48 protein-coding genes and 1 tRNA gene (2 of these 49 cut by a window edge) are annotated in these 56420 nt (G+C 71.9%); 26 read left to right on the forward strand and 23 right to left on the reverse strand.

The genetic code is table 11. The features are described 5' to 3' along the window. Nucleotides 1-660, forward strand: the 3' portion of a protein-coding gene (locus tag OG580_RS01830) for a PHP domain-containing protein (RefSeq protein WP_267041868.1). 369 nt of this gene lie to the left of the window's left edge; the window shows 660 of its 1029 coding nt (coding positions 370-1029); the start codon falls outside the window, past its left edge; the stop codon is at nt 658-660. Nucleotides 661-846: 186 nt separating this feature from the next. Here OG580_RS01830 and OG580_RS01835 read toward each other — a convergent pair whose 3' ends face one another. Together OG580_RS01835 and OG580_RS01840 are read right to left on the reverse strand one after the other, a co-directional pair. Then, complete coding sequence (locus OG580_RS01835; protein ID WP_267041869.1) at nt 847-2244, reverse strand: NADP-dependent succinic semialdehyde dehydrogenase; 1398 nt, start codon at nt 2242-2244, stop codon at nt 847-849. 102 nt (nt 2245-2346) lie between these two features. Continuing rightward, nucleotides 2347-3006 (reverse strand): ThuA domain-containing protein, encoded by a 660-nt coding sequence (locus OG580_RS01840; RefSeq protein ID WP_267041870.1) that lies wholly within the window; start codon nt 3004-3006, stop codon nt 2347-2349. Nucleotides 3007-3166: 160 nt separating this feature from the next. On the opposite strand from OG580_RS01840, the gene OG580_RS01845 reads away from it, so the two are divergent. Together OG580_RS01845 and OG580_RS01850 are read left to right on the forward strand one after the other, a co-directional pair. Further along, nucleotides 3167-3982, forward strand: a complete 816-nt coding sequence (locus tag OG580_RS01845) for a DUF3626 domain-containing protein (protein WP_267041871.1) — start codon at nt 3167-3169, stop codon at nt 3980-3982. A 110-nt stretch (nt 3983-4092) separates the two neighbouring features. Beyond that, on the forward strand, nt 4093-4899 hold the full coding sequence (locus OG580_RS01850; protein ID WP_267041872.1) for a class II aldolase/adducin family protein: 807 nt from the start codon (nt 4093-4095) through the stop codon (nt 4897-4899). Here the strand turns inward: OG580_RS01850 and OG580_RS01855 are convergent. Then, nucleotides 4863-5519 carry a TetR/AcrR family transcriptional regulator gene (locus tag OG580_RS01855; RefSeq protein ID WP_267041873.1) on the reverse strand — a complete coding sequence of 219 codons (657 nt, stop codon included), beginning with the start codon at nt 5517-5519 and terminating at the stop codon, nt 4863-4865. The genes OG580_RS01850 and OG580_RS01855 overlap by 37 nt on opposite strands. Nucleotides 5520-5621: 102 nt before the next feature. On the opposite strand from OG580_RS01855, the gene OG580_RS01860 reads away from it, so the two are divergent. From OG580_RS01860 to OG580_RS01870, 3 genes are read left to right on the forward strand one after another with little or no spacing between them, the layout of a single operon-like run. After that, nucleotides 5622-8258, forward strand: coding sequence for an FHA domain-containing protein (locus OG580_RS01860; RefSeq protein ID WP_267041874.1), 2637 nt, complete (start codon nt 5622-5624; stop codon nt 8256-8258). A gap of 4 nt (nt 8259-8262) precedes the next feature. Next, the gene (locus OG580_RS01865) at nt 8263-9006 is read left to right on the forward strand and encodes a hypothetical protein (protein ID WP_267041875.1); all 744 of its coding nucleotides are present in this window, start codon (nt 8263-8265) and stop codon (nt 9004-9006) included. Then, the gene (locus tag OG580_RS01870) at nt 9006-9992 is read left to right on the forward strand and encodes a serine/threonine-protein kinase (protein ID WP_267041876.1); all 987 of its coding nucleotides are present in this window, start codon (nt 9006-9008) and stop codon (nt 9990-9992) included. Before OG580_RS01865 ends, OG580_RS01870 begins: the two co-directional genes overlap by 1 nt. Nucleotides 9993-10055: 63 nt before the next feature. Here the strand turns inward: OG580_RS01870 and OG580_RS01875 are convergent, their stop codons facing one another. Then, nucleotides 10056-11408, reverse strand: a complete 1353-nt coding sequence (locus tag OG580_RS01875) for a streptophobe family protein (RefSeq protein WP_267041877.1) — start codon at nt 11406-11408, stop codon at nt 10056-10058. A gap of 549 nt (nt 11409-11957) precedes the next feature. On the opposite strand from OG580_RS01875, the gene OG580_RS01880 reads away from it, so the two are divergent. Then, on the forward strand, nt 11958-13172 hold the full coding sequence (locus OG580_RS01880) for a DUF6777 domain-containing protein (protein ID WP_267041878.1): 1215 nt from the start codon (nt 11958-11960) through the stop codon (nt 13170-13172). A 12-nt stretch (nt 13173-13184) separates the two neighbouring features. On the opposite strand, the gene OG580_RS01885 is transcribed toward OG580_RS01880, so the two are convergent. From OG580_RS01885 to OG580_RS01895, 3 genes are read right to left on the reverse strand one after another with little or no spacing between them, the layout of a single operon-like run. Then, entirely contained in the window at nt 13185-14027 is an 843-nt protein-coding gene (locus OG580_RS01885; protein WP_267041879.1) for an ABC transporter ATP-binding protein, read from the reverse strand. 1 nt (nt 14028) lies between these two features. After that, the gene (locus OG580_RS01890; protein WP_267041880.1) at nt 14029-15135 is read right to left on the reverse strand and encodes an iron chelate uptake ABC transporter family permease subunit; all 1107 of its coding nucleotides are present in this window, start codon (nt 15133-15135) and stop codon (nt 14029-14031) included. Beyond that, nucleotides 15132-16211 (reverse strand): iron ABC transporter permease, encoded by a 1080-nt coding sequence (locus OG580_RS01895; protein WP_323182542.1) that lies wholly within the window; start codon nt 16209-16211, stop codon nt 15132-15134. The genes OG580_RS01890 and OG580_RS01895 overlap by 4 nt, the downstream gene beginning before the upstream one ends. Before the next feature lie 194 nt (nt 16212-16405). Between OG580_RS01895 and OG580_RS01900 the strand changes: the two genes are divergently transcribed. Further along, a complete protein-coding gene (locus OG580_RS01900) occupies nt 16406-17407 on the forward strand; it encodes an ABC transporter substrate-binding protein (RefSeq protein WP_267041881.1) in 1002 nt (333 codons plus the stop codon). Nucleotides 17408-17479: 72 nt separating this feature from the next. On the opposite strand, the gene OG580_RS01905 is transcribed toward OG580_RS01900, so the two are convergent. Continuing rightward, nucleotides 17480-17677 carry a hypothetical protein gene (locus OG580_RS01905; protein WP_267041882.1) on the reverse strand — a complete coding sequence of 66 codons (198 nt, stop codon included), beginning with the start codon at nt 17675-17677 and terminating at the stop codon, nt 17480-17482. 100 nt (nt 17678-17777) lie between these two features. Between OG580_RS01905 and OG580_RS01910 the strand changes: the two genes are divergently transcribed. Continuing rightward, nucleotides 17778-19247 carry a PLP-dependent aminotransferase family protein gene (locus OG580_RS01910; RefSeq protein WP_267041883.1) on the forward strand — a complete coding sequence of 490 codons (1470 nt, stop codon included), beginning with the start codon at nt 17778-17780 and terminating at the stop codon, nt 19245-19247. A 104-nt stretch (nt 19248-19351) separates the two neighbouring features. Continuing rightward, nucleotides 19352-19855: an FBP domain-containing protein gene (locus OG580_RS01915; RefSeq protein WP_267041884.1), complete on the forward strand. Its 504-nt coding sequence runs from the start codon at nt 19352-19354 to the stop codon at nt 19853-19855. A 37-nt stretch (nt 19856-19892) separates the two neighbouring features. Here the strand turns inward: OG580_RS01915 and OG580_RS01920 are convergent, their stop codons facing one another. Next, on the reverse strand, nt 19893-21074 hold the full coding sequence (locus tag OG580_RS01920; RefSeq protein WP_267041885.1) for an acyl-CoA dehydrogenase family protein: 1182 nt from the start codon (nt 21072-21074) through the stop codon (nt 19893-19895). Nucleotides 21075-21236: 162 nt separating this feature from the next. Between OG580_RS01920 and OG580_RS01925 the strand changes: the two genes are divergently transcribed. From OG580_RS01925 to OG580_RS01940, 4 genes are all read left to right on the forward strand, one after another. Next, on the forward strand, nt 21237-22466 hold the full coding sequence (locus OG580_RS01925; protein WP_267041886.1) for a CaiB/BaiF CoA-transferase family protein: 1230 nt from the start codon (nt 21237-21239) through the stop codon (nt 22464-22466). An 88-nt stretch (nt 22467-22554) separates the two neighbouring features. Beyond that, nucleotides 22555-23226 (forward strand): GntR family transcriptional regulator, encoded by a 672-nt coding sequence (locus OG580_RS01930; protein WP_267041887.1) that lies wholly within the window; start codon nt 22555-22557, stop codon nt 23224-23226. Nucleotides 23227-23302: 76 nt separating this feature from the next. Beyond that, nucleotides 23303-23896 carry a TetR/AcrR family transcriptional regulator gene (locus OG580_RS01935; RefSeq protein ID WP_267041888.1) on the forward strand — a complete coding sequence of 198 codons (594 nt, stop codon included), beginning with the start codon at nt 23303-23305 and terminating at the stop codon, nt 23894-23896. A 121-nt stretch (nt 23897-24017) separates the two neighbouring features. After that, nucleotides 24018-26090 (forward strand): discoidin domain-containing protein, encoded by a 2073-nt coding sequence (locus OG580_RS01940; protein ID WP_267041889.1) that lies wholly within the window; start codon nt 24018-24020, stop codon nt 26088-26090. 3 nt (nt 26091-26093) lie between these two features. On the opposite strand, the gene OG580_RS01945 is transcribed toward OG580_RS01940, so the two are convergent. Beyond that, on the reverse strand, nt 26094-27368 hold the full coding sequence (locus tag OG580_RS01945) for a YncE family protein (RefSeq protein WP_267041890.1): 1275 nt from the start codon (nt 27366-27368) through the stop codon (nt 26094-26096). Between the two features lie 164 nt (nt 27369-27532). On the opposite strand from OG580_RS01945, the gene OG580_RS01950 reads away from it, so the two are divergent. Then, nucleotides 27533-28144, forward strand: coding sequence for a CBS domain-containing protein (locus OG580_RS01950; RefSeq protein ID WP_267041891.1), 612 nt, complete (start codon nt 27533-27535; stop codon nt 28142-28144). 239 nt (nt 28145-28383) lie between these two features. Here the strand turns inward: OG580_RS01950 and OG580_RS01955 are convergent, their stop codons facing one another. Both OG580_RS01955 and OG580_RS01960 read right to left on the reverse strand, forming a co-directional pair. Next, the gene (locus OG580_RS01955; RefSeq protein ID WP_267041892.1) at nt 28384-28683 is read right to left on the reverse strand and encodes a DUF1876 domain-containing protein; all 300 of its coding nucleotides are present in this window, start codon (nt 28681-28683) and stop codon (nt 28384-28386) included. 114 nt (nt 28684-28797) lie between these two features. Next, nucleotides 28798-29640 (reverse strand): maleylpyruvate isomerase family mycothiol-dependent enzyme, encoded by an 843-nt coding sequence (locus OG580_RS01960; protein ID WP_267041893.1) that lies wholly within the window; start codon nt 29638-29640, stop codon nt 28798-28800. 142 nt (nt 29641-29782) lie between these two features. Between OG580_RS01960 and argG the strand changes: the two genes are divergently transcribed. Continuing rightward, nucleotides 29783-31228: an argininosuccinate synthase gene (gene argG / locus OG580_RS01965; RefSeq protein ID WP_267041894.1), complete on the forward strand. Its 1446-nt coding sequence runs from the start codon at nt 29783-29785 to the stop codon at nt 31226-31228. Between the two features lie 208 nt (nt 31229-31436). On the opposite strand, the gene OG580_RS01970 is transcribed toward argG, so the two are convergent. Further along, nucleotides 31437-32390, reverse strand: a complete 954-nt coding sequence (locus OG580_RS01970) for an NADP-dependent oxidoreductase (protein WP_267047856.1) — start codon at nt 32388-32390, stop codon at nt 31437-31439. 88 nt (nt 32391-32478) lie between these two features. On the opposite strand from OG580_RS01970, the gene OG580_RS01975 reads away from it, so the two are divergent. The 3 genes from OG580_RS01975 to OG580_RS01985 all read left to right on the forward strand — a co-directional run bounded on the left by OG580_RS01975 (nt 32479) and on the right by OG580_RS01985 (nt 36301). Then, nucleotides 32479-33561 (forward strand): GlxA family transcriptional regulator, encoded by a 1083-nt coding sequence (locus OG580_RS01975; protein ID WP_267041895.1) that lies wholly within the window; start codon nt 32479-32481, stop codon nt 33559-33561. Nucleotides 33562-33743: 182 nt separating this feature from the next. Further along, the gene (locus OG580_RS01980; RefSeq protein WP_267041896.1) at nt 33744-36059 is read left to right on the forward strand and encodes a SpoIIE family protein phosphatase; all 2316 of its coding nucleotides are present in this window, start codon (nt 33744-33746) and stop codon (nt 36057-36059) included. A gap of 168 nt (nt 36060-36227) precedes the next feature. After that, nucleotides 36228-36301: transfer RNA gene (locus tag OG580_RS01985), tRNA-Met, on the forward strand. Between the two features lie 69 nt (nt 36302-36370). Here the strand turns inward: OG580_RS01985 and OG580_RS01990 are convergent. After that, on the reverse strand, nt 36371-37033 hold the full coding sequence (locus tag OG580_RS01990; protein WP_267041897.1) for a response regulator transcription factor: 663 nt from the start codon (nt 37031-37033) through the stop codon (nt 36371-36373). Further along, nucleotides 37030-38157, reverse strand: a complete 1128-nt coding sequence (locus OG580_RS01995; RefSeq protein WP_267041898.1) for a sensor histidine kinase — start codon at nt 38155-38157, stop codon at nt 37030-37032. The genes OG580_RS01990 and OG580_RS01995 overlap by 4 nt, the downstream gene beginning before the upstream one ends. 382 nt (nt 38158-38539) lie before the next feature. Between OG580_RS01995 and OG580_RS02000 the strand changes: the two genes are divergently transcribed. Further along, entirely contained in the window at nt 38540-38965 is a 426-nt protein-coding gene (locus tag OG580_RS02000) for a DUF6223 family protein (protein WP_267041899.1), read from the forward strand. 64 nt (nt 38966-39029) lie between these two features. Here the strand turns inward: OG580_RS02000 and OG580_RS02005 are convergent, their stop codons facing one another. After that, on the reverse strand, nt 39030-40937 hold the full coding sequence (locus tag OG580_RS02005; RefSeq protein ID WP_267041900.1) for an alkyl/aryl-sulfatase: 1908 nt from the start codon (nt 40935-40937) through the stop codon (nt 39030-39032). A gap of 301 nt (nt 40938-41238) precedes the next feature. Next, nucleotides 41239-42465, reverse strand: coding sequence for a serine hydrolase (locus tag OG580_RS02010; protein WP_267041901.1), 1227 nt, complete (start codon nt 42463-42465; stop codon nt 41239-41241). A 289-nt stretch (nt 42466-42754) separates the two neighbouring features. Here OG580_RS02010 and OG580_RS02015 point away from each other — a divergent pair, with 289 nt between their 5' ends. Continuing rightward, nucleotides 42755-43531 carry a MerR family transcriptional regulator gene (locus OG580_RS02015; RefSeq protein ID WP_267041902.1) on the forward strand — a complete coding sequence of 259 codons (777 nt, stop codon included), beginning with the start codon at nt 42755-42757 and terminating at the stop codon, nt 43529-43531. An 89-nt stretch (nt 43532-43620) separates the two neighbouring features. On the opposite strand, the gene OG580_RS02020 is transcribed toward OG580_RS02015, so the two are convergent. Further along, on the reverse strand, nt 43621-44424 hold the full coding sequence (locus tag OG580_RS02020) for an alpha/beta fold hydrolase (protein WP_267041903.1): 804 nt from the start codon (nt 44422-44424) through the stop codon (nt 43621-43623). A gap of 142 nt (nt 44425-44566) precedes the next feature. Here OG580_RS02020 and OG580_RS02025 point away from each other — a divergent pair, with 142 nt between their 5' ends. Continuing rightward, the gene (locus OG580_RS02025; protein ID WP_267041904.1) at nt 44567-45175 is read left to right on the forward strand and encodes a TetR/AcrR family transcriptional regulator; all 609 of its coding nucleotides are present in this window, start codon (nt 44567-44569) and stop codon (nt 45173-45175) included. Between the two features lie 109 nt (nt 45176-45284). Here OG580_RS02025 and OG580_RS02030 read toward each other — a convergent pair whose 3' ends face one another. The 3 genes from OG580_RS02030 to OG580_RS02040 all read right to left on the reverse strand — a co-directional run bounded on the left by OG580_RS02030 (nt 45285) and on the right by OG580_RS02040 (nt 49067). After that, nucleotides 45285-46340 (reverse strand): ABC transporter ATP-binding protein, encoded by a 1056-nt coding sequence (locus OG580_RS02030; RefSeq protein ID WP_267047857.1) that lies wholly within the window; start codon nt 46338-46340, stop codon nt 45285-45287. 116 nt (nt 46341-46456) lie between these two features. After that, nucleotides 46457-48046, reverse strand: coding sequence for an iron ABC transporter permease (locus OG580_RS02035; RefSeq protein ID WP_267041905.1), 1590 nt, complete (start codon nt 48044-48046; stop codon nt 46457-46459). Nucleotide 48047: 1 nt separating this feature from the next. Next, nucleotides 48048-49067: an iron ABC transporter substrate-binding protein gene (locus OG580_RS02040; protein WP_323182544.1), complete on the reverse strand. Its 1020-nt coding sequence runs from the start codon at nt 49065-49067 to the stop codon at nt 48048-48050. Nucleotides 49068-49240: 173 nt separating this feature from the next. Here OG580_RS02040 and OG580_RS02045 point away from each other — a divergent pair, with 173 nt between their 5' ends. The 3 genes from OG580_RS02045 (at nt 49241) to OG580_RS02055 (ending at nt 53020) form a co-directional block, all read left to right on the forward strand. Further along, entirely contained in the window at nt 49241-51835 is a 2595-nt protein-coding gene (locus tag OG580_RS02045) for an AMP-binding protein (RefSeq protein ID WP_267041907.1), read from the forward strand. Between the two features lie 158 nt (nt 51836-51993). Next, a complete protein-coding gene (locus tag OG580_RS02050; RefSeq protein ID WP_267041908.1) occupies nt 51994-52410 on the forward strand; it encodes a VOC family protein in 417 nt (138 codons plus the stop codon). Between the two features lie 361 nt (nt 52411-52771). Beyond that, nucleotides 52772-53020, forward strand: coding sequence for a hypothetical protein (locus OG580_RS02055; protein ID WP_267041909.1), 249 nt, complete (start codon nt 52772-52774; stop codon nt 53018-53020). 633 nt (nt 53021-53653) lie between these two features. Here the strand turns inward: OG580_RS02055 and OG580_RS02060 are convergent. Beyond that, nucleotides 53654-54697 carry a hypothetical protein gene (locus tag OG580_RS02060; RefSeq protein WP_267041910.1) on the reverse strand — a complete coding sequence of 348 codons (1044 nt, stop codon included), beginning with the start codon at nt 54695-54697 and terminating at the stop codon, nt 53654-53656. A gap of 187 nt (nt 54698-54884) precedes the next feature. Here OG580_RS02060 and OG580_RS02065 point away from each other — a divergent pair, with 187 nt between their 5' ends. Beyond that, entirely contained in the window at nt 54885-55655 is a 771-nt protein-coding gene (locus OG580_RS02065) for a transposase (RefSeq protein ID WP_267041911.1), read from the forward strand. 109 nt (nt 55656-55764) lie between these two features. Here the strand turns inward: OG580_RS02065 and OG580_RS02070 are convergent, their stop codons facing one another. Further along, nucleotides 55765-56420, reverse strand: the 3' portion of a protein-coding gene (locus OG580_RS02070; RefSeq protein ID WP_267041912.1) for a MerR family transcriptional regulator. 67 nt of this gene lie beyond the right edge of the window; 656 of the gene's 723 nt are visible here — the last part of the coding sequence; its start codon lies beyond the right edge, outside the window; it ends in the stop codon at nt 55765-55767.

Below are 56420 nucleotides of genomic sequence, written 5' to 3' on the forward strand. Positions count from 1 at the left end.
GCCATGGGCCGTGCGGCGGCGGGGCTCGGGCACGAGTGGGCCGTCCTGACGGACCACTCGCCCCGGCTCACGGTGGCGCGAGGGCTCTCGCCGGAGCGGCTGCGCGAGCAACTGGACGTGGTGCGGCGGCTGAACGAGGAGTGGGCACCCTTCCGGCTGCTCACCGGGATCGAGTGCGACATCCTGGAGGACGGCTCGCTCGACCAGGAGCCCGAACTGCTCGACCGGCTCGACGTGGTGGTCGCCTCGGTGCACTCGAAGCTGCGGATGGACGCGCCGGCGATGACCCGCCGGCTCGAACGGGCCGTCCGTGACCCGCTGGTGGACGTGCTCGGACACTGCACGGGACGGCTGGTGGCGGGCGGGCGGCTGCGGCCCGCGTCGGAGTTCGACGCGGAGAGGGTCTTCGCGGCCTGCGCCGCGGCGGGGACGGCGGTGGAGATCAACAGCCGCCCGGAGCGCCTCGATCCGCCGCGCGAGCTGTTGCGGAGGGTGGTGGAGGCGGGGGCGTACGTCGCGATCGACACGGACGCGCACGCGCCGGGGCAGCTGGAGTGGCAGATCCTCGGCTGCGCACGGGCCGAGGAGTGCGGCGTACCGGAGGAGCGGGTGGTCAACACCTGGTCGGCGGAGCGGCTGTTGGAGTGGACGCGGGGCTGAGGGGCCGCCCGCGCCGAGCGGGTACGGGCGGGTGGAGGGCGGGCGCTGGTCACGCATGTGCGACGGCTCTGGTCAGGCGCGGGGCACTGGCACTGGCACTGGTCAGGCGCGGGGCTCTGGCTCTGGCACTGGTCAGGCGCGGGGCTCTGGCGCCGGCACTGGTCAGGCACGCGGCCCCGGCGCTTGTCAGGCGCGTTGCCAGACCGTGGTCGCGTTGCAGAACTCGCGGATGCCGTGGCCGGCGAGCTCGCGGCCGTAGCCGGAGCGCTTGATCCCGCCGAAGGGGAGCGCGGGGTGCGAGGCCGTCATGCCGTTGACGAAGACCCCGCCGGCCTCCAGGTCACGGACGAAGAAGGCGATGTCCTCGTCCTTGCGGGTCCAGACGTTCGAACTGAGTCCGAACGGGGAGTCGTTGGCGACGGTCACGGCCTCCTCGATGTCACTGACCGGGTAGACGGTGGCGACCGGGCCGAACGTCTCCTCCAGGTGGATCCGCATCGCGGGGGTGATCCCGGTGATCACGGTCGGCCGGTAGTACCAGCCGTGCCGGAGTCCGTCCGCCTCGGGGCGGCGGCCGCCGCAGAGGACGGTCGCGCCCTTGCCTACGGCGTCGTCGACGAGGACCTCCAGGTCGGCGCGGCCCTGCTCGGTGGCAAGGGGCCCGACGTCGGTGGACTCGTCGAGGGGGTCGCCCACGGTGAGGGCGTTCATGGCGGCGGTGAAGCGCTCGACGAAGTCGTCGTACACGTCATGGTGGACGATGAACCGCTTGGCGGCGATGCACGACTGGCCGTTGTTCTGCACGCGCGCCGTGACGGCGGTCTTCACCGCCCGCACGATGTCGGCGGACGGCATGACGATGAACGGGTCACTGCCGCCCAGCTCCAGGACGGTCTTCTTGACCTCGTCGCCCGCGACGGCGGCGACGGCCCGGCCGGCGGGCTCGCTGCCCGTGAGGGTGGCGGCCACGACGCGGGGGTCCCGCAGGACGGCCTCGACGTCGCGGGAGCCGATGAGCAGCGTCTGGAAACAGCCGTCCGGGTAACCGGCGCGCCGGAACAGGTCTCCGAGGTACAGCGCGGTCCTCGGCACGTTCGAGGCGTGCTTGAGGAGGCCGGTGTTGCCCGCCATCAGCGCGGGCGCGGCGAAGCGGATCACCTGCCAGAGCGGGAAGTTCCACGGCATGACGGCGAGGATCGGGCCGAGGGGCCGGTAGTGGACGCGGGCCAGGTCCGCGCCGGAGTCCTGGACGTCGCTCTCGGCGGGATGCTCGTCGGCGAGCAGCTCCTCGGCGTTCCGGGCGTACCAGCGCATGGCCTTGGCGCACTTGGCGGCCTCGGCGCGGGCGGCGGCGATCGGCTTGCCCATCTCGACCGTCATGGTGCGGGCGATGTCCTCGCCGTCCTCGTCGAGGAGGGTGGCGGCGGCCCGCATCAGGCGGGAGCGCTCGGCGAAGGTCGTGGTGCGGTACTGGCGGTACGCCTCGTGCGCGGCGGCGATGCGCCGCTCCACCTCGTCGGGCCCGTGGGCCTCGTAGGTGCGCAGCGTCTCGCCCGTCGCGGGGTTCACCGTGGCGATGCCCATGACGTGTCTCCTCCTGCCATCGGCCCCCACCGGCAACCTCCCGCGCCGGGCGCGGCGGCGCAACAGGGGCGGGGCGGTGGGGTGACGGCCGTCGGGGAGTCGTCAGGCGGTGAGCCAGGCCAGCGCGCCGGAGAGGTGTGCGCGGAAGACCGGGGCGTCGTACGCCTCCGAGGAGTGCCCGAGCGCGGTGAAGAAGACGCGCCCCCGGTCCACCTCCCGGCACCAGACCAGCGGATGGTCGTCGCCGAGTGTGCCGCCGCGGTACGAGGACTCGTCGGCCCGCGCGAGGACCCGTACGCCCGTCCCTCGCGGGTTGGCCGTGAAGTTGTACCACTCGTCGGTCCAGGCCCAGCGGCCCGGGAGCGGAGCCGTCGCCGGGTGGTCGGGGTCCTCGACGAGCACGGTGCCCGGCTGGATCTCCGGATGACCGTCGAAGCGGGTGCCGAGGAGCTCTCCGTAGAAGGGCCAGTCCGGCTCGGCGTTGGCCGCGGCGTGGACGACGAGGAGCGCGCCGCCGCCCCGGAGGTACGCCTCGAAGGCGGCGCGCCCCTCGGGCGTGAGGACGGTGCCGGTGGTGGAGAGCAGCACGACGGCGGCACACACGGCGAGCCGCCCGGGGGTGAAGGCCCCCGGGTCGTCGGTGACCTCGGCCTTCCATCCCTGCTCGTGGGCGATCCCTGCGAGGGCGGCGGCCCCGGCGGGGATCGAGTCGTGGCGGTACCCGGCGGTGCGGGTGTAGATCAGCACGTCGGTGGTGGGCACGCGGTGGACTCCAGGAGGTGAGGGGATGGCGGCGGACGGGAACGGTGAGGCGGTGAACCTCACGGCACAGCCAGCAGAAAGCGCTTTCCTACCGCCCCACCCTGACCGTAGCCAGCGAAAACCCCAGGCCGCAAGCCCCACCTTCCGGCACACTCCCCCCATGACGCCCCTCCACGAGCACGCCCGCCGGGCCCTCGCCCATGTCACCGAGCGTTCCACGGGCGATCCGCTCACCCCCGACCTGCGGGTCACACTCAACTTCCACCCGCACTTCCTCGACCGGCTCGCGGTCGACGGCGTCTACCGCTCCCAGTTCACCACCGGCACCAGCAACGGCGGGCTCACCGCCCGGCCCGGCGGGGACCGCCTGCGCTGGGAGAGCCGGATCTTCGGCGGGGCGTACGACGCGGCGCCGGCACACGCGCGGCCGGTCTACGGCGCCCTGGACTTCCGCCGCCGGCCCTTCGGCGCCGCCCCCCGCTTCGGCTCGGCCCATCTGCGGCTGACGGCGGCCGCCCTGGAGCGGGCGTCCTTCTGCTATCCGGACAGCTTCCTTGAGCCCGCGGACTTCGGCGTCGCCTCCCGGATGCGCCTGATCGCCCTCGCCGAGGCCGACGGAAAAGACCCCCTCGACGACTACGTCGAGGCCCAGATCCACGGCCCCGTGGTGATCGGGCGCGACGTGGAGGCACTGGTCCTGGACCCGAGCCACCGGGGCACGGAGGTCGAGGCGGCGGCCCGACGGCTGCCATGCGCCGTCGAGTGGCACGGCGGGTTCCGGCTCTCCGTCGAGGAGTTGCGACGGCATCCCGGATTCCGGGGCCCGGAGTACGTCGAACTGGGCGCCCGGATCGCCGTCGACGGGGCCCTCGACCCCCGGGTCGTCCAGGAGGCGGCCGGGTCCGGGGAGCACGACCTCCAGGACGTGAAGAAGGTCTGGCACTACCTGGCCCGGTTCGGGGCGCCGGCCCGCTGAGCGCGAGGGGCAGCCCTTCCCGCGTCGGCGGGCGTCGATCCGTTGTCGTATCGGATACATCTCTGTATCTTTTGGCGCGCCGCGCCCCACCCCCTCACCGAGGAGCCGTCATGAGCACCGTGCCGCCCGCGCTCGCCGCCGCCGTCGGGCCGTTGCCCGACGGGGTCGTCCTGCCGTTGCCGCCCACCTTCGACACCGTCGAGGAGGAGCGTCGTCACCGGAAGGAACAGCTCGCCGCCGGCTTCCGGATCTTCGGCCGGTTCGGGTTCTCCGAGGGGGTCGCGGGGCACATCACGGTCCGCGACCCCGGCGACCCGAACGCCTTCTGGGTCAACCCCTTCGGGATGAGCTTCAGCCAGATCAAGGCCTCCGACCTGATCCTGGTGGACCACGAGGGGACCGTCCTCGAAGGGCGCAGGCCCGTGAACCGGGCCGCCTTCGTCATCCACTCGCGCGTCCACGCCGCCCGGCCCGACGCGGTCGCCGCAGCGCACTCGCACTCCCTGCACGGCAAGGCGTTCTCCAGCCTCGGCATCCCGCTCGACCCGATCACTCAGGACGCCTGCGCCTTCTTCGAGGACCACGGGATCTACGACGACTACCGGGGCGTCGTGAACGAGACCGAGGAGGGCGAGCGGGTCGCCAAGGCCCTGGGCGGGCACAAGGCCGTCATCCTCAAGAACCACGGGCTCCTGACGGTCGGTCACTCCGTCGCCGAGGCCGTGTGGTGGTTCGTCACGATGGAGCGGTCCTGCCAGGCGCAGCTCCTCGCGATGGCCGCGGGCACCCCGCAGCTGATCGACCGGGAGACGGCCCTCCTCACCCGCGGCCAGGTCGGAGGCCACCTCGCGGGCTGGTTCCAGGCGCGCCCCCTGTGGGATCAGATCACCGCGTCCGACCCCGACCTCTTCGACTGACCCTCGGCATCGGGGAGTTCCCGGGTCGACACCTCCAGGAGCGGGGCCAGGAACTCCCGTTCGAGGCTCCCGAGCGGCAGCGCCGCCGGTTCGACGTAGCTCTGCGCCAGCCCGCCCTCGCGCAGGGCGACGATGAGCCGGGCGAACCGGTCGGCGTCCACCGTCAGTTCACGCCCGGCTCTGCGCAGGACGTGCGTGAGGCCGCGGGCGATCTCGGCGCGCAGCCGCTCGTCGTGGCGGGCCAGTACCCAGGCGGCCTGCGGGTCGCGGATCGCGTGCAGGGTGAACTCGGTGGTGACCAGGTACCAGTCCCGCTCGTCGGGCTCGATGCGGGCGGCGAGCTCCGCGAGCCGCGTCAGCGTGTACTCCTCGGCCGTCAGCGCGTCGATCGCCTCGGCGAGCCGCCGCACGGTTCGCTCGCTGTGTTCGTCGAAGAGGGCGAGGAAGAGCTCCTCCTTGCCGGCGAAGTTCGAGTAGTACGCGCCCCGCGTGTACCCCGCGCGCTCACAGATCTGCTCGATCGTCGACGCGTGGAAACCGTGCTCGGCGAACGTCTCCAGCGCGGCTTTCAGGAGCGCCGCGCGGGTGCGGGGCCGTCGCCTGGTGACACCTTTCGGCACGGGTGGGTCTCCTTCGTCGGGCGCCGCGTCGCGGCGGAGGCGCCCACCCTACCGGCGCCTTCTTCCCGGGCACGGATCAGCACCGGCGGATAGGATTCACGCATGGGACAGCGGCCCGTCGTGCCCGCCGCGCCCGCCCTGGTCCTCGAGATCGACGGGGACGCGACGCTCATGAACCCGAGCCGCGTCTATCGCATCGGGCGCGACCCCACCAGCGACATCGTGCTCTCGGACGCCCGGGCGTCCTGGCACCACGCACTGCTCCGCGCCGTCACCGGTCACTGGGACCTGACGGACGAGGGCAGCACGAACGGGACCTTCGCCGACGGCCTGCGGGTGGCGGGGTCGCGGGAGGTCGGCCCCGGGACGGTCGTACGGTTCGGGCATCCGGAGGACGGCCCGCGCGCGGTGCTCTCGACCGCGCCCGCGGCCCACCCACCGGCGCCGGAGCCACCGGCCGCCGTGCCGGAGCCAGAGCCAGAGCCGGATCCGGTACCCCCGCCCCTTCCCCCGCCGACGCCTCCGCCGGCCGCGCCATCGGTCGCCCCACCGGCCGCCGAGCCGCAGCCCGTGCCCCCGCCCGCTCCCGAGCCGTCGTGGCCCGAGCCGTCATGGCCCGAGCCGCCGGCGCCGGAGTCCGTGACCCCGAAGCTCGTGGCGCCGGAGCCCCCCACCCCCGTACGCCCCGCCGTGCCGGTCCACCCCGAGGGCCCGCTTCGCCCCTCCTCCGTCTCGTATCCCGCCGCCACCGGCACCTTCCGGCAGCCGACGTCCGTGCGGCCGCTGCCCGCCCACAGCATCCGGATCGGCCGCGCCCCCGACAACGACGTCGTCGTCCCCGACCTGATCGTCTCCCGCCGCCACGCGGAGCTGCGCGCCGCCGCTGACGGCACCTACTGGATCCACGACCTCGGCAGTCACAACGGCACCTTCCTCAACGGCCGTCCCGTCGTCGACGCACGCGTGACGGCGGACGACATCGTCGGCATCGGCCGCTGCGCGTTCTGCCTGATCGGCGGGCAGCTCGTCGAGTTCACCGACACCGGCGAGATCTCCCTCGACGTGCAGGAACTCGCCGTCACCGTCGACCACGGGCGCAAGACCCTCCTCGACCAGGTGTCGTTCCCGGTCGGCCAGAAGTCCCTGCTCGCCGTCGTCGGGCCGTCCGGCGCCGGGAAGTCGACGCTCCTGGGCGCGCTGACCGGCCAGCGCCCCGCCGACCGGGGCACGGTCCTCTACGACGGCCGCGACCTGTACCGGGACTACGCGGAGCTGCGCCAGCGCATCGGTCTCGTCCCGCAGGACGACATCCTGCACCTGCAGCTCACCGTCCGGCGGGCCCTCGGTTACGCCGCCGAGCTGCGCTTCCCCGAGGACACCGCGCCCGCCGAGCGGCGGGCCCGGGTGGACGAGGTGATCCGCGAGCTCGGTCTCGCGGAGCGGGCGGAACAACCCATCCACAGCCTCTCCGGCGGCCAGCGCAAGCGGGTGAGCGTCGCCCTCGAACTGCTCACGAAGCCCTCGCTGCTCTTCCTCGACGAGCCGACCTCCGGCCTCGACCCGGGGATGGACCGGTCCGTGATGCACATGCTGCGCGGGCTCGCGGACGACGGGCGCACGGTCGTCGTCGTCACCCACAGCGTCCTCAGCCTCGACGTCTGCGACCGGCTGCTCGTCCTCGCCCCCGGTGGCCGGGTGGCCTACTACGGACCGCCCGCCGACACCCTCGACTTCTTCGGTTACGAGCAGTGGCCGGAGGCCTTCGAGGCCTTCGAGAACGAGCGGGACCGCGACTGGGCGGAGCAGTACCGGTCCTCCCGCTTCCACAGCCGGTACGTCACGGAGGCGACGGCGCGGCCCGTCCTGCCCGGAACGGGCCCCGACGGAACCGTACGGGCCGTGGAACCGGCTCCGCCTCCGAAGGCGCAGAGCTGGGGCTCGCAGCTGCGGACGCTGGTGCGCCGGTACGCCGCGGCGCTCTCAGCCGACCGCACCTTCCTCGCCATCATGATCGCGCTGCCGTTCGTGATGGGCGCGATGGCCCGTGCCCTCTCCGAGGGCGAGCTCAACCCCGAGTCGACCCTGAACGTCCTGCTCATCCTCTGTGTCGGCGGCGTCCTCACGGGTGCGGCGAACGCCGTGCGCGAGCTGGTCAAGGAACGCACGATCTACCGGCGCGAGAGAGCCGTCGGCCTGTCCCGCTCCGCCTATCTCGCCTCCAAGGTGGTGGTCCTCGGCCTGATCACGGTCGTGCAGGCGGTGGTCCTGACGCTCGTGGCGCTGATCGGCGTACCGCTGAACGTGCCCGGCGGCAAGGGCGTCCTGCTGCCCCCGCTCGTGGAGATCACACTCGCCGTCGCGCTCCTCTCCTTCACCGCGATGATGCTCGGACTGCTCGTGTCGGCGGTGGTGCGCAAGGAGGAGGTGACGATGCCGCTGCTCGTCCTCCTCGCCATCGTGCAGGTGGTGTTCTGCGGAGCCCTCCTCACCGTGCGTGGTACGCCCGTCCTGTCGCAGCTGGCCTGGCTGGTGCCCTCGCGCTGGGCGTTCGCCGCGATGGGAGCGACGATCGACATCGGGACGGTCGCGCCGAGCGAGAAGACCGACGATCCGCTGATGCGGCACACGGCGGAAGCCTGGCTGTTCGACATGGGCATGATGGTGGTGCTCTGTCTCGCCCTCGGTCTGGTCGTGGCGCGGCTGCTGCGCCGCCACGAACCGGTCGTGATGCGGAGGTAGGCCTGTGAGCGTCCCCGTTCCCGAGTACGTGCCGGAGTACGTGCCGGACTTCCGGCCCACCCACGTCGTCCCGCGCGACGGCCTCTCCGCCTGGGAGGCCCCTGATCCGGGGCTGCCGACGGCGTCGCTCGACGCGTTCCTGCCGGTACGGCTGACGGAGCGGGCCGGGGACTGGGGGCGGGTGATGTGCTCCAACGGCTGGTCGGCGTGGGTCGACGCGCGGCTGCTCGTCACCGTCCCGGACGATCCTCCGGCGGCGGGTCGGCCACTCTCCCGGACGGCCGATCCCCGCCCCCTGATCACCCGCGCCGAGGACGCGCTGGGCCGGTACCGGCGGGCCGCCGAGGAGCTGGGCGCGGGCCGCTGCGACGGCGAGGCCTTCCGGCTGCGGACGCGGGGCCTGCGGGTGGGGATGGTCGTCGACGGCGAGTCGGTGTGGCTGTACGACGCGGAGCACGAGCGGTGGGTCTACTGCGACGGCTTGGGGCTGAGTACGTACGCGGCCTCCGGGGCCCCGTCGGCCACCGGGGCCCCGGTACCCGAGCCGGAACGGTCGGACGGGGCGGACAGGGTGGACGGGGCAGACGGGGCGGACGGGGCGGACGAGACCGCCGTGGTCGCGAAGTCCCCCGCACCGGCCGCGTACGAGCCGACCCAGGTCGTGCCCCAGGTCGACCCAACGGCGGCCGCCGGGCCGCCGCCGACGCAGGTCGTGTCGCGGCCGCCCGGCACGGCGGGTGAGGTCTGATGGCCGGCGCCGGGGCACCGGACGAGGACCTTCCGGCGGGCCGGCCCTCCGGGCTCCTCGGCAAGGAGATCGCGGGCTACCGCGTGGAGAACGAGATCGGCCGCGGGGGCATGGCCGTCGTCTACCGGGCGCGCGACCTGCGCCTGGGCCGGACGGTCGCGCTGAAGCTCCTCGCCCCGGAGCTGGCCCGCAACGACACCTTCCGCAAACGCTTCGCGCACGAGTCGCGGGTCGCCGCCTCGATCGACCACCCCCACATCGTGCCGGTCTTCGACGCCGGTGAGACGGAGGGGGTCCTGTACATCGCGATGCGGTACGTGGCGGGTCAGGACCTGGTGGCCCTGCTCGACCGCGAGGGGCCGCTGTCGCCCCAGAAAGCGGGGCGGATCGCCGTACAGGTGGCCTCCGCCCTGGACGCGGCGCACGCGCACGACCTGGTGCACCGGGACGTGAAGCCCGGCAACATCCTGGTCGCCGAGGGCACCGACCGCGACCACCCCGAGCACGTCTACCTGACCGACTTCGGGCTGACGAAGAAGTCCCTCTCGCTGACCGGGTTCACGACGGTGGGTGAGTTCGTCGGCACGCTGGACTACGTGGCGCCGGAGCAGATCTCGGGAAAGCCGGTGGACGGCCGGTGCGACGTCTACAGCCTGGCGTGCGTGGTGTTCGAGACCCTGGTCGGCGCGCCGCCGTTCCGCCGCGACACGGACTGGGCGGTGCTCTGGGCGCAGCAGTACGATCCGCCGCCGCCGCTGTCCGAGGTGCGTCCGGGGCTGCCGGAGGCGGCGGACGCGGTCTTCGCGAGGGCGCTGGCGAAGTCTCCCGAGGAACGGTACGGGACGTGCCTGGAGTTCGTCGCGGAGCTCCGCTCGGCGCTGTCGGACACGGGCCCGGCCGGCCCGGTGGTGGCGACGGGCCCCCGGCCCCCCGGTCCGCCCCCGGCACCCCCCTCGTGGGCGCGTCCGGTCTTCCGGGAGCTGTAGCCCCGAGCCGTAGCCGTAGCCGTAGCCGTAGCCGTAGCTGTAGCTGTAGCTGTAGCTGTGACGCTAGCGGGACTTCCCCGGGCGGGGCAGCTCCCGGTCGACCTCGCCCTTGCGGTGGACCCGGGAGGCCAGCAGGCCGCCGAGGAAGCCGACGACCAGGCCCCAGAGCAGGGCGAAGCCGACCGTCTTCCAGACGTCAGGGCGCAGCAGCACCTCGCCGCCCAGCGATTCGAGGTCGCCGATGCCGAGGATCGAGAGGCCGAAGCGGGCCTCGACGAGGGTGAGCGGGGTGACGACCAGCATGGTCAGCGCGAAGGCGATGCCCAGGTGCAGGGAGTGCTGCCAGAGCCGTGTTCCGGCCGGGGAGCGGACCGCCGCCGCGAAGGCCGCGGCGAGCAGCAGGACGGCGGCGACGGGGAGCAGCCACCAGGCCCTCGCGTCCTGCGCGGCGAGTGAGGACAGGTCGACGGTGGACAGGTCCGTGCTTCCGCCGCCGTCGCGGAGGACGGCGTCGAGGATCTGGGGCATCGGGAGGCCGAACGGGCCCTCGACCTTGCCCTCCCAGGAGCCGCCGATGCCCACGCCGAGGGCGAGCCAGGTCACGTTGGGCAACCCGAGCAGGAGGACCGCGAGGGTCTCCGCCGCGTGTCCCTTCGTCGCCGCGACGACGATGCCGGCGACCAGGCCTATGGCCACGTACGCCAGGAGGAGCACGAGCATCGCGTGGGCGGCCGGCCGGACGGGCTCGTGGTAGCGGACGAGCCGGGGCGGCAGTGGGGTCCTGCGGGAGACCAGGAGGGCGATGGCGAGCACACCGAGGATCCACAGGAGCCCGTAGAAGAGGGTGGGGCCGACGTCGGTGCGGAAGCCGACGGTGGGGTCGGTGGCGGCGAGGAGGTCACCGAAGAGGTCCCCGAGGGAGTCCTGCGAGGTGTCCCCGCCGAGGGTGATCGGGAAGTCGTGCCGGGCGAGGGCGGAGAGGCCGGCGAGGGCGGCCAGCCAGAGGAGGACGGTGGTCGCGGCCCGGAGCAGGAGCTCGCGGGTGCCGGCCACCGCGTGATGGCGCAGGGGACGCAGGAAGCAGTAGCCCGTGACGAGCGCGCCCACGAGGGTGACGGTGAGGGGCATCGCGGTCAGTTCGGCCTGGGTTCCGGCGAGGGCTCCGGCGTCGCCGGAGAGGTCGACCTTGCCGCCGGAGGCCATGACGACGACCGCGGCGAGGACGGCGATGAAGCCGCCGGGGAGGTCTGCCGCACCGGCGGCCCAGAGGCCCAGCCCGGCGACGACGGCCATCGCCACGTACCCGGCGAACACCGCGACCAGGGCTTGCACGCCGACGCGGACGAGGAGCCCGGAACGCCCGGTCGGGGTCGTGGGGCTCGTGGAGGTGGAGAGCCGACTGCTCACCCTGCCCACGCTAGTCCGGGTGACGGCCGTCCGCTTGTGGACCGCTGTTCTTCCGTACGCGGACGGTGATCGGCCTTCCGTCTTCCGTACGCGGACGGCGAGGCGCCTTCCGTCTTCCGCACGCGGACGGTGATCGGCCTTCCGCGCACGAGTGGTGATCATCCGCGCACGGGTGGTAGCTCTCCGCTTGCGGAGGAGGGCCGTTCCGCGCACACAATGGGCGCGGAACGGAAGAAAGGGAAAAACGTGACTTCCCACCCGCCGTCCGGCCCCCCGTCAGGTCCCCCGTCGGTCCCGCCGTCAGGCCCGCCCTCCGGCCCCCTCTCGGGGCCGGCCACCCGTCCGGGGACCGCAGGTCCCCCACCGCCCCCTGGCCCGCCCTCCGGCGGCGGCCCGGGCGGCGGCGGCCCAGGCGGCGGCCCAGGCGGTGGAGGTTCCTCCGGTGGTGGTTCCACCGGAGGCGGCTCGTCCGCCGGGGGCGGTCCCTCCGGCCCCGGCGACGACGGGCCCGGCAAGGACGGCGGCCCCTGGTGGCGTTCCGTCCCGAAGGTCGCCTCGGTGACCGCCGTCCTGGTGGCGGGCGCGGCCCTGGCCGTCGTCCTCACCAGTCAGTCGGACGACAAGAAGGACACGACCGGATCCGGCGGCGGCGAGGTCTTCCTCCAGAACACCTCCGCGTCCGGCCCCGACCCCTTCACCCAGTCGACGGCCCGCACCGGCGGCGGCTCGGCCTCCCCCGCCTCGCTGCCTCCCCGTACGGCCTCGGCCGAAACGGGCACCCCCCAGGTGTCGGGCTCGACGCCCGGCCTCTACGGCGGCACCCAGTCGGTCGCGAGCTGCAACGTCGAGCAGCAGGTGCGTTTCCTCTCCGCCGAGCCCACCAAGAACGCGGCCTTCGCCTCGGTCCTGGGCATCAAGGCGGACCAAGTGCCCGGCTATCTCCGCTCCCTGACGCCGCTCCAGCTCCGGGCCGACACCCGGGTGACGAACCACGGCTTCCGGAGCGGCTCCGCCACCACGTACCAGGCGGTGCTCCAGACCGGGACCGCCGTACTGGTCGACGGCCGGGGCGTGCCCCGGGTGCGCTGCGCGTGCGGCAACCCGCTGACCGACCCGGTGGCGCAGAAGGCGCCGCAGACGACGGGCACGCCGTGGCAGGCGTACAACTCCTCCCAGGTCGTCGTCGTGGCGCCCTCGGTGACGGTCGTGAACGTCTTCGTCGTGTACGACCCCGAGAACGACGGCTGGTTCGCCCGGAAGCACGGCGACACGGGCCGGCACGACAAGCCCACCCCGCCGCCGCCCCCGCCCCCCACGCACTCGAAGACGCCGTCCGTGTCGCCGTCGACGTCGATCTCGACGTCCCCGTCGATCTCCCCGCTGTCGCCGGTGCCCTGTGTGACGGTGACGGGTACGGAGACGCCCACGCCGAGTGGTGGCGTCACCCCGTCGCCGTGCCCCTCGACGCTGTCGCCGACCCCGTCGACGTCGCCGCCGTCCTCGCCGCCGACGTCGCCGTCCGACTCGACGAGCCCGCCCGACGAGTCTCCGTCGACCGACACGTCACCGCCGGACGAGTCGCCGGGTCCTGAGTCCGGGCCGGCCCCGGACGGGTCCGCCGGGCTCGACGCCAGCCAGTCGGCGGCCTCACCGCCGCAGTCCCCGTCGTCGTCCGCGGCGCAGTCCCTGGCGAGGTCGCCTTCCGTGTCGGGGACGGCGTCGGTCTCGCCCTCCCTCCCGGCGCCCGGGCCGAAGGCGGCACCGATCCTGTGACCTCCCGGTCCGTCAGTCCCCGGCCTTCGGGCCGGGGACGCGCGGCCGGCGTCCCCCTTCGGGGATGACGAGGGGCGTACCGGCCACCGGGCAGGTGATGACGGTGGCCGGCAGGTCGAAGACGTCCCGTACGAGGTCGGGCGTCACGATCTCGCCGGGCGCCCCGGCCGCCACGACCCGGCCGTCGCGCATCGCGACGAGGTGGTCGGCGTACCGGCAGGCGAGGTTGAGCTCGTGCAGCACCATGACGACGGTGCGGCCGTCGGCGCGGTTGAGCTCGGCGACGAGTTCGAGGACGTCCACCTGGTGGGCGAGGTCGAGGTAGGTCGTGGGCTCGTCCAGGAGGAGGACGGGGGTGTCCTGGGCGAGGGCCATGGCGATCCAGACGCGTTGGCGCTGGCCTCCGGAGAGCTCGTCGAGGCCGCGTTCGGCGAGTTCGCCCGTGCCGGTGGCCTCCAAGGCCCGGTCGACGACGGCGTCGTCGGCGGAGGACCACTGCCGCCACCACCGCTGGTGCGGGGTGCGACCGCGGGCGACGAGGTCGCGGACGGTGATGCCGTCGGGCGCCGACGGGCTCTGCGGCAGCAGCGAGAGCTTGAGGGCCAGGTCGCGGGCGCCGAGCTCGGCGATGTCCTCGGAGCCGAGGTGGACGGTCCCGGCGGTGGGCTTGAGGAGCCGGGCGAGGGCGCGCAGCGCGGTGGACTTCCCGCAGGCGTTGGGGCCGACGAGGGCGGTGACGCGGCCGGCCGGGATGTCGAGGTCGAGGTTGTCGGCGACGGTCCGCTCGCCGTAGCCGAGGCGCAGTCCGGTGCCCTTGAGGGACGCTCCGGCGGTCGCGGTGGTGGTGGCGGTCATGTCAGCCTCCCTGCCCCGAGCGGTTGGCGCGGGTGAGTAGGAGCAGGAGATACGGGGCGCCGACGGCGCCGGTGATGATGCCGACGGGCAGTTCGACGGGTGAGAAGACGAGCCGCCCGGCGAGGTCGGCGAGGAGGAGCAGCGCGGCGCCGGTCAGTCCGCTGAGGACGAGCGGGATGCCGGCGGTGCCGGCGAGTCTGCGGGCGATCTGCGGGGCGCCGAGGGCGATGAAGGCGATCGGCCCGGCGGCCGCGGTGGCGAGCGCGGCGAGGCAGGTGGCGAGGACGAGGAGGCCGATCCTGGCCCGGTCGAGCGGGATGCCGAGGCCGCGCGCGGTGTCGTCGTCGAACTGCAGGAGCTGGTACGGCCTGGCCAGGGCGAGGGTGAGCGGTACGAGGACGAGGAGGGCGAGCCCGACCCAGCCGACGTGCTCGTAGCCGCGGCCGTTGAGGCTGCCGGTGAGCCAGACCATCGCGCGGGAGGCCTGGTCGATGTCGGCCTCGGCGAGCATCCAGCGGGTGACGGCGGCGAGGGCTCCGTTGGCGGCGATGCCGACGAGGACGAAGCGGTAGCCGGTGACGGTGCCGCCGCGGTAGGCGAGGAGGTAGATGACGGCGGCGGTGGTGAGGGCTCCGGCGAGCGCGCCGAAGGGGACGGCGCCGAAGCTGCCGGCGCCCGCGGCGGTGACGCCGCCGACGAGGATGGCGCCGACGGCGCCCGCGCCGGCTCCGGCGGAGATGCCGATGAGGTCGGGGCTGGCGAGGGCGTTGCGGGTGACGGCCTGGTAGACGGCGCCCGCGACGCCGAAGGCGGTGCCGACGAGCAGGGCGGTGAGGGCGCGGGGCAGCCGGAGTTCGTGGACGATCAGGTCGGCGTCGCCGGTGCCGGTGCCGAAGAGGGCGCCGAGCACGTCGGCGACGGGGATCGCGAACGTACCGAGGGAGACGGAGGCGACGAGGGCGGCGAAGGCCACGAGGGCGAGTCCGGCGGCGGTGAGGGCGATCCGGGGCCGCAACCGCACGCCGAGGGGGCCGAGTTCGAGGCGGATGCCGCGGCGCGCCGCCGTGGGTGCGGCGCCCATCGGGTGCGCGGTGGACCTGCCGCTCATCGGGTGTGCTCCTTGAGCTTGCCGCGCTTGACGAGGAAGGCCAGGAACGGGGCGCCGACCAGGGCGGTGACGACTCCCGCCTGGAGTTCTCCGGGGCGGACGACGACCCGGCCGACGACGTCGGCGCCCAGCATGAGGACCGCCCCGCCGAGTGCCGAACAGGGCACGAGGAGACGGGCGTCGGGGCCGGTGAAGGCGCGCACGACGTGCGGGACGACGAGTCCGACGAAGGTGACGAGTCCGCAGGCGGCGACGGCGGAGCCGGTGAGCAGGACGACGGCGAGGGCGCCGAGGGCCCGGGTGGCGGCGACCTTGGTGCCGAGGGTCGCGGCGAGGTCGTCGCCGAGGGCCAGGGCGTTGAGCCGGCCGCTCAGGGCGAGGGCGAGGAGCAGTCCGGCCGCGATGAACGGCAGGAGCTGCAGGCCGAGTTCGGCGTCGCGTCCGGCGAGGGAGCCGACGGCCCAGGAGCGGTACTGGTCGAGGGTGCGGACGTCGAGGAGGACCAGGGCGTTGGTGCCGGCTTCCAGGAGGACCGTCACCCCGGCTCCGGCGAGGGCCAGTTTGGCGGGGGTCGCGCCACCGTGGCCGCTGCCGCCGACCACGTACGCGAGGAGCCCGGCGAGCGCTCCCCCGGCGAAGGCGAACCAGACGTACTGGTAGGAGCTGGTGAGGCCGAACATGCCGATGCCGGCCGCGACGGCGAAGGCCGCTCCGGCACTGACGCCGATGAGTCCGGGGTCGCCCAGCGGGTTGCGCGTGACGTCCTGGGCGACGGCTCCCGCGGCGCCGAGCGCGAGTCCTGCGAGGAGTCCGAGCAGGGTCCGGGGCATGCGCAACTCGCTGACGACGACGGCGTCCCCGTCCGTCGAGCCGCCGAGGGCCGCCAGGACGTCCGTGAACGGCACGGACTTGGTGCCGATGGCGAGGGAGGCGACGAGGGCGAGCGCGAGAAGGGCGCCGAGCGCGAGCGGGACGAGCAGGGCAGCGCGCCGCGCGGGGGTGCGGCGGAGCGGCGGGGCCGGCGGGAGCGGGCCGGGCGGTGTGGCGGCGGACGCGGCCGAGGACTTCACAGGCACGCGGTTCAAGCTAAGGGACGCCTTACCTGATGTGCACGCCACCCCCCGTGTTCACGCGGTGGCGGTCTGCCGCTATTCTCACACAGGTCTTACCAAGGCAAGCCTTCCCTAAGTCATCTTTGACCGGGTGTCAGCACCGCTCGCTGTTCGCTGTTCGCTGTTCGCTGTTCGCTGTTCGATCGTGGAGGAACCCCGTGACCACCCTCAACCGGAGCCGCTGGTCCCAGCGGCTCGGCGTCATCGCCCTCGCGGCGGCCCTCACCGCCGGACTCACCGCGTGCGGCGGCGAGTCGGGCGGGAAGCCGGCCGGCTCCGCTTCCGCCGACGCGAAGGCCGAGGCGGGCTTCCCGCGCACGATCGAGCACGACAAGGGCAAGACCGAGCTCAAGGCCAAGCCGAAGCGGATCGTCGCCCTCGACAACAGCCTGGTCGAGGCCGTGGTGGCGCTCGACGGGACCCTGGTCGGCGGCATCGGCTCGTACCGCGACCAGAAGACCTTCCCGGCCTACCTCGGCGACGCCGTCAAGGACACCAAGGACGTCGGCCCGCTGGAGAGTCCGAACCTGGAGCAGATCGCGCTGCTCAAGCCGGACCTGATCGTCTCCGCGACCGTCCGCCACGACGAGCTGTACGCGAAGCTCAGCCAGATCGCGCCGACCGTCTTCGTCAAGACGACCGGTCCGACCTGGAAGGAGAACATCGGCCTGCTCGGCAAGGCGCTCGGCGCGGAGAAGTCGGCGACCGACCAGGTCACCGCCTACGAGACGCGCGCGAAGACGATCGGCGCCGCGGTCAACGCCAAGGCCGGCAAGCCCACCGCCTCCGTGGTCCGTTTCCTCGACGGCCCGACCCGCGTCTACCTGCCGAAGACCTTCAGCGGCATCATCCTGTCGGACATGGGCATCGCCCGGCCGGCCAACCAGCAGAACCCCGAAGAGTTCAACATCGAGATCAGCGAGGAGCAGATCGCCCAGGCCGACGCCGACGTGATCTTCTACACCACGAACTCGGGCGGCGAGGAGCGCAAGGCGAAGTTCCTGGCCAACCCCCTCTGGAAGCGGCTGAAGGCCGTGCAGAAGGGCGACGTCCACGAGGTGAAGGACGAGATCTGGATGACCGCGGTCTCCCTCCAGGGCGCACACCTGGTGCTCGACGACATGGCCCGCATCTTCAAGGTCGACCCGGCGAAGAGCTGACCCCGTCCGCGTACCTCCGTACCGGATCCGTCCGGTACGGAGGTACGCGCGTTTCCACGCGTCGGATCACGGTCACGCGGGCTCGTAGCCACGGGGGCGCGCCGCGCGGGCCACGGCGCCGCGGCCCGTGGTGGAGTGCGCTGCCTCGCCGCCCCCGATCGCCGCGCGCAGGCCGCGGAGCCAGGCTCCGATCGGCAGGGGCCGGGCCGCGGGCTCCTCGGCACGCTGCTGCCACATCCGCTCGTCGCGGTCGGTGAACTGTCCGGACATCGGTCGTCTCCCTTCCCGTGGAGGTGTGGCCACCAGGCCACTGAAAAGCACTCTGTACTCTTATTGGCCTGGACAGCAGAGCCAATAAGGAGTGATTGGCATGGCAGTGGCCCGTGTGGTCCACACAGCGGACCGGACCCTGACGGGCCGCCAGCTCGCGTCGCTCCTCACCCCGCCCCCCGAGGGCCGGTTCGGCTACCGGGAGCTCGCGCGGGCCGTCCGGGAGGCCCTGCTGGACGGCAGGGTCGCGCTGCGACTGCGGCTGCCGGCCGAGCGTGAGCTCGCGACGGTCCTCGAAGTGAGCCGGACGACCGTGACCGGGGCGTACGACCTGCTGCGGGAGAGCGGTTACGCGCACAGCCGCCGGGGCGCCGGCACCTGGACCGCGCTGCCGGACGGCCAGACGACGACCCCGCTCGGTGCCTTCCAGGACGACGCCGGGGCGACCATCGACCTCGCGCTCGCCGCGCCGCAGGCCCCGGCGGACGAGCTCGCCGCCGCGCTGACGGCCGCCGCCGCCGAACTGCCCCGCTACGCCGGTACGCAGGGCTACCACCCGTACGGACTGCCCGTGCTGCGCGCCGCGATCGCCGAGCGGTACACGGCCCGGGGCCTGCCGACGCTGCCCGAGCAGATCCTCGTCACCACCGGCGCGCAGCAGGCGCTGTCGCTCGTCCTGACGCTGCTCGGCAGGACCGGCGACCGGGTGCTGGCCGAGAACCCCTCGTACACGAACGCCCTCGACGCGATGCGTGGGCGCATGCTCCGCATCACGCCCGTGCCGGTGACCGAGGCCGGCTGGGACACCGGGCTCGTCGACGCCGCGCTCCGGCAGACCGCTCCTCGTCTGGCCTATCTGATCCCCGACTTCCACAATCCGACCGGGCACGTGATGCCGCAGGAGCAGCGCCGGGAGCTGGCGCGGGCCGCGCGCGCCACCGGGACCTGGCTCGTGGCGGACGAGACGCTCACCGACATCGCCCTGGACGTGCCCGTTCCGGTGCCCTTCGCCGCGGCGGCCGGCGGGGGTGACGGCGAGCAGATCGTCTCCGTCGGCTCCCTGAGCAAGAGTTGCTGGGGCGGGCTGCGGGTCGGCTGGGTGCGGGCCGCTTCGCGGGTGGTGAACGAGCTGGCGCGGGTCCGGATCACCGCCGACCTGTCGGGTTCCGTCCTGGACCAGCTGGTCGCGGTGGAGCTGATGGACCGGCTCGACACGATCCTGCCGCAGCGTGTCGAGGAGCTGCGGCGCCGGCGGGACGCGCTGACCGCGGCCCTGGCCCGGCACGTGCCCGAGTGGCGCTGGACGGTGCCGCCCGGCGGGATGTGCCTCTGGATCGACCTGGGCCGCCCGGTCGCCTCCTCCCTCGCGGCCCGCGCCCTGCGACACGGGGTGCGGGTGGAGGGCGGCGCCCGCTTCGGTGTGGACCCGGGCACGCACGAGCACCGGCTGCGGATCCCGTACACGCTGCCGGAGGACGTGTACGAGCCGGCGGCGGAGCGGCTCGCGGCGGCCCTCGACGGGGCTCCGGGGCACTTCGCCGGCGCGGCCCTGCCGGACTGGGTGGCCTGAGCCGCCTCGGGGGCGCTAACCGGCTCGGGGGCGTGAGCCGACTCGCAAGCGTGAGCCGGGAAATTCGGGTGCCCGCCCGGGGCGATCCGTGTACGGTCCAACGAGTGGAACCATTGACCGACAAAGAGATCCGCTCGTCCTTCGTGAACTGCACGAAGGGTGAGGCGGCACGACTCAAGCTACCGCTGGACTTCGCCGAACTCCCCTGGCACGACCTGGACTTCCTCGGCTGGGTCGACCCCGGTGCGCCGCTGCGCGCGCACCTGATCGTCCCCCGCGAGGACGGCCCGGTCGGAGTGACCCTGCGGGTTCCGGCCATCGGCCGGACGAGCGCCGTGAAGTCGAGCATGTGCCAGGTCTGTCTGACCGGGCACGCCTCCTCGGGCGTCACGCTGCTGGTGGCGCCGCTCGCCGGGAGCCGCGGCCGCGAGGGGAACACGGTCGGCATCTACCTCTGCGCCGACCTCGCCTGCTCCCTGTACGTCCGGGGCAGGCGGGAGCCGAAGCTGCGCGGACAGCGGCACGAGGAGTCGCTCGGTGTCGAGGAGCGGATCGCCCGTACGACGGCCAATCTCGACGCCTTCGTCAACCGGGTGACGGCGGGCTGACCAGGGTCCGCCCGCCGTCGTCGAGCAGGTCCTCCGCTCAGCGGAAGGCCTGCTCGCCCGTGAGCGCCTTGCCGATGACGAGCGAGTGGACCTCGCTCGTCCCCTCGTAGGTGAGCACCGACTCCAGGTTGTTGGCGTGGCGCAGCACGGGGTACTCCAGGGTGATGCCGTTGGCGCCGAGGATCGTGCGGCACTCGCGGGCGATCGCGATCGCCTCCCGTACGTTGTTCAGCTTGCCCACGCTGATCTGTTCGGCGGTGAGCGTGCTCGCGTCCTTGAGGCGGCCGAGGTGGAGGGCGAGCAGCATGCCCTTGCCGAGTTCGACGGACATGTCGGCGAGCTTCTGCTGGGTGAGCTGGTACGAGGCGAGCGAGCGGTCGAAGACGGTCCGGTCGCGGGCGTAGGAGATCGCCGTCTCCAGGCAGTCGCGGGCGGCGCCGAGGGCGCCGAAGACGATGCCGAACCGGGCCTCGTTGAGGCAACCGAGCGGGCCGGAGAGGCCGCGGGCCCCGGGCAGCATCGCGTCGGCCGGGAGGCGGACGTCCTCCAGGACCAGTTCGCTGGTGACGCTGGCCCGCAGCGACAGCTTCATCTTGATCTCGGGCGCGCTGAAGCCGGGGGTGCCCGCCGGGACGAGGAAGCCGCGGACGCCGTCCTCGGTCCGGGCCCAGACGACGGCGACGTCGGCCACGGAGCCGTTGGTGATCCACATCTTGGTGCCGTTGAGCACCCAGTCCGAGCCGTCGCGCTTGGCGTTGGTCCGCATCGCCCCGGGGTCGGAGCCCGCGTCGGGCTCGGTGAGGCCGAAGCAGCCGATGTACTCGCCCGCCGCCATCTTCGGCAGCCAGCGCTGCTTCTGCTCCTCGGAGCCGTGCTTCCAGATCGCGTACATGGCGAGGGAGCCCTGGACGGAGACGAGGGAGCGCAGGCCGGAGTCGACGGCCTCCAGTTCCAGACAGGCGAGTCCGTACGCGACGGAGTTGGTGCCCGCGCAGCCGTACCCCTCCAGGTGCATGCCGAGCACGCCGAGTCCGCCGAGGGTACGGGCGAGCTCCCGGGCCGGGATCTCGCCCTTCTCGAACCAGCCGGCGACGTGCGGCCGCAGCTCGCGGTCGGCGGCGGCGCGGACGGTCCGGCGGATCTCACGCTCCTCGTCGGTGAGGAGTCCGTCGATGGCGAGCAGGTCGAAGGGGTGGACGGGGGTGGACGGCGACTTCACGGACGGCCTCCTGGCGACTGGCGACTGGCGACTGTGGCAACTCGGCGAGCCGAAGCGTAGCGCCAGATCGGATATTGGATCCAGTATGGAAAATCCGATCGTCGAGCCGTACTGTCCGACGACGGGATCCGATGGCCGGCATCGCCAGCGAGGGAGAGCGGAATGTGCGCAGATCGACCGGGCACACCGGACACTTCGGCCGCGCCGGACGTGCCGGACTCGCCGGATGTGCCGGGCGTGCCGGCGGCGGGCGCACTGGCCGGGATCGTCGTCGCCGACTTCGGCCGGGTGCTCGCAGGGCCGTACATGACGATGCTCCTCGCCGACCTGGGCGCGGACGTCATCAAGATCGAGCGACCCGGTTCGGGTGACGACACGCGGGCCTGGGGTCCGCCGTTCGCCGGCGGCGAGGCGACCTACTTCCTCGGGGTGAACCGGAACAAGCGCTCCGTCTCCCTCGATCTCACGGACCCCGCCGACCTGGCGACGGCCCGCGAGATCGTCGACCGCGCGGACGTCCTGGTGGAGAACTTCCGCCCGGGCACGATGGAGAAGCTCGGCCTCGGATACGAGGACGTGCGCGTGGGCAATCCGGGGCTCGTCTACTGCTCGGTGACCGGCTTCGGCACCGCCGAAGGGGCCCATCTGCCCGGCTACGACCTGCTCGTCCAGGCCATGGGCGGACTCATGAGCGTGACGGGCGAACCGGACGGTCAGGGTACGAAGGCGGGGGTCGCGCTCGTCGACGTCATCACCGGCCTGCACGCGGGCCTCGGGGTGCTCGCGGCGCTCCGGCACCGCGAGCGCACCGGCGAGGGCCAGCGCGTCGAGGTCTCCCTGCTCACCTCGCTGCTGTCGGCGCTCACCAACCAGGCCGCCGCGCACCTCGGGGCCGGGGTCGTCCCGCGCGCGATGGGCAACAGGCACCCCAGCATCGCCCCGTACGAGGTCTTCGAGGCGCTGGACAGGCCGCTGGTCCTCGCCGTCGGCACCGACCGGCAGTTCCGCACCCTGTGCGAACGGCTCGGCCGGCCCGAACTCGCCGACGACCCGCGCTTCGCGACCAACACGGCCCGGGTCGCCCACCGCGAGGAGCTGGTCCCCGCGCTGGCCGGGCCGCTCGCCACCCGTACCGCCGACGGCTGGTTCGAGGAGCTCACCGCCGCCGGGGTGCCCTGCGGCCCCATCAACGACCTGGCCGCCGCCTTCGACCTCGCCGACCGGCTGGGACTCGCCCCGCGCGTCCCGGAGTCCGAGGCCGGCCCCGGCCAGGTCGTCAACCCGATCCGGCTCGACGCCACCCCGCCCTCGTACCGCAGCGCTCCCCCGCGCCTGGGCGAGCACACCGACGGCCTGCTCGCCGCGCTGGGACGGCCCGCGCGCACACCGTGATCCATAGGAAGATGGTGGTCGGAAAGACGGTCGTCACCGGCGGCGGGACCCGTCGGTGGACGACGCGAGGAACGGAAGGCGACAGGCGATGAGCAGCGCGGTGCAGAAACGGCGGCCGCAGACCGCCCAGCAGTTCGTCCTCGAGGAACTGCGGCGCGCCATCACCAGCGGGGAGCTCAAGCCCGGCGACCAGATCCGCCAGGACGCGCTCGCGGCGCGGCTCGACGTGAGCCGGGTGCCGCTGCGGGAGGCGCTGCAGTCCCTGCAGGCCGAGGGGCTCGTCGTGCACCACATACACCGCGGGTACTTCGTCGCGGAGCTCTCCCTCGCCGACCTGGAGGAGATCTACCGGATCCGGGAGCTCCTGGAGACGGAGGCGGTGCGCATGGCCGTGCGGCGGATGCCGGACGGTACGTTCGCCGCGCTGGAGTCCATCCAGCGGGACGTGGAGCGGGCTTCCGAGGACGGCGACGTGCCCGCGATGGCCGCGGCGAACCGGCGCTTCCACTTCACCCTGATCGAGGCGTCCGGGATGCCGCGTCTCGTCCGCCTCATCGCGACCCTGTGGGACTCCACCGACGCGTACCGCTCGCTGTACTACACGGAGACCGCGCACCGCGAGCAGGCCGTGCACGAGCACCGCGCCGTGCTCTCCGCGCTGCTCCACGGCGACGAGGACGCCGCCGTACGGTGGCTCGACGAACACCGCGCGCACGCGGTGGCGGCGCTGCGCGAGGTGCTGGACCTGGACCGGGGCTGACGCCCGGTCGGCACACCCCGCCCCTGACGCGCCGCGCCCTCGCGCCTTACCCTGTCGCCGGACGCGAGGAGGAACCATGGCGCGGATGCCGTCGGCCGAACGACGCACGCAGCTCGTCGAGGCGGCGATCAGGGCGATGACCAGGGACGGAGTGGCGCGGACGACCACACGGTCGATCTGCGCCGAGGCGGGTGTCTCGCTGAGCGTCTTCCACTACTGCTTCGACTCCAAGCAGGCGCTGCTCGAAGCGGCGATCGAGACGATCACCGGGAACTACGTCGCCCGGGTGAAGTCGGCGGTCGAGCCGCGGGCCACGCTGCGCGAGACCGTGCGGGCCGGGCTGCGGACGTACTGGGACCACGTCACGGCCCACCCCGGTGAGCACATGCTGACGTACGACCTCACCCAGTACGCCCTGCGCGAGCCGGGGTTCGAACATCTGGCCCGCGCCCAGTACGAGCAGTACGTGGCGTCCGCGGCCGCCCTGATCGACCAGGTGGGCGTGGTGCGGGGCGCGGAGCCCCGGGTGCCGGTGGAGGTGCTCGCGCGGTATCTCGCCGCGGCGATCGACGGGCTCACCCTCCAGTTCCTGGTTCTCGGCGACGAACAAGTCGCGGACGATCAGCTGGACATGACGGCGGATCAGTTGGTGGCGCTGATCGAGGGCTGACGTCCTACTGGTCGGTCACTTCGCCAACAGGTCGTTTGTCCCGGACTCTTGACTCACTGGCTCGACACCGCAATCCTCGGGGCGCCCGGCACACCCCCATCCACCGGAGGCCTCCCCGACCATGACTCGACCCTCACCGCGCAGGAACGGCGGCAGATCCGCCCTTCTCGCGCTGTTCCTCGCCCTCGCGGCGCTCCTCTTCGGCTCCGGCCCGGTCCCCGCGGCCGCCGCCGGATCCGCCACCGGCGCGTGGTGGGAGCCCACCTCCCGCCCCGCACCGGACTCCGGGATCAACGTCACGGGTACACCGTTCACCGGCACCGACGCCCAGGGGAAGGTGCGCGGCTTCGTCGACGCGCACAACCACCTCATGTCCAACGAGGGGTTCGGCGGCCGGCTGATCTGCGGCCAGACGTTCTCCACGGCGGGCATCGCCGACGCGCTCAAGGACTGCCCCGAGCACTACCCGGACGGCCGGGGCGCGCTCTTCGAGAACGTCACCGGCGGTGCGGACGGCACGCACGACCCGGTCGGCTGGCCCTCGTTCAAGGACTGGCCCGCCAACAACTCCCTGACCCACCAGCAGAACTACTACGCCTGGGTCGAGCGCGCGTGGCGTGGCGGGCAGCGCGTGCTCGTCAACGACCTCGTGACGAACGGCCTGATCTGCTCGATCCTGCCCCGCGACCGAGGCTGCGACGAGATGGAGTCGATCCGGCTGCAGGCCCGGAAGACGTACGAGCTCCAGAACTACGTCGACGGGATGTACGGCGGCCCCGGCAAGGGCTGGTTCCGGATCGTCACCAGCTCCGCCCAGGCCCGCTCGGTCGTCGAGCAGGGCAAGCTCGCGGTCGTCCTCGGGGTGGAGACCTCGGAGCCGTTCGGCTGCAAGCAGATCCTCGACGTCGCCCAGTGCGACAAGGCGGACATCGACCGCGGCCTCGACGAGCTGTACGGGCTCGGCGTGCGCAGCATGTTCCTGTGCCACAAGTTCGACAACGCCCTGTGCGGGGTGCGTTTCGACCAGGGCGCCATCGGCACGGCCGTGAACATCGGTCAGTTCCTGTCCACCGGGACCTTCTGGGCCACGGAGCAGTGCGCGGGCCCGCAGCACGACAACCCGATCGGCCTGGCCGCCGCGCCCGTGATGGCCCAGAAGCTGCCGGCCGGGGTGAGCGTGCCCTCGTACGCCTCCGACGCCAAGTGCAACACCCGGGGCCTCACCAGACTCGGCGAGCACGCCCTGCGGGGCATGATCGACCGCGGGATGATGCTGGAGCTCGACCACATGAGCGTCAAGGCCGCGGGCCGCGCGCTCGACATCCTGGAGTCCGAGGAGTACCCGGGCGTCCTGTCCACCCACAGCTGGATGGACCTCGACTGGACCGAGCGGCTCTACCGCCTCGGCGGTTTCGTCGCCCAGTACATGCACGGCGCCGAGGGCTTCATCGGCGAGGCGGGCCAGAAGGCGGACCTCCGCGAGAAGTACGGGGTCGGCCTCGGCTACGGCACGGACATGAACGGCGTCGGCGGCTGGCCGGGTCCGGTCGGCCCGGACGCGCCGAACGCCGTGAAGTACCCCTTCCGCAGCGCCGACGGCGGCTCGGTGATCGACCGTCAGGTGACGGGCGAGCGCACCTGGGACCTCAACACCGACGGCGCCGCGCACAACGGCCTGGTCCCGGACTGGATCGAGCAGATCCGGCTCAGCGGCGGCCAGGGCGTCGTGGACGAGCTGGCGTCCGGCGCGGAGTCGTACCTGACCACGTGGAAGTCGACCGAGAAGCACGAACCGGGGATCAACCTCGCCTCGGGCGCGGCGACTTCGGCCAGCTCCGCGGAGTGGCACCCGTTCACCAGCTACGCACCGGGCCGGGCCGTCGATGGTGACACGGGCACGCGCTGGGCGAGCAACTGGTCGGACGGGCAGTGGCTCCAGATGGACCTCGGCTCCGTGCACCGGGTGGGCAAGGTCACCCTCGACTGGGAGCGGGCCTACGCGCGGGAGTACCGCATCGAGTTGTCGGAGAACGGCACGGACTGGCGGACGGCGTGGTCCACGGACGCCGGCGACGGCGGCTACGACACGGCGGAGTTCGCTTCGCAGTCCGCGCGGTACGTACGGATCCAGGGGGTGCGGCGCGCGACCCAGTGGGGCTACTCGCTCCACGAGGTCGCGGTTCACCGCACCTGACGCTCAACTCCCCGCGGGGCCCGTCCAGTCGGCGGGCACGCGGGCGAGTCGCACACGCTGAGGGTGGTCACCGACGTCCACGGTGGCCACCCGCAGGCCGGTGGCGAAGTCGATCGCCGTGACGCGGTCGGCGCCGCTCTCGGAGACGACGCAGGACCTGCCGTCGCCGCTGACGGTCGCCCAGTAGGGCTTGGACACGGCGACGAGCGGGCCCTCCTTGAGGGTCGTGCGGTCGACGACGGTGGCGTAGTCGTCCATCGTGCCGGCGACGCAGAGCTTGCCACCGTCGGGGCTCATCGAAAGTCCGTGATGGCGCGAGTCGTTGACCCAGCTCGTGCGGTCGGGGTCGGTCGACGGACTGCCCGGGAGGTACTTGGCCCTGGTGATCCGGTCGGTGGCGATGTCGTACTCCAGGAATCCGTTGAGGAAGGAGACCTGGAAGTAGAGCTTCTTCTCGTCCGGCGTGAAGACGAGCGGCCGGACGGCGTCGGAGAGGTCCGAGCGGCCGAAGGCGTCGAGGCGGGCGCGCATGTCGATCACCCGGACGGTCTCGAACGTGCGGGCGTCGACGACGGTGATGCGGCGGTCACCCTTGGTCCAGTCGAGCCAGGGGGCGTCGAGGGCGGTGGTGACCTCGCCGATGGACATGTTCCAGAGGAGGCCGTCGGAGGTGAAGACGTTCTCGTGGGGCTTGTCGCCGGTCGTGAAGGAGCCCAGTTCGCGGCCGGTGGCGATGTCGAGGACGTGGACCGTGTTCGCCGTGGAGGCGGAGACGGCGACCCGGGTGCCGTCGGGCGAGACGGCCATGTGGTCGGCGCGGTAACCGGCGACGGGGAAGCGCCAGTTGATGCGGCCGGTGCGCAGGTCGAGGGAGACGACATCGGCGAAGCTGGGCCGGGAGACGACCATGGAGGAGCCGTCGGGAGTGGCGTACATGTCGTCGACGAACTGGTCGTGCCCCTCCCCCGGCCCACTCCGGACGCCGAGGAAGAAGGCGAGCTTCACCGGGTTGAGGTAGATCTCCCGCAGCCGCTCCTCCCGGTCGGGGACGACGTTCAGCCGCCCGATGCGGCCGAAGTCGCCCCGGGACTCGATGACGTCGGCCGTGCCGTCCCAGTTGTTGCCGACGAACATCACCTCGCGCAGTCCGGCGGGGGCCCCCGCGCTCCGCACTCCCGGGGCGGCCGTGCCCGTGCCGCCGGACGCGGCGAGGAGGGCGAGGGCGATCGCGAGGGCTCCGCCGAACCGGCGGTGTCGTTGCGTGCGAGGGGAGGGCATGAGGGGTCCTTCTTCCTTCTCGGAACCGCGACTTACCCGAAAGTAACCATGTCCATGACAAGCCTGCAAGCCCTTGTCGCGCCTCGGGGGCCCACCCCCTCACACCAGGACTACCTCCGGTGCGGGACCATGGAGTCCGGAACGCGGAAGGGACGGAACGGACGATGAGGCACCGCAGTGTCGCGGACCTGATGACGCCGAACGCGGTCGCGGTGCAGCCCGGGACCTCGTTCAAGGAGATCGCACGGCTCCTCGACGAGTACGGCATCACCGCGGTCCCGGTCGTCGACCACGAGAACCGGCCCGTGGGCGTGGTCTCCGAGGCCGACCTCCTGCGGCGGCACACCTCGAAGGACGGCCCGAGCACCGCCGAGGCGATGATGTCCAGCCCGGTCGTGACGGCCCGCCCCTCATGGACGGCGGTCGAGGCGGCCCGCCTGATGGAGCGGCACCGCGTGAAGCGGCTGCCGGTGGTGGACGCGGGCGGGCGGCTCATCGGGGTACTGAGCCGCAGCGACCTGCTTCAGCTGTTCCTGCGGCGGGACCGCCTGATCCAGGAGGAGATCCGGGAGGACGTCGTCGTCCGCATCCTGCGCCTCTCCCCCGCCGCCGTGCACATCGACGTCGACGAGGGCCTGGTGACGCTCAGCGGCACCCTGGAGAGCCCGGAACTCGCCCCGATCCTGGTCCAGCTGTGCGAGTCGGTGGACGGCGTGGTCGAGGTCATCGACCGGCTGGTCGCGCACGAGGACGAGGGCGGGGAGGGCTCCGCGTAGGAGCGACCGGGTGGTACGGCTGCGCGGGGGAACGACCGGGTGGCTACGGCTGTGCGCGGAACGACCGCGTGGCTACGGCTCCACGGAGGACGACCGTGCGGCTACGGCTCCACACAGGAGCGACCGGGCGGCCACGGCTCCGCTCAGGAGCGGCGACCGCGCCGCGGGTGGCGACGGCCGCAAGGGGTCCGGCCCGGCGGTCTCGTCCGGCCGGACCCCCGGGGCGGGTGGCGGCTCCGTCAGGAGACCGCCTCCGGCCAGCCGTATCCGGGACCGGTGTGCTGGGGTACGGTCCCCGCGCCCACCGCCTCCATCTCCCGGTTGGCCTCCCGCATGAGCTTGCCGGCCAGGTCCTTCATCGCCCGGCTCGCGGCGAGCTCGTCGCCGATCGCCGGAACGTCCACGTCCGCCGGGTTGCAGCGGGCGGTGCCGTGACCCGTGAGGGTCGAGTTACCCGTCTTCAGCCGGGCCTCGGCCTCCGTCCTGCCGCTCTCCTCGACCAGTTCCAGGCCGACCGTCCACTCCAGGGTGCGTGTCATGGTCTGCCTCCTCGCACGTCGCTCCCCGGGGCCGACCGCCCGGGTGGTCCCGGCGGCCGTTCGCCCGGTTACCTCCAGCATCCATCCATCCGCCCGCGGCTGCGCGCGGGGCGCTCAGGGGGCGCGGAAGAGGCGGGGGAAGCGTGGCGCGAGCCAGGGCTTGCGCCCCCAGCCGAGCGCCTTGCCCCGGGCGATGACGGGCCACGGGTCGAGCCGTCCCAGGGCGAGGAGCAGGAAGGCGACGGGCTCGGTGAGGATCGTGCAGTCCGGGCGGGCGGGCGGTTCCTGCGCGACCTCGACCTCGCCGTCCGTGACGGTCACCCCGAAGCCCGGGCCGCCCCGGAGCCGTACCGCGAAGCGGGCGGTCAGACCGGCGACCGCGGCCGGGTCGGTCACCCTCGGCATGGCGGTGGTCATGAACGGGAGGGTGAGGACGACCCGGCGGGCGTCGAGCATGTGGGGGCGGCCGAGGGCGAGGGCCAGGTCGTATCCGTGGCCGAGCATGTGCGTCAGAAGGTACGAGCCGAGGACGGCCGGGCCCATCGGGCCGAGCGGGGTGCTGACGACCTCGGAAGGGTCGCGCCGCTCGACGTCGGCGAGGAAGGCGGCGGCCTGCGCCGTGATCATCTCGGCCAGGGCGCCGGGATCGCGCTCCGCGAAACCGGCCAGGGCACGCTCGTTGGCCTCGGCCAGGCTCCCGGGCGTGCCGTCCCCGTAGGGGCGCTCGCGGCCGGCGGCGAGGTCGGCCATGAGGGCGTTCGCCTGGGCCAGGTGGGCGGCGGCCTCGCCGACCGTCCAGACGGAGCGGGGAACCGGCAGACCCCCGACGTGCCCGGCGGCGCTCCCCCGGGCGCCTCCCGCACCCCGCGGCGCGCGCAGCACCTCCGCGATGTCCTCGGCGGTCCCCCGTATCGCCTCGGCGAGATCCTCGGGAAGTACCCCTGTCGTTCGCTGCACGCGCCCCACCCCTCCCGGACGCCGGCGCTCCCCGTGCGGAGCGACGGTCGGTGAGGGACCGTACCAGGGGTAAGGCCACGCGGCACCGAACCTCACGAGGACTCACGTTGCATGACCATGCAGGATGATGCATACTCTTCCCATGTCTAAGGTCCTCACCTCCCTTCCCGCCGGCGAGCGCGTCGGCATCGCCTTCTCGGGCGGCCTCGACACCTCGGTCGCGGTCGCGTGGATGCGCGACAAGGGCGCCGTCCCCTGCACCTACACCGCCGACATCGGCCAGTACGACGAGCCCGACATCGCCTCGGTGCCCGGCCGTGCGAAGGCCTACGGCGCCGAGATCGCCCGTCTGGTCGACTGCCGTGCCGCGCTGGTCGAGGAAGGCCTGGCCGCGCTCACCTGCGGAGCGTTCCACATCCGCTCGGGCGGGCGTGCCTACTTCAACACCACGCCGCTCGGCCGCGCCGTCACGGGCACCCTCCTGGTGCGGGCGATGCTCGAGGACGACGTACAGATCTGGGGCGACGGCTCGACGTTCAAGGGCAACGACATCGAGCGGTTCTACCGGTACGGCCTGCTGGCCAACCCGCACCTGCGGATCTACAAGCCGTGGCTGGACGCCGACTTCGTGACGGAACTCGGCGGCCGCAAGGAGATGTCGGAGTGGCTCCTCGCCCACGACCTCCCCTACCGGGACAGCACGGAGAAGGCGTACTCCACCGACGCCAACATCTGGGGCGCCACGCACGAGGCGAAGACCCTGGAGCACCTGAACACCGGTGTGGAGACCGTGGAGCCCATCATGGGCGTGCGGTTCTGGGACCCGTCGGTCGAGATCGCCACCGAGGACGTGACGATCGGCTTCGAGCAGGGCCGCCCCGTGACGATCAACGGCAAGGAGTTCGCCTCCCCCGTCGACCTGGTGATGGAGGCCAACGCCATCGGCGGCCGCCACGGCATGGGCATGTCGGACCAGATCGAGAACCGGATCATCGAGGCGAAGAGCCGCGGCATCTACGAGGCGCCCGGCATGGCCCTGCTGCACGCGGCCTACGAGCGGCTCGTCAACGCCATCCACAACGAGGACACCCTCGCCCAGTACCACAACGAGGGACGGCGTCTCGGCCGTCTCATGTACGAGGGCCGCTGGCTGGACCCGCAGGCCCTGATGGTCCGCGAGTCGCTCCAGCGCTGGGTCGGCGCGGCCGTCACCGGCGAGGTGACCCTGCGGCTGCGGCGCGGCGAGGACTACTCGATCCTCGACACGACGGGCCCGGCGTTCAGCTACCACCCGGACAAGCTCTCCATGGAGCGCACCGAGGACTCGGCGTTCGGCCCGGTGGACCGGATCGGCCAGCTCACGATGCGGAACCTCGACATCGCCGACTCCCGCGCCAAGCTGGAGCAGTACGCGAGCATCGGCCTGATCGGCACCTCCAACCCGGCGATCGGCGCCGCCCAGGCGGCCGCGACGGGTCTCATCGGGACGATGCCGGAGGGCGGCGCCGAGGCGATCGCCTCCCGCGGCGAGGTCTCCGGGGACGAGGAGATGCTGGACCGCGCGGCGATGGAGTTCGGCACGGACTGACCGTGCGCCCTCACGCCCGAGGGACGTACCACTGAAGGGGCCGGCCCCGCGCACATCGCGCGGGGCCGGCCCTTTCGTCATCGCCGCCCGTCCGATCCCGTCCAGGTCCGGCCGCCCGACCCGACCCGACCCGACCCGACCCGACCCGACCCGACCGGCCAACGGCCCGGGCGGGGAGGAGGACACCAGCGCCCCGCGCCGGGAATCCTCAGGCCTCCGTGGCCGGAGTCCCGTCCACCACGAGGACGATCTTGCCCGTGGTGCGGTCGGTCTCACCGAGCGCGTGCGCCTCGGCCGCGTCGGCGAGCGGGAAGACGGCCTCGACGTGGGCGCGCAGGGCGCCCGACTCGACGAGGCCGGCGACGGCGTTCATCCCGGCGTGGTCGGCCTCCACGAGGAGAGTCTCCACCCGCACTCCCCGCGCGGCCGCCTTCGCCGGCTCGTCCGGGTCGCTGCCCGGGAGGAGGGAGACGAGGACGCCGCCGGGGCGGAGGACGCCGAGCGAGCGGACGCGGGTGTCCCCCGCGACCGGGTCGAGGACCACGTCGACGTCCCGGACGACCTCGGCGAAGTCGACCGAGCGGTAGTCGACGACCTCGTCCGCGCCGAGCGAGCGGACGAAGTCGTGCTTCGGGGCGCTCGCGGTGGCGATGACGTACGCGCCACGGGACTTGGCGATCTGGACGGCGAGGTGACCGACTCCGCCGGCGGCCGCGTGGACGAGGACACGCTGCCCGGGGCCGACCCGGGCGGTGTCGACGATCGCCTGGTACGCGGTGAGGGCGGCGAGCGGCAGGGCTCCGGCCTGGACGTGGTCGATGCCGGCCGGCTTGTGGGCGAAGGCGCGGGCGGGGCCCGTCACGTACTCGGCGTGCGAGCCGACTCCGTACGGGTAGGGCAGCATCCCGAAGACCTCGTCGCCCGGCTTGAACATGGTCACGCCGTAGCCGACGGCCTCCACGACTCCGGAGACGTCCCAGCCGAGGACGAGGGGCAGCCGGTCGAGGAAGAGGACGGCGGAGCGGTGCTTCCAGTCGGTCGGGTTGACGCCGGCCGCGCGGACGGCGACGAGGATCTCGTTGAGGCCCGGCTCGGGCCGCGGGAGCACGACCTCCCGGAGGACGTCGGGGGTGCCGTGGGTGTCCTGGCTCATGGCGCGCATGGTGCGGTGGTTCGTCATGCACACCAGCGTCGCCGCCGGCCCCACGGCGTACCATGGCATGATTGCCATCTTTCGACAGGATTCTGCCATGGAGAACCGCCACCGTGTCGTCGTCCTCGCCCTGGACGGGGTGTACCCCTTCGAGCTGGGGATCCCGAACCGGGTGTTCGGTGCCACGCCCGAGTTCTACGAGGTGCTGACCTGCTCCGTGGACGGCGGTCCGGTCCGTACCAACGCCGACTTCTCGGTGACCGTCGCGCACGGGCCGGAGGTGCTGCGCACGGCCGACACGGTGGTGCTGCCGCCCTTCGACGTGTCGCTCCTCTCCCGCGAGGTGCCCCCGGCGGTCGCCGAGGCACTGGCGACCGTGCGCCCGGAGACCCGGCTGGTGTCCATCTGCACCGGTGCCTTCGTGCTCGCCGCCGCCGGGATGCTCGACGGCCGGCCCGCCACGACGCACTGGGCGCTCGTGGAGACCTTCCGCTCGTGGTTCCCGCAGGTGGCAGTGGACCCGGACGTCCTCTTCGTCGACGACGGGTCCGTCCTGACGTCGGCGGGCGCCGCTTCGGGGGTGGACGTCTGCCTGCACCTCGTACGGAGCGACCACGGCGCCGCCGTCGCCAACCGGGTGGCCCGTATGTGCGTCGCACCGCCCTGGCGGGACGGCGGTCAGGCCCAGTACATCGAGCAGCCGGTCCCCGAGGCCACGGCCAACGACACGTCGGCGACCCGGCAGTGGGCGCTGCGGCGCCTGCACGAGCCGATCGCCCTGAGCGACCTCGCCGGCCACGCCCGGATGAGCCTGCGCACCTTCGCCCGGCGGTTCGACGAGGAGGTCGGCATGAGCCCGGGGCGGTGGCTGATCCAGCAGAGGGTCTCCCGCGCCCGGCAGCTCCTCGAAACCACCGACCTGGCCGTGGACGACATCGCGGGCCAGGTCGGCTTCGCCACCGGAACCTCGCTGCGCCAGCACCTGCACGCCGCCATCGGCGTCACCCCGCTCGCCTACCGGCGGACCTTCCGCGGCGAGGGGAGGACGAGCTCCGAGAGGGCGGGTTCCGGGAGGGCTGGTTCCGAGAGGACGACATCCGGGAGGACGGGTTCCGAGAGGACGGCTTCCGAGAGGACGGCTTCCGAGAGGACGGCTTCCGCGGCGGCGGCGACGGTCTGAGGTCGTCCGTCCACCCCCGGTCCTCCGGCCGCCCGCGATTCGGGAGCGCGCCACGCCGGGCGTCGATGTGCGGCCTTCTCCCTGGCGAGGCACCCTGGTAGGGACCTGGCCGGGCGCGGTCGTCCGGTCCGCCTGGCCGGCCCGTCCGCCGTCGGAGTGCGACACACGGAGGGGATCTACTCATGGCACCGGACAACGCGCTGCTCGTGGTCGACGCAGCGGGAGTCGTGGTCGGCTGGAGCCAGGAGGCCAGGTCCCTGTTCGACCGCGGCACGTCCGAGGCCATCGGCCGCCCCCTCGCCGACCTCTGGCCGGGATCGGGGACGCCGAGCGTCGCCGGCCCGTCCGACGCCACGACGGAGCTGCCCGGCCTTCTCGTCCTGCCCGTGACGCTGCGCGGCGGCGGATCGGGATGGAGCGTCCACCTGAGGCGGTCGGACAAGGACGAGGAGGCGCGCGACCAGGCGCTGCTGAACGCGCTGTTCACGCAGTCGCCCATCGGGATGCAGGTGCTCGATCCGGAGCTGCGCGTCCTGCGGGTGAACACCGCGGCGTCGGCGATGAGCCGGATCGGCTCCGCCCGCGTGCTCGGCCACCGCCTCGACGACGCGTTCCGGCTGTCCGACCCCACCGCCGCCGAGGCGATCGTCCGCGAGGTGCTGGCCACCGGAGAGCCCGCGCTGGACAGGCTGATACGCGTCCGGCCGCCCGAGGACCCGGATCACGAACACGTGTACTCCGCCTCCGTGTTCCGGCTCCAGGACGCCGACGGGCGGGTCCTGGGCGTCTCCACGGCGGTGGTGGACGTCACCGTCCGCGAGCGCGCCCTGGCCAGGGCCCGGGTTCTCGACTCCGTACGGGAGCACGTGGGGACGACGCTGGACCTGAACGCCACCTGCGCCGAGCTCGTCGACGTGCTCGTCCCCGCCTTCGCCGACACCGCGGTGATCGACCTGCTGGACCCGGTCGTCCGGGGCGACGCTCCCCCGTCGGCGCCCATCGGGCCCGACACACCCCTGCGGCGTACGGCGTTCGCCTCGACGGATCACCGGCGGGACGCGCCGGCCGGCGGTACGGGACCGTTCCGCTTCCCCGGGGCGTGGCTCCAGTCCCTCACCGACCTGCGGCCGCATCTGGTCACGTACCACCCGGACGACGACCCCGACGCGGACCCTCGGCCGACCCGGACCACGCGCCCCTCGGGCGCGCACTCCGCGATCGTCACGCCCCTGACGATCCGGGACCAGGTCCTCGGAACGCTGAGCCTCCACCGTGCCTCGGGGCGCGACCTGTTCGTGGACGAGGACCTCACCCTCGCGTGGGAGGTCGCCACGCGGACCGCGCTCCACATCGACAACGCGCGCCGCTACACGAGGGAACACACCATCGCGCTGACGCTGCAGCGTCGCCTGTTGCCGCAGCGACCCGCGCACGAGGCCGCCGTGGAGAGCGCTCATTTCGCCCAGGCGGTCGAGGCCGGCGGCGGCTGGTTCGACGTCTTCCCGCTCTCCGGCGGGCGGACCGCCCTCACCGTCGGGTGTGTCTCCGGCACCGGCATCCACGCCGCCATGGCGATGGGCCAGATCCGTACGGCCCTGCACTCCCTGGCCTCCCTCGACCTGGAGCCCGACGAGCTCCTCGCCCGCCTCGACGAGACGGTGACACGCCTCGCAGCCGAACGCGCCGACCTGCCGTCCGGCGACCCGCTGCGGAGCCAGGTGCTGACCGCCGACTGCCTCTACGCGGTGTACGACCCGCTGGCCCTGAACTGTGTCATCGCCCTCGCCGGCGGCCCGCGACCGGTGCTCGCGCATCCCGACGGAACCACCGAGACGGTCGGCATCACCCCCGGTCCCCCGCTGGGCGGCGGCGAGGGAGCACCGCTCGCGAGCCTGAGCCTGGACCTGTCCGAGGGGAGCGTCATCGCGCTCTGCACGGACGCGTTCCTGTCCGTGTCCGAGAGCGGGAGGGCGGCGGGCCTCGAGCGGCTGCGGCAGGCCCTCGCGGACGGCGGGCGCCCGCTGGACGACCTGTGCGCCGATGCCGTACGCACCGTCCCGGCGCCCTCGCCCGGCGCCGACGCGGTCCTGCTCCTCGTCCGGACCCAGGGCATGGACCCGGGTCTCGTCGCCACCTGGGACCTGCCGTCCGTCCCGGAGGCCGTCGCCATCGCCCGGGCCGCGACCCGGCGCCAACTGACCGCCTGGGGGCTCGACGAACTGTCGCTCGCCACGGAGCTCATCGTCAGTGAACTGGCCACCAACGCCGTGCGCTACGGCACCCCGCCCCTCACCATCCGCCTGATCAAGGGCCGCGCCCTCACCTGTGAGGTGAGCGACACCAGCCCCGTCGCACCGCGCCTCCGCCACGCCCGGACACACGACGAGGGCGGTCGAGGCCTGTTCATCTGCGCCGAGCTCTCGCAGAGCTGGGGCGTCCGCTACGGCGACGCCGGCAAGACGATCTGGACGGAACAGGAGATCCCCGACCCGGCGTGACGCACCGCTAGGGGGTGTCTTGGCGAGCCCGGCCTGATCGGCAAGACACCCCCTAGCCCCGCTTGTCACCCGTACGGCTCTGTCCGCGACGCGGCGGGGGCCCCGAGCCCTGAGGAGAGCGCATGGTCCTGAGGGGTGCCGTGGATAGCGTAGTGTTGTACCTACCGACGCGGGGTGGAGCAGCTCGGTAGCTCGCTGGGCTCATAACCCAGAGGTCGCAGGTTCAAATCCTGTCCCCGCTACTGAAGTGACGTGAGGCCCGGATCCACAGGATCCGGGCCTCACGCGTGCTGTGCTGCCACCGGCGACTGTCAGGAGGTGCGCGGGGTCACCAAGCCGGATTCGTAGGCGAGGACCACGAGTTGGGCCCGGTCGCGAGCATGGAGTTTGGCCATGGCACGGTTGATGTGGGTCTTCGCGGTCAATGGGCTGATCACCATGCGGCCCGCGATCTCGTCGTTGGACAGCCCCTGCGCGACCAGGAGGACGGCCTCGCGTTCGCGGCCGGTCAGCTGGTCCAGCCCCGTGCCGGCGCCGGTCGGGAGCGGCTGGGCGACGTACCGGTTGATCAGTTTGCGGGTGATCGACGGTGCCAGCAGGGCGTCGCCGCGCGCGGCGACCCGTACGGCATGCAGGAAGTCCTCCGGCAGGATGTCCTTGACGAGGAATCCGGCAGCACCGGCGCGCAGCGCGTCGAAGACGTACTCGTCCAGGCCGTAGTTGGTCAGGATCACGACGTGCACCCCGGCCAGGGCCGGATCCGCGGCGATGCGCCGCGTCGCCTCGATGCCGTCCATGACGGGCATCTGGATGTCGATGAGCGCGATGTCGGGCAGGTGCTCTCTGGCGTGCTCCAGGGCCTGCTGCCCGTCGGCGGCCTCGGCCACGACCTCGATGTCGTCCTCGAGGTCGAGGAAGGCGCGGAATCCGCTGCGGATGAGCGGCTGGTCGTCGACCAGCAGGACACGGATCACGACACTCGTTCCACGGGGAGTTCGGCCTGGACGGTGAAGCCGCCCTCGCGGCGGGGAGCCGCCCGCAGGTGACCGCCGAGGGCGGTGACCCGTTCGCGCATCCCGAGCAGCCCGATGCCGGGCTCCGAGGCGATGTCCGGCGTGGCCCTGCCGTCGTCGTCGACCTGGAGGGCGAGGGAGTCCGGCCGGTAGTCGATGCGGACCGACGCCGTGGTGGCGGCGGCGTGACGGGCGACGTTGGTGAGCGACTCCTGAACGATCCGGTAGGCGGTCCGGCCCACCGCGGCCGGCACCTCGTGCCGTCGGCCTTCGATCGTCAGCGTCGCCTCAAGGCCGGTCCGGCCGGCACGCTCCACCAACTCCGGAATGTGGTCGAGCCCGTGCGGCGGGGTCGTGTCGTCGTCACGCAGCGCCTCCAGCGTCGCTCGCAGCTCCCGGGCCGCCTCGCGACCGGCCTCCCGGATCGCCAGCAGCGCCTCCGGTACCTGTTCGCCCCGCTTGCGGGCCACGTGGACGGCGGCTTCGGACTGCACCTTGATGACCGAGATCTGGTGGGTGAGCGAATCGTGCAGCTCCCGCGCGATGTGCAGCCGCTCCTCGTCGGCGCGGCGCCGTGCGGTCTCCTCGCGGGTGCGCTCGGCCTCGTCCGCCCGCCGTTCGGCCTGCCGCAGCGCCTCACCCGCGGCGCCGGCCGCGACCAGCCAGGCGATCTCCAGGGCACTGCGCGCCTGTGCGAAGGCCTCACTCGTGTCGTGCAGACCCGAGGCCAGGGCCGCGAGCGGGAGGAAGGCGAGCACGATCACGCTCGCCGCCACGGTGATGGTGCGGCGTCCCTCCCGTACGGCGGCGTACACCGCGAACAGGTACGCGACGGCAGGCACGTCGAAGCCGACCGCCTGGTACCCGACCGCGCACAGCCCGGTGACGGCCAGGACGGGAACCGGAGCCCGGCGGCGCGCGGCCAGCGCCAGGCCGCCGGCTGCCAGCAGCGCGTAGCCGAGCAGGTCGAGGTTCTCCGCGGTGTGCTGCCCGGACAGCCCCGTGATCAGCAGCGTCACGGCGACGCCGACGGCGATCGCCCCGTCTCTGACACCGGCGCGAACAGCCAACCGTCCTTTGTCCATGCGCGCACCCTAGGGCCTGTCTGACAATTCGCGTCGGATCAGGCCGGGGCGTTCGGTGCGTGCGATCGGCGTGCGGTCGGGACGTCCTCGTAGCGGGCTACGTGGACGTTTCGGCCGTGCGTCGAGCGTGCGTGCCGGGCGGGCCGGACCCGGCGGGAATTGTCAGACAGGCCCTAGCCCGGGGCCGCTGCGGGCGGATCCCGCCGGCGGACGAGTGGACGACTACCGCGCACGCAGTACTTTCGCGGTTCCTGCCGCGTCCGCGGTAGCCGGCTGCGGCAACGGCGGCAGGGTGAAGTGCCTGCGCCTGCCGGACGACCGACGGCGGGTCCCGCGGACATGATCGACGGCATCCCGTCGTAGGAAGAGAAGGAGCACCGTCATGTCCATACGTCGCTTGCTTGCCGCCACCACGGCCACCCTGCTCGGAGGTCTCTGGCTTGCCGCACCGGCAGCCGCGTACGCCTCGGCCCAGCCGGTCGCCGCCGACGTCTACGACTTCAGCCTCGGGCGAATCGGGTCCGCCGGCGGCGCGCTGGTAGGGCTGGCCGGCCTGGTCATCGCCTGGCTGGCACTGACCCGCCCCGCCGGTCGCCTCGGCACGGCCAACGGCCCACTCGGGGCGGTCATGGCCACGGTGGCGGGGCTCATCAGCCTCGCCCTCGGCGTACTGGTCGCGGCCACGGCCGACGGTGGCCTCGGCACCGGCAACGGGCTGGGCGGCGCCTACGTGGCCATCCTTGTGGGCCTGAGCGCCACGGCCCTCGGCGGCACGGCCATGGCCCGCCGCCACCGCCGCACCGACTGACCGCGACAGGCGACTGTGCCACGACAGGCCGCCTGACCGCGTAAGGGGGCTCCCGCGTCCCCGGTTACGGGGTCGCGAGGGGGAAGTGGGGGTCGAACGTCTCGACCACGGCCCCGAGTGCGGTGAGCGCCGCCATGTCTCCCTCCGTGGTCAGTCCGTGCTCCTTGACGACTTCGGCGGCACGGCCGGGGGCAAGGAGGAGCCCGGCGAGTGCGGCCTTGGAGCCCCTCACCGTCAGCTGCGCGTCGCCGGCATGGCCGGGGCGGGCGTTCAGGACGCCGTTGCGCACCCACATGGTCCAGTCCCCGCCGGAGTCGGCGAAGGTGAAGTCGATGCGGATGTCGACGTCGGCGGCCTTGGCGCCGTCGACGTGGACGCCGACGAAGTCGAAGAGCAGATCGACGGGCATGGCCAGGATGGTGTCGATGCTGCCGGTATGGACGCCGCCCTCCGTCCGCACGCCCTCGCGGAGTTCCTGCGCGGCGGTGAGGAAGATGGCCCGGTACTGCGGGACTTCGGCCTGGTAGCCGAGCTGTTCGTACGCGTCGGCCTGGAGGTCCTTGGCCTCGGTGTCGTCGGGGTCGGCGAAGACGAGGTGGTGCAGGACCTGGACGGCCCACCGGTAGTCGCCGCCTTCGATCGCGTCACGGCCCTCCTTGAGGATCCTGTCGCGGCCGATGAGGTCGACGTGCCGCCTGGCGTGGTCCTGAGGGAGCAGCGGCATGATGGTGGCCGGATCCCCGTCCCAGAAGCCGAGTTCCTTGTGGAAGACGGCACGGACGTTGTGGTGCAGGCCGCCGTGGTAGTAGCGGTTGAACCACTTCTTGCCGATGGCATCGGGCAGTTCGACGATCTCGGCGGCCTCCAGCGGTGTCAGGCCCTGGTTGGCCAGCCGCAGCGCCTGGTCGTGGATGTACTTGTACATGTCGCGCTGGGACTCCAGGAACGCGACGACGTTCTCGTTGCCCCACATCGGCCAGGTGTGCGGACCGTAGTGGACCTCGACTTCCTCGCCCCAGCGGACCAGGGTCTCGTCCAGGTAGCGGGCGAAGTTCCGGGCGTCGCGGGTGCGGGCACCCCGGATGGTCTGGATGTTGTGCATGCTGTGGTTGGCGTTCTCCGCGCAGGTGAGCGCCTTGATCGCGGGGATCCAGATGTGCATCTCCTCCGGCGCCTCGGTGTCCGGGGCGTAGAGGAACTCGAACGTCCAACCGCCGAGCGTACGCGTCTCGCCCGTCCGGGTGATCGGATCGGTGGGCGGGATGTAGCTGATCTTCGTGCGGAAGCCGTCGTCCTCGGGCCCGAGGCCGCCGGTGACCACCCCGCAGTCGCAGTGCGGCAGCAGCAGCCCGAAGGTGTACGCCATCCGCCGGGACATCGCGTTGCCGGTGATGACGTTCTCGCCGATCGCGTGCTTGTTGAACGACTCGATCGTGCCCGGTGCGATGATCGGGATCTTTCCGGAGGCGACATCGGCCTCGTCGACGATCCCCTTGATACCGCCGTAGTGGTCGAAGTGCGTGTGGGTGTAGATCGCGGCCACCACCGGCTTGTCGTTCCCGGTCTCGCGCCGGAACAGCTCCAGGGCGGCCTTCGTCAGTCCGACGTCGATGCCGAAGTCGATCACGACCAGGCCGTCCGGGGCGTCGACGATCGTGATGTTCGCGCTCATCCGCACCTGGTAGAGGCCTTCGACGACCTTGTAGAGGCCCTCGCGTTTGATCAGCTGGGACTGCCGCCACAGGCTCGGGTTCACCGAGTCCGGGGCCGGCGCGTCGTCCGTGACGTAGTCGAGGATCCGCCCGTCCCGCAGCAGGTCGCCCTCGTCGCTGTACAGCTTCTCCGGGAAGCCGGCGACGAACCCGCGGTCCACGTCGGCGAAGTCGGCACGGTCCTCCATCGCGTAGGACTCCAACGCCGCCTTGTTGATCGCGGCGGTGAAGGACGATGCCTGCTGTGAACCGGCCACCATGGGCTCCATCTCCAGCTATAGCTATAGAGAGACAAAATGGTTGGATATGCAACATCTCGGACGGTAACGCGCCACTCGTCCCGTCGCCACCGCACGGCATGACGTCAACGGCACTGCCGCGCCGCCCGCCTGCCCCATGCGGCGGGGCTCTGTGCGGGCACTCACGCCCGTCCGGCCCGGCCGACCTCGGCGTCCACGCATGGACGTCGACGGCCGAACACCCGTCGGCGAAGGCACCCGGGAGTAGTCCCTCTCGACACCGCCCTGGCCCCCAGCCGCACAGCAGGTGTCGAGCCCGTTGTCAGTCGATGGCCTGGTAGAGCGTGGTCCAGAAGTCGTTCATGGCGCGCGGCGAGTCCGGGGTGGACAGTCCGACCTGGGTGAGCAGAACACCGGTGAGCTGGTTGGTCCTGTCCGCGTAGGCCGTGGTGCCGGTACCGCCGAACCAGCCGAACTGGCCGACGGGCGCGTAGTCGCCGCGATGTGTACGCACCGCCATCCCGAAGCCCCAGCCGCCGCTCGACCCCTGACCGGACGACAGGTGGGCGACGTTGCCGAACATCGCCTCCCGGGCGGCTAGTTGCTCGGACGAGAGACGGTTGGTGGTCATCAGCTCGACGGCGGCCCGGGACAGGATCCGTTCGCTCCCGTGCATCCCGTTGTTCAGCAGCATCCGGAAGTAGGCGTGGTAGTCGTCGGCGGTGGAGACCAGTCCGCCGCCGGCGCCCTGGAACGCGGGAGGCACGCTGGACCTTCCCCCTGCCGCCTCGTCCCACACGACGAACTCGCCGGTCCGCGGGTCGGGCCCGTACAGGGGCGGCAGTCGGTCGATCTTGTCGGCGGGCACGTGGAAGGCGGTGTCCTTCATCCCCAGCGGATCCAGGATGCGTTCGCGCAGGAACGCCTCCAACGACTGTCCTGTGACCCTGGAGACAAGCACGCCGACCACCTCGTTGCTGAGGTCGTACTGCCACCGCACTCCGGGCTGGTACTGCAGCGGCAGTTCACCGAGGCGGCGCATCCACTCGTCCGGCTCGGGCGCCGGCCCGGAGGCCACGCTGTAGTCGAGACGCTCGAAGGTCGCGGCCCTGATCGGGGAGGCCATCGACTCGAAGTCCACTCCGAGCCCGAACGTGGAGGTCAGCAGGTCCCGTACGGTGATCGGCCGCTGTGCCGGCACGGTGTCGTCCAGCGGCCCGTCGGGCCGCTTCAGCACCTGCCGGTCGGCGAGTTCGGGCAGCCAAGGATCCACCGGGTCGTCCAGCCGCAGCCGGCACTCGTCGAGCAGGATCATCGCCGCCGCCATCGTGACCGGCTTGGACGTGGACGCCATCCGGAAGATCGTGTCCCGGCGCATCGGCGAGCCACCGTCATGACGCATCGTCCCGATCGCTTCGACGTGCGTCCGGCCGCCACGGCTGACCAGGGCGACGAGGCCGGGAATCTTCTTGGACTCGACGTGCCGTGCCAGCACCTCGCGCAGTCGGCGCAGCCCCGCGTCGGAGAAGCCGCTGTTGCTTGTTCCCATGGTGAAGCTCCTGTTCACAGTGTGAGTTCGCACGGCGGCCTGGTGGCTGCCTGGCCGTCGAGCGGCCATGTGAAGAGCCTGCAGCCTTGACCCAAGGTCAAGGTCAAGCCCGATCGCGATCAAGGGGTGATCGGCGCAGATCGCAGGCGTCCCGGTCTCCTCGGCGGCAGGGGGTGGGCTGGAACTGGTGCGCGCTATCCTCGCCCCTGTGATCGTCCGGACTCCCCGGCCGTCGCCGACGCGGTTCGCGAGACCGCGGCCGCCCACGACCCGGAGGTGCGCCGAGCCGATGGCAGACGGGCTCACGATCGGTCAGGCGGCGGCGTTCGTCGGTGTCACGATCAAGACCGTGCGGCACTATCACCGGCTCGGCCTGGTCGCCGAGCCGGAACGCGACGGTTCCGGCTACCGCCGTTACCGGTCGGGCGAGCTGTTCCGGCTGGTCCAGGTCCGGACCCTGGCCGCAGCCGGCGTACCGCTGGCCGAGATCGGTGACCTGCTCGACGCCGATCCGAAGACGTTCGCCGCCACCCTGGACGACGTCCATCACCAGCTCACCGAACGGATCGACGACCTGATCGCGCGCCGCGACAGGCTGCACCGTCTCGACCACGGCGACCGCGCCCTGCTGCCCGACCGGGCCTGCGCCGTCTTGGACCGGCTCGCCGAACTCGGCTTCAGCCCCGACTACGTGGCCGGTCAACGGGAGGCTCTGGTGCTGGCCCGGGCGCTGGTTCCGGAGATCTTCGACAGCTTCCTGACCCGGCTCGGACACTCGCTCGACGATCCCGAGTCCGTCGAGCTGACCAAGCGCGGCTGGGACGCGAGGTCCTGGGATCCGGACGACCCGCGGATCGAGGAGCTGGCGTCCGCGCTGGCCGACAAGCTACTGGCCGACCGCGCGCTGCTGGCGATGCCGACCGGGTTCCAGAACCAGCCCGACGCCGCCTCCCGGTACGGAATGGTCAACCACCACCGGGAGGACCAGTCACCGTCCATCGCCCGGTTGAACACACTGGTCGAGGCGAACCTGCGCGCGGCCGGCATCGCCGTTCCGCATCAGTGAGGGTCGCCCGGCAGCCCCGACGCTGCGGCGAGACGCCCACCTGATCCCGCCGCGCCTGAACCGGCCTGATCGACAGGACACCCCCTGGCTCATGCGTTCTCTCCGGTGGCGAAGAAGCCGGTCAGGACGGGGGCGAGGAGCTCCGGGGCGATGTTGTGTTCCTGGCCGGGGAAGACGTGCAGGGAGAAGTTGTCGGCCAGTGCGGCGAGTTCCCGCGCGCCGTCCAGCATGTGCGGTGCGCCCGCGTCCCCGCTGCCGACGAGGACGGGCACGGTCACGGACTGCCAGCGGTCGGCGGGCAGTGGCCGGCCGGACATGGTGTCGCCCATGACCTGTCCGTCGTAGGGCAGGGTGCGGGCGGTGGCCTCCATGCCGGACCAGAAGGGGGCCTGGCGCATCCCGGCGACGGCCTCGGCGGGCATACCCACGGCCGCGGTCATGAAGTAGGCCACGGCATCCCCGTACGCCCCCTGCTCCACGAGCTCCGTCAGGTGGGCCACGTAGTCGGCGGGCAGCGGCGGGCGGCTGTCGTCGGTGATGAAGGGCGGCTCGTACACGGCCAGCCGGGAGACGGCGCTGCCCCGGGCCACGGCCTCCAGCGCCAGTACGGCACCGGAGGACATGCCGAAGACCATGGCCTCGCCGCCCGCGAGCTCGATCAGCGCGTCCAGATCCTCGACCTCGCGCTGCACGTCGTACTCCGAGGTGTCCCCGCTGTCGCCGCGGCCCCGGCGGTCGTACGTGATCACGGTGCAGTGCTCGGCCAGCAGACCGGCGAGTCCGGCCGAATCGCCGCGGGTCATGAAGGCGCCGCCTACGAGTACCACCGCAGGGCCCGAGCCCCGCTGCTCGAAGGCGATGGTCGTGCCGTCGGCAGAGAACACCTTGTCCATGGGAAACCACTCCAAATTTCTGCGCGGAACGGAGGGCCGGCAGCCCTGGGCTTCGGAACTGGACGGTACAGTACCCATCCGAGTACTGGTCAGTCCAGTACTCTTCTGCGGGAGGGCGAGTCGGATGGAGAGGGCGTCGGTGATGGACAGCCGTTCAGCGCGCAAGCACGAGGCGATCATGGAGGCCGCGACCAGCGTTTTCCTGGACAAGGGGTACTCGGGGACGAGCATGGACGACATCGCGAAGCTGGCCGCGGTGTCCAAGCAGACCGTCTACAAGCACTTCGCGGACAAGGAGAAGCTGTTCGCCGAGATCGTGCTGGCCACCACCGACCGGCTCGACACCACGATCGACCTGCTGGCCGACATCCCGACCGACGCCGCCAACCTGGAGGAGAACCTGACCGGGCTCGCCCGCCAGTTCCTGACCACCCTCACCCACCCCCAGGTCATCCAGCTGCGGCGCCTGATCATCGCCAACGCCGACGTCTTTCCCGACCTGGGCACCGAGTGGTACGAGCGCGGCTTCGAACGAGGGCTCGCTTCCCTGGCGGCGACCTTCCAGCGCCTGGCCGACCAGGGGTTGCTCCGTATCGACGACGCCCTCCTGGCCGCGAACCACTTCTCCGGCCTGCTGCTGTGGATCCCGGTGAACAAGGCCATGTTCACCGGCCGGTCCCAGTACACCAAGGCCGACCTCGACCGCCACGCCGCAGCCGGCACCCGCGTCTTCCTCTCCGCCTACCGCTGACCACCACACGGCAACAGCCGATCCTCCAGACCGGTGGGCCCGACAGACGGTGGAGTCCACTGGCACGGTCCCACCGATGTCGTCACCGTCGTCGGCTGCGGCCCTCCGGTCAGGTGGTGTGTCGGTGGAGAGTGGCGGTGCCGGTCAGGCGGACGCCGACTCGCTGGCCCGTGGTCACCTGGAGCCGGCTGGGGGTACGGACACCCACCGGCCGTTCGAGGCCGTCGACGGACACCGTGACCATCACGTCGTGGCCGAAGAAACAGACGTCGGTCACGACGCCTTCGGCTCCGCCGGCAGCGGCAACGTCCGACTCGATGAGCTGGAGTTGCTCGGGGCGCAGGAGCACGACTCCGTCCCGCAGGCCGTCCGGCGCCGCGGCAAGGGGGATGCGCCCCAGGGGCGTGGTGGCGATGCCCTTCTCGGCGGTGCCGGGGACGAGGACGGCGTCACCGACGAAGGAGGCGAGCCACGGGTCCACGGGCCGGTGGTAGAGATCCTCCGGCGTGGCGCACTGCGCCACGCGTCCCTCGCGGACGACGGCGACGAGGTCGGCGGTGGAGAGGGCTTCCTGCTGGTCGTGGGTGACGAGGAGGGCGGTCGCGCCGCTCTCCTTGAGCACCGCGCGGACCTCGGCCCGTACCGCCCCGCGCAGACCGCTGTCGAGCGCGCTGAAGGGTTCGTCGAGCAGCACGAGATGGGGCTGCGGGGCGAGGGCGCGGGCCAGGGCGATGCGCTGCTGCTGGCCACCGGAGAGCTCGTTCGGCATGCGGTCGCCGTAGCCGGCGAGACCGACCAGGTCCAGCATCTCCCCCACGCGCGTGCGCTTGGCGGCCCGGTCGAGCTCCCTCAGCCCGAAGGCCACGTTGCGGGCCACGCTCAGGTGGGGGAAGAGCGCTCCCTCCTGGGGAACGATGCCGATGCGTCGCCGCTCGGGCGGCAGATGGACACCGGGGCCTCCGAGGACGCGGCCCGCGACGGCCACGCTGCCGGCGTCGGCCTTCAGGAAGCCCGCGATCACGCGGAGGAGCGTGGTCTTCCCGCAGCCGGAGGGGCCCAGGACGGCGGCGAGCGATCCGCCGGGGACGGCGAGGTCGAGGCGGTCGAGGACCGGTGCGCCTGAGCCGTACGCCTTCGAGACACCGCTGACCCGGAGGTCGTTCATGCCGGAGTCGGCCTTGTCCTGGTCGCTCGTGGCCTGGTCGCTCGTGGCCCGGTCTGCCTTGGCCGAGTCTGCCTTGGCCGAGTCCGTCTTGGCCGGGTCTGCCTTGGCCGGGTCGCTCATGTGCGGTGCCTTCCGAGGAGGTACGAGGGGATGGCCGCGAGCAGGATCAGCGCTGCGGCGTACGGGGCGGCCGCCGCGAACGAGCCGGTGCCGGTCTCCGTCCACAGCCGGGTGGCGAGGGTGTCCATGCCCGTGGGGCGCAGGAGCAGGGTGGCGGGGAGCTCCTTCATGCAGACCACGAAGGTGAGGGCCGCCCCGGCCGCGACGCCGGGGGCGGCGAGCGGCAGGGTGACCTCTCTCAGGACCCCGAACGGGGTGCGGCCCAGGGAGCGGGCCACGTCGTCCAGGACCGGCGGCGACTGGAGGACGGCGGCGCGCGTGGCGGCGACCGCGACCGGCAGGAAGAGCACCGCGTACGCACAGATCAGGAGGGGCGTCTCCTGGTACAGCGGGCGGGCGTAGCGCACGGCGAAGAAGACCAGGGCGAGCGCGACGGTGATGCCGGGGACCGCGTGCCCCGCGTACGCGGCCTGTTCGAGCAGGTGGGCGAGGCGACCCCGGTGACGGGCGGCGATGACGCCGACGGGCAGGGCCAGCAGGGTGGTGAGGGCGGCGCCCGCGGCGGCGACGCCGAGCGTGGTGAGTGCGGTACTGGTGAGCGTCGCCGGGTCCCAGGTCGCGGAGGAGCCGACGGCGAGCCAGTACCCGAGCGTGGCCAGCGGGAAGCCGACGGCCGCGGCGACGACGGCTCCGCACCAGGTGAGGGCGAGGGGCCTGAGCCGTCCGAGGGCGGCCGGAACGGCCCGCCGGGCGGTGCCCGTTCCGGTACGGGCGTAGTCGGCGCGGCCGCGGGTGCGGGTCTCGGCGGCGACGAGCAGCACGGTCATGAGGACCAGGACGGCGCTGAGCGCGGCGGCGGGCGTGCGGTCGAAGCTGGCCCGGTAGGAGGTGTAGATGCCCCGGGTGAAGGTGTCGTACCGCATGAGCGAGACGGCGCCGAAGTCGGAGAGCACGTACAGCGCGACGAGGAGTCCGCCGCCGGCCGCTGCGGGCCGCAGCTGCGGCAGGGTGACACGGAGGAAGGTGCGGAAGGGGCCGTGGCCGAGGGAGCGGGCGACCTCCTCGTGCCCGGGGTCGGTGCCGCGCAGGGCGGCGGCGACCGGCAGGTACACGTACGGGAAGCTCACCAGGGTGAGCGCCAGCGCCGATCCGGTGAAGCCGGCGAGCGAGGGAGCGGCGGACAGCCAGGCGAAGGCGGCGACGTAACTCGGCACGGCCAGCGGCAGGGTGACGAGGACGGACCAGGCGCGGGCGCCCGGCAGGGCCGTGCGGACGGTGAGCCAGGCGAGCGATACGCCGATCAGCAGGCTGGCCGAGACGACCGCGGCGGTGAGACCGAGGCTGTGCAGCAGGAGTTGGCCGGTGCGCTCGTCGGCGATGACGTCCCAGGCGTAGGCGGGGCCGTGTTCCAGGGCGCGGACGGCGAGATAGCCGAGGGGCAGGACGGCGAGTGCGGCGGCGAGTGCGGCGGGCACGATCAGCACCCAGGAGGGCCGGGCGCCGGCGCGCCGGCGCCCGGCGGGTGCGGGGGCACCCGCCGGGCGGCGGTCGCGACGGGCCGGGGCGGAAAGCTCCGGTGACGTCACGTCAGACCAGTCCGGCTTCCTGGAGCATGGCCAGGGTTTCCTTGAGGGAGTCGAGCTTGCCGAGGTCGATCTTCGGCGGCTGGAGGGTCTCCAGCGGCGGCACACCCTCGGCGGTCTTCACTCCGGCGGCCAGCGGGTACTCCTTCGTCTCCTCCGCGAAGTACGTCTGGGACTCGGTGGAGAGGAGGAAGTCGACGGCCTTCTGCGCGTACGCGGCCTGCTTCTCGTCGGCGCCCTTGAGGATGCCGACGCCGGCGACGTTGACGAGGCCGCCGGGGTCACCCTTGGGCAGGTAGTGGATCTTGGCCTTCATCTTGTCGGCGCCCTTCTCCGCCGCCTGCTCGTACCAGTAGTAGTGGTTGAGCAGGCCGAGGGAGACCTCGCCCTTGTCGACGGCTTCGAGGACCTTGAGGTTGTTCTCGTACGCCTTGGGCTCGTTGGCCTTGAGGCCCTTGAGCCAGGTGCGGGTGGCCTCGTCGCCCTCCAGGACGCGCATGCCGGTGACGAACGCCTGGAAGGAGGCGTTGGTCGGTACGAAGCCGATCTTGCCGTTCCATTCGGGCTTCACGAGCTCGTGGACGCTGTTCGGCGGGGTGGGGACCTGGTCGGGGTTGTACCCGAGGACGCGCACGCGACCGCTGACGCCGGTCCAGTCGCCGGCGGAACCGCGGTAGGCGGTGTCGACCTTGTCGAGGGTGGCCTTGGGGAGCGGCGCGAGGCGCTGCTCCTTGGAGAGCGCCCCGAGAGCGCCGGCGTCCTGGGAGAGGAAGAGACCGGCCTCGGTCTTGTCGCCCTCCTCCAGGAGCTGGGCGGAGAGCTCGGCGCTGTCGCCGTAGCGGACCTGGACGTTGGTGCCGAGGTGCTTCTCCAGCTTCTCGATGAGCGGCTTCACGAGGTTCTCGTTGCGACCGGAGTAGATGACCAGGCCGGCGGGCTCCTCGCTGCCGCAGGCGGCAAGCGTGGGGGCGAGCAGGGCGGCCGCGACGAGCGCGGTCAGAGTGCGGGCCATGGGGCGGCGCATACGGGTGGGGCCTTCCTGCCGTGAACTATCCGGAGAACCTGTGAATAGGGCATTGATAAGGTAAAGCTAACCTAAGGGTCAAGTCAGGAAATGATAACGACCTGGCCGCGAATGAACATCCGGACCCCCCTCCCCCTCTTCTCGATAAGGAAAGCCTTACCTACGATGCGCCCGTGACCCTGCTCCCCGCCCCGCCCGTCGGTGGCCACGCCCTCCCCCTCGCCCGCGACCTCACGCTCCACGGCGACCGCACCGCCCTCGCGACGGCCGACGGTGAGATCTCGTACCGTGAACTGGCGAGGCGAGTCGAGCAGACCGCCCGGCGGCTCGGCGCGGAGCGACGGCTGATCCTGCTGCCCGGCGCCAACACGGTCGAGGCACTCGTCGTCCACCTGGCCGCCCTCTCGGCCGGCCATCCGGTGCTCCTCGTGCCCGGCGACCACCCCGAGGTCGTGGAGTCCCTGACCGCCGCCTACGACCCCGATGTCGTGTTCCACCCGGGGGACGACAAGGAGTGGCGCATCGAGGAGCGCAGGGCCGTCTCCGCCCACGCTCTCCACCCCGACCTCGCGCTGCTGCTCAGCACCTCCGGCTCCACCGGCTCACCGAAGCTCGTGCGGCTCTCGTACGAGAACCTCCAGGCCAACGCCGAGTCGATCGCGACGTACCTCGGGATCCGCGACACCGACCGGGCGGCCACGACTCTTCCGATGCACTACTGCTACGGCCTGTCCGTGATCCACAGCCATCTGCTGCGCGGCGCCGGGCTCGTCCTCACCGGCCTCTCGGTGGCCGACGCCTGCTTCTGGGACCTCTTCCGCGCGACCCGGGGCACCTCGATGGCGGGCGTCCCCTACACCTTCGACCTGCTCGACCGGGTCGGCTTCGCCGACATGGACCTGCCGCACCTGCGGTACGTGACGCAGGCCGGCGGCCGGCTCGCGCCGGAGCGGGTCACGCGGTACGCCGAACTGGGCGCGCGGCGCGGCTGGGACCTCTTCGTCATGTACGGCCAGACCGAGGCGACCGCCCGCATGGCGTACCTGCCGCCGACGCTGGCCGCCGAGTACCCCGAAGCGATCGGCGTCCCGGTGCCGGGCGGCTCCTTCCATCTGGAGCCGGTCGACGAGGCACCCGTGTCCGCAGGCGTCGGTGAACTCGTCTACAGCGGCCCGAACGTCATGCTCGGGTACGCCCACTCCCCCGACGACCTCGCTCTCGGCCGCACGGTCGACGCCCTGCGCACCGGCGACCTCGCCCGCCTCACCGACGACGGCCTGTACGAGATCGTCGGCAGGCGCAGCCGTTTCCTCAAGATCCTCGGGCTGCGCATCGACCCCCAACAGGTCGAAACCATGCTCGAACGGCACGGCCTCGACGCGCTCTGCTGCGGCGACGACGAGGAACTCGTCCTCGCCGTGGTCCGCCGCCCCGGGTGGGACGAACGCCGGATCCGAAGACGCGTGGTGGACGAGTGCGGCCTGCCCGCGCGGGCGGTCCACGTCCACCTCCTGCCCGAACTCCCCCGGCTGCCCACGGGCAAGCCCGACTACCAGGCCGTACGCGCTCTGCACCGGCCGACCACCGTTCGCCCGTACGTCACCGGCGGCGGCGCCGGCACCGCAGACCTGTGCGAGCTCTTCGCACAGATCCTGGACCGCTCGGACGTGACGCCCGACGGCACCTTCGTCTCACTCGGCGGCGACTCCCTGTCGTACGTCGAGATGTCGCTCCACCTCGAACAGCGCCTCGGCCATCTGCCCCCCAACTGGCACACGACCCCGATTCGCGACCTCCGCACCCCCGAACGCAAGACCCCTTCACGCATACGAGCCCTGGAGACCAGCGTCGCCCTCCGCGCGGTGGCGATCGTGTGCGTCGTCGGCTCGCATGTGCGGCTGTTCGAGCTCCGGGGCGGCGCCCATCTGCTGCTCGCGGTGGCCGGTTTCAACTTCGCCCGCTTCCTGCTCACCTCCGCCGAGCGCCGTGAGCGCGTCCGCCGTACGGGACGGAGCATCGCGCGTGTCGCGCTCCCGTGCGTGGCCTGGACCGCCTTCGCGATCCTGATCGGCGCCCCCTACGACCTGACCAACCTCCTCCTGCTCCACAACGCCCTCTTCCCACAGGACATGGGACCGGGACTTCACCTCTGGTTCGTGGAGGCACTCGTCTACATCCTGCTGGCCACGCTCGCGCTGCTCGCCCTGCCCGCGGTGGACCGTGCGGAGCGCCGATTCCCGTACGGGCTTCCCGTCGTCCTCGTCGCGGTCGGCCTGCTCACCCGCTACGAGCTGCTCGGCCTTCCCGACCGCGCCAGGATCACCGACGCGGTCACCGTCTTCTGGCTGTTCGCCCTCGGCTGGGCAGCCGCGAAGGCCCGCACGACGCCCCACCGGCTCCTGGTCACCTTCGCCGCGCTCGCCACCGTGCCCGGCTTCTTCGCGGGCGAACCCCGGCGCGAGGCGTTCGTCCTCATCGGATTCGTCCTGCTCGTATGGTTCCCCACGCTGCCGAGCCACCACCGCGTCAACCGAGTAGCGGGGCTTCTCGCCGCCAGTTCGCTCTCCATCTACCTGACGCACTGGCAGATCTACCCGATCCTGGACGACGTCTCCGAGCCGCTGGCGCTCGTCGCCGCCCTTCTCTTCGGCATCGCCTACGCCAAGGGAACAGACCGCCTCACCCGCAAGCTGCCGGCGCTCGCCCGACTCACCGCCCTGCGTCCGGCACTCCTCGCCGCCCTCCGGCGACGCGGCAAGCCCGCCTGACGCCAACAGCATCACGGGCACGAACGCGTCGCGACCTGGGTGGCCCGGCCGGAGTCGGTGAGCGCGCGGCGATCCCGCAGCCGGGGCGTCGCAGCGACCGCCGGCGGCACAGCACGTAATCTGCCAAAGCTGACACCACATCACGAAAGGACGATTCCGTGCCCTCGCTGCTCAACCCCTACATCACCTTCGACGGCGACGCCCGCCAAGCCATGGAGTTCTACCGTGAAGTCTTCGGCGGCAGTCTGACCGTGAACACCTACGGCGACTTCGGCCAGAAGGAGGCCGGAGACGCCGCCGACAAGATCATGCACGGCATGCTCGTGACCGAGAGCGGGTTCACCCTCATGGGCGCCGACACCCCGCCCGGCGGGGAGTACAAGCCCGGTAACACCATCTCGGTGAGCGTGAGCGGCGAGGACGCGGACGAGCTCCGCGGCTACTGGGACAAGCTCTCCGGCAGCGGCACGGTCTCGGTCCCGCTGGAGAAGCAGATGTGGGGTGACGTGTTCGGGATGTGCGCAGACCGGTTCGGCATCACCTGGCTGGTCAACATCAACCAGCAGCAGACCTGAACAAGGAAACGGCATGGCCAGGCGGGCGCGCCGTACCGCAACGCCGTCGCATCCCCCACAGCGGTTCCTGGCCCGCCACGCGCCACGCGAACGCGTCCCGGAGTCGAAATCGCCCGGATCCGACCGATGACGCACCGGTGCGCGCCCGCGACCTGACGTCGATAATTGCGCCATGATGCGCATTCGCAAATCTCGTTCACGCGACCTGCGCCTGATAGACCATCACGAAAGTCGGCATCTCGTCAGGAGGTATCCATGAGGATGCTCATCAGCGTCCCCTAGTTTGGCACGTCCGCAGGTCAGGACCATGCTGGGGATCTCGTGGTCAGCAAACTCCCAGCATGAGTCAGGAGCGGTGCACGTGGCGACCAAACTCATCCGCGGGATGGGAAGTTACTTCAAGACCTGCAGCTGCAAACGGCAGGGCGGATGCTCACACCCCTACGCTATCCGGTTCCGAGACGGAACGGGGCTGCAGCGTGAAGAGACGGGCTATCCAACGCAGGGCGACGCTCTCAGCCGCCTCGCGCAGGTCTACAGCGAGAAGCGCAGCACTCCTGTGCAGCAGGCCGAGATGAAGCGCACGCTGGGCAAACAGCGCTTTGGGTAATACGCAGGCACCTGGCTGCCACGACAGCGCCATTACGCGCCTGGCACGGTGCGCACGGTCAACCGACTCCTCGACAGCCAGATACTCCCGGCCCTCGAGTCCCGCCGGATCAACAGCTTCTCTCCGACCGTCGTCGACGACTTCATCATGTCGATGGAGGAACGCAAGGTCGGACTGGCCACGCAGCAGAACGCCTTCGACACCCTCAAGAAGATCCTCCTGGACGCCCACCGCAGGGGCGCGATCTCCGATGGCCCGTTCCAAGGCGTCGTCCCCCCGGAGTACATACCCAACCGGATCACCATCCCCACGCTGGCGGAGATCCACGCCCTCAAGGCAGCCGCGTCCGATGCGCTCGTCCTCATCATTGACCTGATGTCCGGATGCGGGCACCGGAACGGAGAGGCGTACGCAGCCAATCTGGAGGGGATGGTCGCGGACGACATGTATCGCATCACCGAACAGATCGAGGGGAGGACCCGGCAGCGCGCCCCGCTCAAGCATCGAAAGTCCGGCGACTTCCGGGAGGTCCCGATGCCGATCACGGTCCGGGAATCTCTCCTCAGGTACGCGAAAAGCGTCGGCTCGGACGAGAACGGCTTCCTCCTGCGTAAAGGCTGTCCCGTAAATGATCTAGTGCATCAGCTCGGCGTGGGGGTGCTCCGGCGCCGTCGGGCAGACGTAGAGCTGCTGGTCGTAGCCGCTGCCGATCTGGACTGCAGTGGGCTGCCTGGGGTCGAATTGGTCGAAGCCGGTGGGTGGTTCATCCGCCGGTTCCTCGTGCGGGAGCCAGCTGCTGTCGTCGCCCTCGAACGTGGCAATGGTCAGTAGGGCATCCATGTCGCTGTTGCAGGTCGGGCAGATCCGGGGGGTGGGGTCGGTGGCGCCCCAGCGAGGCCAGCCGCCGACTTTCCAGCCGGGTGCGCCAGCCAACTCACTGTCGTAGAACTCCTGCGGGTACGACGCGTATGCGTTGTCCACACCCGTGTCGGCTACCTGCCACAGGCTCCAGTTGCCGAGCTGCTCCTGGAGTTCCTTGCTCAGCTCAAGGTGGTCGGGGTATTCGGTGACCTGCTCCGGGTTGAGCAGGCACGGCTCGGGCAGGTAGTCGTCGAACTGCATCGCGGGCGGTTCTGGGGGCGTGGCGAGGATGTCGGCGACTGTGGCGGCCGCCCGCCAGAAGAGCGCGGTCTTGGGCATGATCGGGTGGTCGAAGGGGCACCACAGGACCTGGAGCAGGTCTGTTCCTTCAGGCGTCTGAAGATCGGGCACGTCCCGCGCGTACAGCTGTGCGACCGGCAGCATCGCTACGGAACCCTCGTATGGGGCGACGGCCAGCTTGTGCGGATACTCCCGCGGGGGGTGGATTCGCTCAAGGGTCTTTCGTTCCTGCGGGGTCAGGGCCCTGCCGCGCGAGGCGGCACGGATCCGTCGTTTCAGCCTCACGTCCGCTGGGGACAGGGCCAGGTTCATTCCGTCCACTACATGAGGTCCGTCGCAGTGCGGCCACTGCTCGCCGGCGGGCCATAGCAACGGTCCGCCGATGGAACTGTCCTGCGGTGACGGCAACCCGGGGCGCGGGTGCAACCGGGTCGCCGTGCGTGCCAGCGGAGCCAGTTGAGGGAAGACGGTGGTGACGTCGAATGGCCGCGGCGGAGTGGTCGGTGTGCTGGTCATAGCCGCGATCTTGCCAAATGACTCTGACAGCGGGGCCCGCAGTCATCTCGGAGCAGCCCTCCGAGCCCACCTGCACTTCCTCGCTCGTCTGCGTCGACGCCCAGAGTGTCGCAGCTTATAAGAACGGCCGGCGAGAGTCCGCGGTGGCTGTCTGAAGAAGTGGTCGCATGGACGAGATGATCTCGATGTGACTGGTGTGATTACAGCGTCGGAGCCGTCCTGGATAGCTCCGTTCTCCGGGCTGAGCCCGCGAGTCTTCGGGAAGCTGGTGACGGCACTGCGTGCAGCAGGTGCAGACACGGCCCGAAAGGGTCGACCGTGGAGCCTTTCGTTGGAGGACCGGGCCTTGCTGGTCACTGCGTACTGGCGCACGAACCTGACTATGCGGCAGCTCGCCCCACTGTTCGGGATCTCGAAGTCGGCAGCGGACCGCATCATCGACCACCTGGGGCCGATGCTCGCGCTCCAGCCCCGCAAGCGGTTCGCCAAGGATGCCGTGCTCATCGTGGACGGCACGTTGGTTCCCACCCGTGACCACGGCATCGCCGAGCGGTCGAAGAACTATCGGTACTCCACCAACCACCGGGTCGTCATCGACGCCGATACCCGCTTCGTCGTAGCCGTCGGCCGGCCGCTGCCCGGAAACCGCAACGACTGCAAGGCGTGGGAACTGTCCGGTGCGAAGGCCGCCGTCAGCCAGACGACGGTGATCGCGGACGGTGGATACCGAGGCACCGGCTTGGTCATCCCGCATCGCCGGGAGCACGGCCAGGTCGAACTCCCGGCCTGGAAGGAGGAGCACAACACCTCCCACCGCAAGGTCCGGGCTCGTGTTGAGCACGCCTTCGCCCGCATGAAGACCTGGAAGATCCTCCGCGACTGCCGCCTGAAAGGCGATGGCGTCCACCACGCCATGCTCGGCATCGCGCGCCTGCACAACCTCACCCTCGCCGGGTAACAGGCAGACAGGCTGGTCAACCGGCATGCCGTAGATCATTTAAGGGACAGCGCTTAGGGAGTCCAAGACTTCGCCGTGCTCGAAGGCACCGTCCGGGGACTGTCGTTCGTCACAGGCTGCGGATCAGTGCGTCGAGTCGCTGCCACGCCGGGGACGATGCGTTGATCGTGCGCTGGACGAGGGCGGGGATGTCGGAGTCCGCATCCAGATGGGGCGGCTCCTCGGAGCCGTAGCGCCTCCGGGTCGCTTCGACGATGCGTTGGGCGAGGTCGTCGATGCGGGGATCGTAGGGGTCCAGATCGTGCGCGTGGTCGTAGTCGAGGAAGAGCTGCCGCAGCGCCGGGTCGGCCAGGGACGCGGCCTGGTCGTGGAACAGGGTGATCGCGTGGTTCGGGTACGTGGCGAAGACGAGGATCCACAGGTCGCGTTGCAGTTCCACCCAGCGCGGGGTGAAACCCCAGTCGGCCAGGCGCTCCAGGTGGGCGGCGACCTCGGCCGACACCGGTGCCAGCTGGCCGGCGGAGAGCCTGCGCAGGCGCTCCTGGGTCGCACGCAGGCCACGGATGCGAACAGTGATTTCGTCGTCGATCTCACGCAGCGCCTGCTGGAGCTCTTCCTCGGTCGCTGACCTCAGATCTCGGATCCTGGCCAGGGGGACGCCCGCCTCGGCGAGCGTCCGGATCTTGATGAGGTCGATGACGTCACTCGCGCCGTATCGCCGGTAGCCGGACGCGTCACGGTCGGGCTCGGGAAGCAGTCCCTTGT

This window comes from Streptomyces sp. NBC_00094, from assembly GCF_026343125.1.
Taxonomy (GTDB): domain Bacteria; phylum Actinomycetota; class Actinomycetes; order Streptomycetales; family Streptomycetaceae; genus Streptomyces.

Excerpts from the sequence above, each read along its gene's own strand:
- OG580_RS01835 (WP_267041869.1), bottom strand. The coding sequence starts at position 2,244 with ATGGGCATCGCCACGGTGAACCCCGCGACGGGCGAGACGCTGCGCACC.
- OG580_RS01845 (WP_267041871.1), top strand. The coding sequence starts at position 3,167 with ATGACGCCCCTCCACGAGCACGCCCGCCGGGCCCTCGCCCATGTCACC.
- OG580_RS01850 (WP_267041872.1), top strand. The coding sequence starts at position 4,093 with ATGAGCACCGTGCCGCCCGCGCTCGCCGCCGCCGTCGGGCCGTTGCCC.
- OG580_RS01860 (WP_267041874.1), top strand. The coding sequence starts at position 5,622 with ATGGGACAGCGGCCCGTCGTGCCCGCCGCGCCCGCCCTGGTCCTCGAG.
- OG580_RS01870 (WP_267041876.1), top strand. The coding sequence starts at position 9,006 with ATGGCCGGCGCCGGGGCACCGGACGAGGACCTTCCGGCGGGCCGGCCC.
- OG580_RS01885 (WP_267041879.1), bottom strand. The coding sequence starts at position 14,027 with ATGACCGCCACCACCACCGCGACCGCCGGAGCGTCCCTCAAGGGCACC.
- OG580_RS01890 (WP_267041880.1), bottom strand. The coding sequence starts at position 15,135 with ATGAGCGGCAGGTCCACCGCGCACCCGATGGGCGCCGCACCCACGGCG.
- OG580_RS01905 (WP_267041882.1), bottom strand. The coding sequence starts at position 17,677 with ATGTCCGGACAGTTCACCGACCGCGACGAGCGGATGTGGCAGCAGCGT.
- OG580_RS01910 (WP_267041883.1), top strand. The coding sequence starts at position 17,778 with ATGGCAGTGGCCCGTGTGGTCCACACAGCGGACCGGACCCTGACGGGC.
- OG580_RS01925 (WP_267041886.1), top strand. The coding sequence starts at position 21,237 with ATGTGCGCAGATCGACCGGGCACACCGGACACTTCGGCCGCGCCGGAC.
- OG580_RS01930 (WP_267041887.1), top strand. The coding sequence starts at position 22,555 with ATGAGCAGCGCGGTGCAGAAACGGCGGCCGCAGACCGCCCAGCAGTTC.
- OG580_RS01935 (WP_267041888.1), top strand. The coding sequence starts at position 23,303 with ATGGCGCGGATGCCGTCGGCCGAACGACGCACGCAGCTCGTCGAGGCG.
- OG580_RS01940 (WP_267041889.1), top strand. The coding sequence starts at position 24,018 with ATGACTCGACCCTCACCGCGCAGGAACGGCGGCAGATCCGCCCTTCTC.
- OG580_RS01945 (WP_267041890.1), bottom strand. The coding sequence starts at position 27,368 with ATGCCCTCCCCTCGCACGCAACGACACCGCCGGTTCGGCGGAGCCCTC.
- OG580_RS01950 (WP_267041891.1), top strand. The coding sequence starts at position 27,533 with ATGAGGCACCGCAGTGTCGCGGACCTGATGACGCCGAACGCGGTCGCG.
- OG580_RS01955 (WP_267041892.1), bottom strand. The coding sequence starts at position 28,683 with ATGACACGCACCCTGGAGTGGACGGTCGGCCTGGAACTGGTCGAGGAG.
- argG (WP_267041894.1), top strand. The coding sequence starts at position 29,783 with ATGTCTAAGGTCCTCACCTCCCTTCCCGCCGGCGAGCGCGTCGGCATC.
- OG580_RS01970 (WP_267047856.1), bottom strand. The coding sequence starts at position 32,390 with ATGCGCGCCATGAGCCAGGACACCCACGGCACCCCCGACGTCCTCCGG.
- OG580_RS01975 (WP_267041895.1), top strand. The coding sequence starts at position 32,479 with ATGGAGAACCGCCACCGTGTCGTCGTCCTCGCCCTGGACGGGGTGTAC.
- OG580_RS01980 (WP_267041896.1), top strand. The coding sequence starts at position 33,744 with ATGGCACCGGACAACGCGCTGCTCGTGGTCGACGCAGCGGGAGTCGTG.
- OG580_RS01995 (WP_267041898.1), bottom strand. The coding sequence starts at position 38,157 with ATGGACAAAGGACGGTTGGCTGTTCGCGCCGGTGTCAGAGACGGGGCG.
- OG580_RS02000 (WP_267041899.1), top strand. The coding sequence starts at position 38,540 with ATGTCCATACGTCGCTTGCTTGCCGCCACCACGGCCACCCTGCTCGGA.
- OG580_RS02005 (WP_267041900.1), bottom strand. The coding sequence starts at position 40,937 with ATGGTGGCCGGTTCACAGCAGGCATCGTCCTTCACCGCCGCGATCAAC.
- OG580_RS02010 (WP_267041901.1), bottom strand. The coding sequence starts at position 42,465 with ATGGGAACAAGCAACAGCGGCTTCTCCGACGCGGGGCTGCGCCGACTG.
- OG580_RS02015 (WP_267041902.1), top strand. The coding sequence starts at position 42,755 with ATGGCAGACGGGCTCACGATCGGTCAGGCGGCGGCGTTCGTCGGTGTC.
- OG580_RS02020 (WP_267041903.1), bottom strand. The coding sequence starts at position 44,424 with ATGGACAAGGTGTTCTCTGCCGACGGCACGACCATCGCCTTCGAGCAG.
- OG580_RS02025 (WP_267041904.1), top strand. The coding sequence starts at position 44,567 with ATGGACAGCCGTTCAGCGCGCAAGCACGAGGCGATCATGGAGGCCGCG.
- OG580_RS02030 (WP_267047857.1), bottom strand. The coding sequence starts at position 46,340 with ATGAACGACCTCCGGGTCAGCGGTGTCTCGAAGGCGTACGGCTCAGGC.
- OG580_RS02040 (WP_323182544.1), bottom strand. The coding sequence starts at position 49,067 with ATGCGCCGCCCCATGGCCCGCACTCTGACCGCGCTCGTCGCGGCCGCC.
- OG580_RS02060 (WP_267041910.1), bottom strand. The coding sequence starts at position 54,697 with ATGACCAGCACACCGACCACTCCGCCGCGGCCATTCGACGTCACCACC.